The organism is Leisingera coralii (assembly GCF_049056525.1).
Lineage (GTDB): Bacteria > Pseudomonadota > Alphaproteobacteria > Rhodobacterales > Rhodobacteraceae > Leisingera > Leisingera coralii.
In genome coordinates this window covers 111,292-165,614 of the sequence record NZ_JBHUPT010000014.1, presented here as the reverse complement: position 1 = coordinate 165,614, position 54,323 = coordinate 111,292, and the positions used below count along the sequence as shown (strand labels likewise).

Genomic DNA, 54,323 nt, shown 5'->3' with positions numbered 1-54,323 from the left:
TGCCGGCCTGCCTTTGGTGACCTCCGCGGGGGCGCATCTGACAATCGATCTTCTCGACAAACTGTTGGACCGCCCTGGGTTGGCATGGTGGCGTGTGCTGACCGGGCTTCTGGTGGCAGCTGTGCTCGGTCTGATGGCCTGGTTGTTCGTCAAGCACGGCCTCAATGCCTCGAGCATTTCTGAAGTCAGCCAGGCACTCCGGGTGCCGCGCGCACCGCTCTATTTCTTCATGGCACTGAGCTGCGCACTGTCTGCACTGGCCGCCTTTGCCGTGGTCCTCGGCAGGCCGCTGGCCGACGCCAAAAACACCCATAAGGAGGAAGTGTTATGATTGCCGGTTCTCTATCCATGGCTGCGGCCATCCTGCTTGCCTTCCTCAGGATCCCGCTGGCCTTTTCGCTGCTCGCTGTTTCGGTCATAGGTATCGGGTTGGCGATCAACTGGAACATTGCGCTGCAGCTGGTGCCGCTGACGATCTCGGACGCGGTGCTATCTTATGACCTTGCCGTAGTGCCTATGTTCATCCTGATGGGCAACGTCATCTCCAAGACCGGCATCGCCCACGATCTGTTCCGCGCCGCATATGCCTTTGTGGGCAACGTGCGCGGCGGGCTGGCGCTTTCCGCCATGGCCGCCTGCTCCGGCTTCTCCGCAGTCTGCGGCTCCAGCTATGCCACCGCCGCCACCATGGCCAAGGTGTCCTATCCGAGCATGAAAAAATACGGCTACTCCGACGAGCTGGCGGCCGGCACCATTGCCGCCGGCGGCACACTCGGCATCCTGATCCCGCCCTCGATCATCATGGTGGTCTACGGAATTCTGACCCAGACCAACATCGGCGACTTGTTTATCGCCGGAGTTGTGCCGGGGCTGATCGGTCTGGTCGCCTACATGGTGGCGATCCGCATCGTTGCGGCTCTTGACCCAAGCCATGCGCCGCGCGGGGAAAACACCCCCTGGCCGGAAAAGCTCCGTGCGCTGTCCGGCGTCTGGCCTTTCCTGCTGCTGTTTGGGCTGATCATCGGCGGGCTGTATGCCAAGCTGTTCACCCCCACTGAGGCCGCTGGCATGGGAGCTGGTCTTGCCATCCTGATAGCGGCTTTTCACGGGCGGCTCGGCTGGAGCGTGTTGCGCACCATTATCATTGATACCGCCTATACCTCGGTATCGCTTTACACTGTGCTTTTCGGCGCACTGATGCTGTCTAAGCTGCTCACTCTGTCTGGGCTTGCCGCGGGTGTTTTGGCGCTGGTTGAGTCGACCGGGCTCGAAGGCATCGCGCTGATTTTCGTTATCATGGCGGTGTTCCTTGTGCTGGGCTGCGTGATGGATTCTATGGCCATCATTCTGATCTTCGTGCCCCTGTTCGCACCGGTGGTGGTTTCCCAAGGCTTTGACCTGGTCTGGTTCGGCATCATTGTGATCGTGGTGACCGAAATCGCCCTTGTCACGCCACCTGTCGGTATGAACGTCTTTGTTCTCAAGGCCGTGCTGCCGGAAGTCCCGGTGGTAAAGATCTTCAGGGGGCTGGTGCCGTTCATCATCGCCGATGTAGCCAGGCTGGCTCTGCTGATCGCCTTCCCTGCCCTGACCCTTTGGCTGGGAAGCACGGTAGGGTAAACTCCGAGACCCGTTCAGGTTCTCATTGCCTGAACGGGACTTTTACTGTGGAACCTGCCGCGGCCCGGCCGCCAGCTTTGCAGCAATGTCAGCCATTCGCATCAGGATCCCGGCACAGCGCGAACAGCCCCGCGCGCGAATTGATCCCCAGCTTGGCATAGGCGCGCTTGCGGTAGGTGATCACGGTATTGGGCGCGACCTCCAGAGCAGCTGCAATCACCTCTGCCTTCTGCCCCGCCAGAATACCCAGGCAGACCGCCCGCTCCCGCTCGCTCAGCGCGTCCAGAGCCGGTGGAGAGGCGCTGCCGGCGGTACTTTCGAAATGCATCAGCGCCAACCGGCCTGCAATTCGCGCTAAATCCGCGTCGCAGTCTGGCTGTGCCCCACCCGTCTGGTACAGGCTTACGAACAGCCTCAGACGCACTCCGGCGGCCAGCACAGTGGTCTTGGCCCGCAGCCCCGGCGTGTCAAAGAATATCCGCCGGTAGTCGCTGCCCATCGTTTCGGCAATCGTCTCCAGCCGCCTCAGCCGGACTGTGCCAGGCTGCGCCTGCATCAGTTCAGGCAAAAGCGGATCCTGCAGATACCAGCCATCCAGATATTGCGCTGACAGTTCCTCGGCTAGAGCTGCACTTCGGTAATGGCGCGAGAACAGGCAGCGCGCATTCCCATCAGTGATCGCAAACACCATGACCTGATCGGCCCCCAACGTTTCCATGAACTCTGAAAACGCCGGCGCAAAGCCGCCGCTGCCCAGCAGCGCAAGACAAGTATCGATATGCTGGATACAGGATGCCATCGCCACAAGCTATCATGTCCCCCCTCAAGGAGGACAGACAGGACGCCAGCCGGGCAGCTATGTTTTTTCCACGCAAGGAGGAACTTACCAATGAGACCGGCAGGCCGCGGCGACACCGACTCGCTCTACTTCACCTACCCGCATTTCGATCCGCCGGCAGACCGCAGCAGGCTAGAATCTGATACTCCGGTCGCCATCGTGGGCGCCGGTCCTGTGGGCATGACAGCAGCACTCGCACTGGCCCGCCACGGCGTGCCATCGGTGCTGTTTGACGCCAAATCCACCTTCAACGACGGAAGCCGCGCCATCTGTGTCGCCCGCCACAGTTTTCGCATCTTTGAGCGTATCGGCGCAGTGGCGCCCTTCCTGGAAAAAGCACTGCCTTGGACCACCGGGCGCAGCTTCTACCGCGGCCGCCAGATCCTCGAGTTCGATATGCCCGATAGCCCGGCCGCGAAATACCGGCCGATGTACAACATTCAGCAGCAATACATCGAGCAATATCTGTGGGACGCCATCGCCCGCGAGCCGCTGATCGAAACCCGCTGGCAAAGCCGGGTCACCGGGGCAAGGGACACCCCCGACGGCATCTCCCTGACAGTCGAGGATCCGCACGGCACTTATACGGTCTACGCAGCTTGGGTGCTGGCTGCGGACGGCGCCCGCAGTGCCATCCGCAAACTGCGCGGCCTGCGCCTGAAGGGAGAGAACTACGAGGGCCGCTATGTCATCGCCGATGTGAAGATGCAGCACGATTACCCCACCATCCGCCGCGCCCTGTTCGACCCTGACTGCCGCCGCGGCGGCACCGTTCTGGTCCACAAGCAGCCCGATGACATCTGGCGCATCGACTACCAGCTGCGCGACGGCGAGGATGAGGCAGAGGCCATCCGCGAGGAAACCGTGCGCGCCTCGGTCAGCGCAGTGCTGCGGGAGATTGGCCATGACGGCGACTGGGAGCTGGAATGGTGGAGCGTCTATTCCGCCAACACGCTGGCGCTTGATGATTATCGTGACGGACGCGTGTTCTTCGTCGGCGACAGCGCCCATATCGTGCCAATCTTCGGCGTGCGCGGCCTGAACAACGGCTTGGCCGACGCCTATGACATCGCATGGAAACTGGCCTGGGTGCTGCAAGGAAAAGCCGGGACAGCGCTTTTGGACAGCTACACGCCGGAACGCCGCGGCGCGACGCTGGATGTCTTCGCCAATGCATCCAAGTCGGCCCGGTTCATGACCCCGCCCAGCCCCGGCTGGCAGTTGATGCGAGACACGGCGCTGAACCTCGCGCTAAGCCATCCGTTCGCAGGCGAGCTGGCCAACCCCCGGCAGATGACTCCCTACAGTTATGCCGCCAGCCCTGCCGTCTGGGCCGACGATACGGGCTTCGAAGGTGGCCCGCAGCCTGGCACGGTGTTGCCCGACGCCCGCACCTCAGACGGGTTTCTCTCCGGCCTTCTGGGCTCCGGCTTCAGTCTCGTCACCTTCGGGGAAGCGTTGGCCGAAACTGCTGCTGAGCTGGGCCTGACACATATTGTATTGCCACCGGGTTCCGACGCCGCGCGGTTGCTTTCTGCCTCTCCGGACAGCGCCTATCTCATCCGGCCCGACACCCATATTGCCGCCCGCTGGTGCCGGGCCACACCTGGAGCGCTACGGCAGGCCTTCGCCAGCGCCACAGCAGGAGAAATCAAATGACACCGGAAGACCTCGAATCCGTTTTTGAAACCCTGGCCCGTGCGCTGGACGCCGCAGGAGAGGAACAGCACGCTGCACTGCTGGCGAAACTGGTTCTGCTGTTGTCTCGCGATTTGGATGACCTCGGCCTGGTCTGTCGGCGCATCATGGAAGCGGGCAAGAATCTTGCCGCTTAGCGCTGCCACCTTCAGCCCGGTGCGGTGCCCCCGCAGGCTGGCTTCGTCACGCAGCCGGCGGGCATACTGGAATTTGCGAAATCAACGGGGACTCTGATCTTAACCGCATCACCTCTCAGTCCGGTTTCTACGCTGGGGAAGAGCAACCAGCAGTAACAGCATGAATGCGCTGGCTAACCGGAATGGTATGCATACATACCTTACTTGAGGGGAGCGCTGAATAGTACAATCAGTAATAACCGGTCAGAAAACGGTGAAGTGGAGAGTTGGCCATGCAATATTACGTTGACGGGTTCAAACCTGGTGATCCCGATGTCAAACCACCAGCACCTGGTCTTGGTCGTGCCACCTCGAACGCAAACGATATCCCGCAAAAGGTCGATGTACTGATTGCCGGGTGTGGACCCGCGGGGCTGTGTCTCGCGGCACAGTTGGCGGGTTTTCCAGAAATTTCGACTATGATTGTCGAACCAAAACACGGGCCTATGGAAAAAGGGCAAGCCGATGGCGTCAGCGTCCGCTCGATGGAAATGTTTCAGGCCTTTGGATTCGCAGAAAAGGTAAAGCGCGAAGCCTACTGGGTGAACCAGACGGCGTTCTGGAAACCGGACCCTGCCGATCCGAGCCATATCCACCGCGTCGGGATCGCCCAGGACGTGGCCGATGATCAGTCGGAGATGCCGCATACAATCGTGAACCAGGCGAGGATACACCAGTTGTTCCTCGACGTGATGAAGAACGCCCCAACACGTTTGGAACCCCATTACGGGCTGCGCGTCAAAGACCTGGCGATTGACAGCGGCAGCGACGATCACCCCGTTACCGTTACCTTGGAACACGTGGCCGAAGATGGCAGCGCAGGTGACACCGTTACGGTGCGCGCGAATTATGTGGTTGGTTGCGACGGCGCGCGCAGCACAGTGCGCCAGTCAATCGGTGGCAAGTTACACGGAGATGCGGCGCATCAGGCCTGGGGGGTTATGGATATTCTGGCAAATTCAGATTTCCCGGATCTCCGCAGGAAGTGCCTGATCCAGTCAGCGAAGGAAGGCAATATCCTGATCATCCCGCGCGAAGGCGGCTATCTTTTCCGGATGTATGTCGAGCTCGACAAGCTCAATCCGGATGAACGGGTGTCGAACCGCAACCTGACAGCCGGCGATATTATCGCTGCGGCGAACCGGATCATGGCCCCCTACTCCATCGACGTCAAAGAGGTGGTCTGGTGGTCTGTCTACGAGATCGGCCACAGGCTGACCGACAAGTTCGATGATGTCCCCGCGGATGAGATTGCCCACCGGACACCCCGCGTTTTCACCGCCGGGGATGCCTGCCACACCCACAGCCCCAAGGCGGGGCAAGGTATGAATGTTTCCATGGGCGACACCTTCAACCTCGGTTGGAAACTTGCCCATGTTCTGACCGGCCGGTCAGACCCGGGCCTGCTGCATAGTTACTCGGCCGAACGTCAGCTGGAAGCCAAGCGGTTAGTTGAGACCGATCACAAGTGGGCGCGCATTATGAGCGCTCCGCCAGGAGAATCCGAACTTGATGGCAGCGAAATGCCCCGGTTTCAGAAGCAGTTTATCGAAAACCTGGAGTTTACCGGCGGGCTTGCCGTTCACTACGAACCTTCGCGGATCATCGCCAAGTCGGCACACCAGTCGCTTGCCACAGGTCAAATCGTGGGCAAGCGCTTCCATTCAGCGCCGGTTCTAAGGCTATCCGATGCGAAGCCCATGCAGCTGGGCCACGTTGCCGAGGCAGACGGGCGATGGCGCATCTACGCCTTTGCCGGACGGAATGACGACGGGACTGCGGGCGGAGCGATCCACGATCTTTGCGCCTATCTGAGCAGCGACCCTGCCTCACCGGTCCGGCGCTACACCCGCGCGGTCGAGGACATCGATGCACTGATCGACTTGCGCGCCATCTTCCAGCAGGATTTCAAGGAGCTGAACTTCGAGGAAATGCCGGGCCTGCTGCGCCCGGCCAAAGGCCGCTACGGGCTGCGCGACTTCGAGAAGATCTTCTGCACCGACTACAAACTGGGGCAGGACATCTACGCGATGCGCGGCATTGACTGCAAACAGGGCTGCATGATCGTTGTCCGGCCGGACCAATACGTGGCGCACATCCTGCCGCTTGACGGCTTCGCTGCACTTTCAACCTTCTTCGACGGCGTCTTCAAACCGCGAGATGAACAATAAAGGGGCCGCCGCCGCACACCGCGCCGCGCTTTTTCAAATGCAGCGCTGGCACCTTGGTGCCAGCTCCGACTCTGCGCCCGGCAACATGCACGCGCGCCCAAGCGGCGCCTTCCAAAGTGATTCACCATGACCGATGTCCTGCTCCTAATGCTGCCGATCTTCACGATGATCGGGATCGGCAGCCTCTTCGTGTCCCGCAGATGGTTTCCCGCAGACGGCCTGCCGGTTCTGAACCGGTTCGTGATGAATGCCTGCATTCCAGTGCTGCTGTTTTCCGCAATCGCAAACGGCGAAACGCTGGCGGATTTCTCCTGGCTCAACGCATTCGTCTTTGGCGCCGCATCGCTAGTGTCGAGCGCGGTTCTGTGGGCCATCCTGCGCTTTGCCCTGCACGAACCGGCCCCGCAGCGCATTATCCTGGCGCTCGGCGGGGCGGCCGCCAACACCATTTTTCTCGGCTTCCCGATTGCCTCGGCCTTCATACCCGGCAGCGCGGCCAAGGTCTTTTCCTGGGTCGTGTTCGCCGAAGTCGCGATCATCATCCCGGTCGTGACTACACTGGCGCTGCTGGCCGAGAACACATCCGGTCAGAACGCCTTTGGCGCCGCTTTGAAAGCACTGGCGCACAGCCCAGTCGTCTTGGGTCTGGCCGCCGGTTTCGCCTTCCTCGCGACCGGCCTCACCCTGCCGGAATGGTTGGACCGGGTGGTCACGTCAATCGTCGCCGCCGCGCCGTTCATCGCGCTGTTCGTGATCGGCGGCAGTATCCTGCAATTCCGGGTGTCGCGCAGCGGACCGCGTGTCGCGGCCGTCACCGTGGCCAAGCTGATCATCCACCCGTTTGTGGTCGGCGGTGCCTTCTGCGCTGTATTCGGCTGGCAGGACCCGGTAGCGCGGGACGCGGTCCTGTTTTCGTGCATGCCGCTGTTTCTATCCTATGCGGTGTTCTGCGGCCGCCACTCAGTCGGTGAAACCGGCGCGTCGGCCATTGTTCTGTCAACGCTTTTTGGGGCCGTCACGGTGCCCGTCATCCTTGCCCAGCTGTACTGAAACCGCATGCAAAGGGGGGCCGCTCACGCCGCCAGCCGGTCCACCATCCAGCGGCCAAACCGCGTCAGGAAATGAAACACGATGCCCGCCACGACTCCCCAGAATGCCGCGCCGATCCCGAAGAGCGACACGCCGGATGCGGTGAAAATGAAGGTGAGCAGCCCAGCCTGCGCATCTTCGGACGCCATCATTGCGGCGGTAAATTTCAGGATCGGTTGCAGCAGCGCCAACCCCGCCAGCAGTGCGATGACGGAGGATGGCAGCATGATCAGGATGTCGACGATGCTCCCGGCATAGAGCCCGCCGAGGCAGAAGAACAATCCGCAGGCAACACCCGCAATGTAGCGGCGCTCCGGGTTTTCGTGACTGTCTGGCCCTGCGCAGAAAGCAGCCGTGATTGACGCAAGCGCGGTGCTGATCCCGCCGAACACCGCGGCGCCCGCGGACGCAAGCCCTCCAAAGATCATGATCGGATTGGCCGAGACCGCGTAGCCATTGGCTCTCAGAACCGCCATTCCTGGCAGATATTGCCCGCTGAGAGTCGTTATTAGCAACGGCACTGCAAGACTGAGCATCGCTGCCACCGAGAACTCTGGCGCTATTGCTTGTGGCTGCGCCATCGACAAGCTCACCGATGTGATCGATGTTTCATAAGCGATGGAGGTGAGCATAAGAGCCAGCCCAAGCAAAGCGAGCACGGCATAGCGCGGCACGGTGGCGGTGCAAATTGCGAAGGCTGCGATGAGAACGGAGACCACCACCGGATCTGTGGTCAACCCGCCTGCAGCCTTGAGGCCGAAACCGAACAGGATACCCGCCATCATGCCGTTAGTTACGGCGGGAGGAAGGACTTTCACGAGCCGATCGAACAGGCCGGAAATACCGATGAGGACCAAAGCCGCCGCGACGGCAATGTAGGCACCTGCCATCTCAGCAGCAGGCAAAGAAGGACCGAACCCGATAAGAAGCACGGTTCCAGGCGCGGACCAGGCCATGGCGACAGGGACACGGAACCACAGGCTGAGGACGATGCTCGACAGCCCTGCCGCGATCGAGATTGCGAAAACCCACGATGTGAATGCCGGCCGGGAAATTTCCATGGCCTCGGCAGCACTGAGATAGATCAGCAGAGGACCGGAATAAGATACAAGGACTGCAAGGAAACCGGCCCCGACGGCGGAGCCGGAAATGTCCCCCAGGCGCAGTCGCTGGTATCCAGCCGTATCAGACAATTGTGGCCGCCGCGGTTTTTTCGGTCTCGCCTCGGTTCATGCTGTCGGTGGGCAGGCGAAGCCCGAGGATGCGCCGCGCTTCCTGCCAGGTCGCGACGGGGCGGTTGTTCTTTGCGCAAATTTCCGCGGTTCGTCGAACCAGAGCGGCATTGGAGGGGGCCAGCGTGTTCCGGTCGAGGCGGACATTGTCCTCAAGCCCTGTACGCGCGTGCCCGCCCGCAGCAATCGCCCATTCATTCAGCGTGAGCTGATTGGCCCCGATGCCGGCCGCGCACCATGGCGCATCGTCACCGAAAAGACGGTGAACGGTGCGGATGTAGTAGTCAAACACATCCCGATCGACCGGCATGGCGTTCTTCACCCCCATCACGAACTGAATGTAGGGTGTGCCCGCAAGCTGGCCTTCATCGGCCATCTGTCTGGCTTTCAGGATGTGACTAAGATCGAACGCTTCGATCTCTGGCTTGACGTCGTAGGCCAGCATTTCCGAAGCCAGCCAGGCCACCAGATCCGGCGGATTCTCGTAGACACGGGTTGGGAAATTGTTCGACCCGACCGAAAGCGACGCCATGTCAGGCCGCAAGGGCAGCATCCCGCCGCGTGTCTTGCCCGCACCCGACCGCCCGCCGGTCGAGAACTGGATGATCATGCCCGGGCAGTGTTTCTCGATACCTTCCTTCAGGGCCGCGAATTTCTCAGGGTCCGATGAGGGCGTCTCATCCTCATTGCGCACATGCGCATGAACGATGGTGGCACCCGCCTCAAAGGCTTCGTGGGTCGATTCCACCTGCTCCGATACGATGATTGGAACAGCCGGATTGTTGGCTTTGGTCGGCAGGCTGCCGGTAATCGCCACGCAGATGATGCAGGGGTTTGTCATTGTCTTGTTCCGGTTTTGCCGCGTCACGGGAAATGCGGCACGTCAGGTTTGGATCCGTTCAGGAGCGTGCCTTGCGCGATGCGGAGGCCTTGCCGGCCTGCCTCATACTCTCGATGGCGGCGCGTTCTTCGTCGGTGAAGAACATCCATGCGGCCTCTGCCTTTTTGTGCTTCTTGCATCCTGGACAGGGGTTGTCGGCATTCTTGCACATGGCTCCTCCTCCCGTGCTGATTTGAGTGTCAGGCCGCCTTCGCAGCTGGTTTGGGCATTTTCCCAAGAGCTTCGACGAAGAAGGGACGGAACCCGTCCGGGTGTTCGCTCATCGGGAAATGTCCGAGCTTGTCCATCACAGCGAGCGTCGCGCCAGGGATCGCCTTGGCTGTCCGCTCGGCATCCTCGGGTGTGCATGTCAGGTCGTAAGCCCCGACGATGATGTGAACAGGGGTATTTGCCGTAGCGATCGTCGGCAAACGCGGGATCAGGCTGTCGTCCTTTGTGTAAAAACTCAGATCGCCACGGAAAACGCCGGGACCACTTTGCATGAACATCCACAATGTGTTCCAGCGCTCGGCATTTGGCGCGAAGGGGGAAATGTTGGCCGAAACAAGCGCTGCGCCCATCTCGCCGCCATGGGCATCCGGGCGGTGGAACCAGTCGATATCATACCAGGCGGGCTGGAAATCAGAGGCTTCTATTGCGATAAAACCGCTGAATTTCTCGGGATGCAAAGCCGCGAGTTGCAGCGCGATGCGCCCGCCCATAGAGCAGCCAGCCAGAACCGGGCATTCCAGCCCAAGACCGTCGATGACCGCGAGAACGGTCTCGATATAGGCTTCGGTGGTCAGCAGGTATTCCTGGGTCTCAAAGCCTTCAGGCGGCAGCGATTTTCCGTGCCATGGCATGTCAAAAGCGATCAGGCGGTTCGAAGCGGTGATCTCTGTGTCGTTCATCAGATGACGCCACTGGCGGGTATCAGCCCCGGCGGTGTGCAGACAGATGACCGGACGGCCCTGCCCTGCTTCCTCGAAATAGATCCGGCGGGGCGCGCCGCCCACGGTGACGGTGACATAGCGGCCGGTGATCGGTTCGATACTCATGCGGCCAGCTCCTTTTTTGCGCGTGCCAGCGTCAGCACTTCCTTGAAGAAGCGCAGGTTTTTGACGAGGCTCAGGATGTCGCCATCAATCCGGCCCCGGCCGATCTTCACCAGCCCGAAAATGTCGTGAAACCCCGGCTCGGGACGGGCCTGCCAGAACTTTTCCAGTGCTTCGGCATCTGTGCGCAGGGCAAATCGCCAGGGTGTCTTGCGGCTCGGACCTTCTACGACGGACACGATGAGCCCTTTATCGAAAGACAGGTAGTACTCGCTGCCGTCGATCTCGATCAGCACCGTTTCGGAAAACAGACAGCCGAGGCGCAGCAAGTGCGGCGTCGCCTCAAGGCTTTGCTGAATATGCTTGAAGGTATCGATCACCTCAGCCTCCCATGCGATAATTTACAGAAGCGTTGGTGCCACGAGCCAATACAGTGAAGCCATGCCATCCCGGGTATGGGGCAATACTCTCAGGTTGGGCGCATCTGGAATGCCCTTATAACTGCTTGATTTAAAGGACACTCCGAGGGCTACAACCGTTTGCGGTATTGCCCGATACCGCCCCAGGCATTGGGATGAGGAGCGATTGGGGGGAAGTTCGATCGCAGACGAGGGACGGTGGAGCGTCCTGTATTCGAACCCCCAGACAGCCAGGAGGAGGAATTATCCATGGGCATCGTCAACCAAGAAAACATTACAGAGGTTGTGATCGGCAGCCTCGGCCAGCACGGCGATATCAGCGACCGTGAACGCGAGATCGCGACAGGCATCATCAAGCACATGCATGCTTTCATCAAAGACGTGAAGCTTCAGCATCACGAATTTCTGGCCGCCTGTGATTACCTTGCCCGCGCTGGCCAGCTTTGCAACGACAACCGCCAGGAATTCATCCTGCTGGCCGATATCCTGGGCATCGAAGTCCTGGTCGACATGATGACCAACCCGGTCGAAGGCAACGAGAGTGAATCGACCGTGCTCGGACCATTCTACCGCGAAAACCCGCCAGTCCTGCCCAAAGGCGCGTCGACCATTCAAAAGCACTTCGACAACGAAGAAACAGCCTACTACGAAGGTTACATCCGCGACGAGAACGGCAACGGCATTCCTGGTGTAACGCTCGATGTCTGGGAGGATGCACCGAACGGCATCTACGAGAACCTCGATCCTGACCAGCCCGAATACAACCTCCGCGGCCGGTTCGAAACCGACGACAACGGGCACTATGCCTTTGTTGCCGTCCGGCCTGTCCCCTACCCGATCCCCGACGACGAGACGGCAGGGGAGCTGCTGCGCTTTATGGGGCACCACCCGAACCGCCCTGGCCACATGCATTTCGTTATCTCCAAGGACGGTTACCGCCCGCTGATTAGCCAAATCTACGATGCCGACAGCGAATGGCTGGAGAACGACAGCGTGTTTGCCGTCAAGGAAAGCTTGATCGGCAAGTTCAAGCCGGCCCCCAAGGAATTGGGCACTGATCTGCACTTCGAGTTCGACTTTGTGCTTAAGACCGGTGCCGCCGAGCAGGCCGTAGCCGCCGAGTAAACCACTTCACCTCCCACCAAACTGACCCCCGATTTTCGGGGGTCTTTTTTCATTTGATGGGATCGCTTAACGTGAATTCCTGAGGGAGTGCCTGAAAATGAACTTCAAACAGCTATCCTATTTCATTGCGGTGGCGGAAGAATTGCATTTTGGGCGGGCAGCTGAGCGTCTCGACATGGCGCAACCACCGCTCAGCCGCCAGATCAAGCAGTTGGAAGAAGAGCTTGGTGCAATCCTATTCAATCGCGGCCGCAGCGCGATCACGATGACTCAAGCAGGGGAAAGGCTGCTTGAGCGTGGGAAATCAATCTTGGCCCAGATCGAAGATACCCAGCTGGAAGTACGCCGCTTGGGCCAGGGGGCTGAGGGGCGTCTGCGTATCGGCTTCGTTGGTTCTGCGACCTTTGGCATACTCCCAAACATCATCCGGTCCTACAGAGCGAATTATCCGGAAGTGAACCTTAGCCTTATCCCCATGAACAATGCAGATCTGCATAGGGCCTTGGTGTCACGCGAACTCGACGTGGTGTTCGCGCGCCCAACGCTTAAGGATCCAGAGTTCCTTTCGAAACACCTGGTCGAAGAAAGGCTAATCCTAGCCTTACCCGATATTGTGGACACGGGGACACGCTCAGTCGCTAAGCTTGAGCGCCTGAAGACGCACCATCTAATCCTCTACCCTGAGAAACCCCGCCCGAGCTATGCGGACATGGTTCTAAAAGCTATCGAAGACGCCGGTTTCGAAGCGCCGCTACGCATCTGGTGCATGGATCTGCAAACCGCGCTCGGCTTGGTTGCCGTCGGCGAGGGCGTTTGCATCGTGCCGGAGTCAGTTGCAAACGCCCCGCGGAAGGGCATGAAATTCCTCAAGATCGAACCGGAAGTCGCGCGCACCGAACTGTCTGTTAACTACCGGTTAGACGAGCAAGGCCTGCATGTGAAGAACTTCGTCAACATCGCGCAAAAGGTAGCCCGCAAGGTTTTCTAGTTGGACAACCAGTATTCCAGACGGCCCAATTACACACCAAGCCAGGTATGCTGCGAGCTCTCGTCTGCCTTGATCTCTTCTGCACTGCCAGTCCAGACTACCTGGCCTTTGCCAACCACCACCACGTCATCGGCAAGCGAGGTTGCAAAACCAAAGTTTTGCTCCACGATGATCATCGAAAGCCCGGCTGCCTTCAGGTCCTGGAGCTTGTCGTGGATCAGTTTCACAATGATCGGCGCCAGGCCCTCGGTCGGTTCATCGAGGATCAGGAGGCGGGGATTCATCAGCAAACCGCGTGCAATCGCCAGCATTTGCTGCTCGCCGCCTGACAGTTGGGTGCCGCCGTTGTCCATCCGCTCCCCAAGACGGGGAAAAAGATCCAGAACCCGTTCCATCGTCCATTCGGTCTTGGTTCCGCCAAATCGCTTAGCCGCTATCTCCAGGTTTTCGCGCACTGTCAAAGACGGGAAGATGTCACGCGTTTCAGGAACGTAAGCGATACCACTCTTGGCGATGTCAAATGGTTGCCTCGCGATCGGTTTACCCTCGAAGGCGATCTCACCGGACTTGATCGGAAGGAGACCCATGATGGTTTTCAGCGTGGTGGATTTTCCTGCGCCATTGCGGCCCAGGATGGCCAGCACCCTGCCCTTTTGCGCTTCCAGCGAAAGGCCATAGAGAACTTGCGTTTCGCCATAACCGGATTCGATTGCCTTCAGTTCAAGCATCTTCCCAGCTCCCCAAATAGATTTCCTTTAGCAGGCTTGACCCGCGGGCCTCCTCCGGCAAGCCGCCAAAGACAACTTCGCCGTAGTTGAGCACAGTGATCGTGTCCGCCACATCGAAGGCGAGGTCCATGTCGTGCTCGATGATGAGCATTGTCAGGTCACGCGGCAGATTGTTCAGCAAGTCGTGAAACCCCTTCGACATCTCAGGCCCGACACCGCTAGTGGGTTCGTCCATCAGCAGTACAAGCGGCCTTGTGGCGAGCGCGACGCCAACTTCGAGCTGGCGGCGCACGCCGTAGCTGATCTCAGATACTTTGGCGTGAATGAACGGCATCAGGTTGACCTGTTCCGCCACCTCCTCGACGATTTCGCGAACGTCGGGCTTTGCCAGGCTATCTGCCCAAAGCTGCGTCGCGTTGCCGGTATGCACGGCAGCGGCAAGCCCAAGATTTTCCTCAACCGTCAGACCGTCGAACAGAGTATTCTTCTGGTAGCTGCGCGACAGGCCGCGGCGGGCGCGTTTGGCAACAGGCAAGGCGGTGACATCTTCGCCAGCGAGATGAACCGATCCGTTGTCGGGCGTGAGTTCACCCACCAGTTGGTTGAACAGCGTTGTCTTGCCCGCGCCATTGGGCCCCAGGATCACGCGGCGTTCTCCCCGCTCCAATTTCAGCGATACATTGCGGGTGACGTGGACGGCACCAAAGCTCTTGTCCAGGTTACGTGTCTCAAGCATCGGTCAACACCTCCTCGGACTCCTGTTTGCGCGTTGCATCAGCCACGCGGCGTTCGACCCGGGCACCCCAGCGGGCTTCGATCCAGCCGAAGATACCGTTTGCGCGGCTCATCACGACAGCGATCAGAATTACGCCGACAACAAGATGCCAGTGTGCCGTCAGCGAACTCAGTTCATGCTTGAGCAGCACAAAGGCGGCAGCGCCCACGAGCGGACCAACCAAAGTTCCTAAGCCGCCAAGGATTACGACAACCAGTGCCTCGCCGGACACAGTCCAGCTGAGAAGCCCGGGCGAGATATACATGATGTGCTGCGCAGCAAGAGCGCCGGCGAGGCCGGCAATCATGCCCGACAACCCAAACACATCCGCCTTGATCCGCCAGATCGTCAATCCAAGCGCGCGCATCCGTTGTTCGTTGTGCATGACACCCGTTAGCGAACGGCCAAGCCCTGAACGCAGAATGAGAACAGATGCGCCATAGACCGCGCCAAGGATGGCTAGGCAGAAGAACGCAAAGCTGCGGCTGTCATTCAAATCAACTCCGATAAAGCTCAGATCCAACCGGGAAATACCACCCAGCCCATCGTCTCCGCCAAAGATTGGGGCTTCGAACACGTAGGAATAGGCCATTTGGCCGAAGGCGAGCGTCGCCATAATGAAATAGATTCCATGGCTGCGTGAACAGATTGCGCCGATGATCCAGGCGGCGGAACCGGTCAAAGCGATGGCGCCAGCCATGGCCACGGACGGCGCGAGGCCCGCCTTAGCCGACAAGATGGCGTAGGCATAAGCGCCAACGCCCATCAGCGCGCCGTGGCAAAGCGATACCATGCCCCCAAAGCCCGCAACGATGTCGAGAGCCAGCACAAGCATGGCCAGGATCAGGATTTCGGTCAGGATTTCCAGCCCGAAGTACTCGGCGGTAAAGACCTGAAAGAGGGCACCTGCGGCCAAAAGCACGAGGACCATGTAGCGAAGAGCATTGTGACGAAACATCGGCTTATCCTTTCGCAGGAAACAGGCCCACGGGCTTGATCACGAGGACAGCAGCCAACAGGGCATAGATGAGTATAGAAGCGAGCTGCGGGGCCAAAACCGCGCCGAAGGTCTGAACGAAACCATAGATCAGCGACCCGGCGATTGCGCCTTTAAGCGAGCCCAGACCGCCTATGACAATCACGATCAAAGTCGGGATCAGGATCTGTAGACCCATATCCGGCGTAACGCTCAAGAGCGGCGCCGCGACGACCCCCGCAAGACCTGCCAGCGCGCATCCGACGCAGAAAACGATGAAGAACAACCGTTCAACATTGATACCGAGACAAGACGCCATGGCATCGTTGTCGACGCCGGCCCGGATCATCGCGCCGATTTGCGTACGGCTCAGCACAAATGCGAGCGCTGCGAAGATGGAAAGTCCGAGAACGATGATGAACAGCCGGTAGGCCGGATACTCGATGCCCAGGAACGTCAGCCGACCAGAAAGCAGCGCAGGCGCGTCGATAGCCAACGCCAGATCGCCCCAGAAAATCCGTGTCAGATCGAGCAGCACAAAGATAAGCCCAAAGGTCACGAGCACCTGGGCCATAGGACCGGACTTGCGCATCCGTTTGATAAGTCCGGAATAAAGCAAAATGCCAACCCCGGCCACGGCGACAGGCGCAAGAAAGAACCCCATCCAATATCCACCGATGGCGGCCAGAGAGGCGGCAAAGTATGCCCCCAGCGCATAGAGCGATCCATGAGCAAGATTGACGAAGTGCATCAGCCCGAAGATGACCGTCAGGCCGATGGAAAGCAGAAAGAGCAGCATGGACAGTTGCAGCGCATTCAGCGCCTGAAGCGTCCAGAAACCAAGATCATGTGCCATGAGAGGCCCTCCTCGGAATATGGGCCCGGCCACACGGGGGCGGCCGGGCAGCATTGTCAGTTGGAGACGGGGGCCATCTCGCAGCCGTTGGCTGGGTCGGCCTCGGCGGGCAGCTCGGCCAGCACCTTCTGGGTCAGCCCGTTTTCACCAGCCACGGTTTCGTAGACGTAGACCGGCTGGACGATATTGTTGGTAGCCGGGTCGATCGACAGCTTGCCGCGCGGCCCGTCAAAGCTGACTTGGCGCAGGGCTTCAGCCAGCGATGCCCGGTCGTGAGCACCGGTTTTGGCCGCCTCGACCAGCGCCCGGGCCGCGTCATACCCCTGCACGGCGAACTCCGACGGCAGACGACCGGTCTTGGCCTGGAATGCCGCAACAAAGGCGGCATTGGCCGCGTTGTCTAGCGTCGGCACGTAATGCAGCGCGGTGATCACACCCTCGGCGGCCGGACCTTCGGCGTTGACATACAGCGGCGAGGTCAGGAAGCCGGAGCCATATAGCGGCAGATCCGCCTTCAGCCCGAAGCTATTATACTGCTTGACGAAGGCGATCGCCTCGCCGCCAGCATAGAACACATAGACCGCATCGGCGCCGCTTGCTTTGGCTTGCGCCAGATAGGGACCGAAATCCTGGGTTTTCTGAAACGGGGTGAATTCCTGCCCGGCGATCTCTCCACCCGCGGCGGTGAAAGTCTCAACGAAGCCCCCGATCATCTGGCGGCCCGCCGCATAGTCCGGGGCCAGCGTATAGACTTTGCGGATGCCCTGATCGTACATCCATTGCCCCATCGGGCGGTTCACCTGGCCATTGGAAAATGACATGCGGGTGATATAGGGCGAGCAGCTTGCCCCGGTGGCATCATCATTACCGGCATTGGCCACGATCAGCGGCACACCGGCGCCATGCACCATGTCGCGCACGGCGCCCAGAACACCTGAGCTGACGATGCCCGCCACAACGTCAACCTTGTCTTGCAGGATCAGCTTCTTGGCCTTGCCAAGCGCTACGGGCGGCTTCACTTCGGTGTCCTCGCGGACAATTTCGAAACCCGTGCCGGCTTCGCTACCGAACTGTTCAAGGGCCACGGTAAAGCCCGCTTCGATATCATTGCCGAGCGCAGCATAGACGCCTGAAAACGGCAGCAGCAAGCCGACTTTGATGTCCTCTTCGGCGGCTGCGGGCACAGCAAGGCTGGTGGCGAGCCCGAGGGCCGCCAGGATTGCGCGTTTCATTGTAGTTTCCTCCTGTTGGTTTTTCCGGCCCCTCCTCAGGGCCTGTCCAGCTCGGCGCTAACCGAGATCACCGCCCCCCACCGGCACCGTTACACCGGTGATGTAGGATGCGTCCTCCGACGCCAAGAACAGGATCGGACCGGCCTGTTCGTCGAGTGTTCCATAACGTTTCATCAGCGATGACTGCACCGTCTGATCGACGATGGTCTTGTACCAGTCTTCGCGCTGTTCTTCCTCGGCATTGGGATTGCGTGGCACTATACGCGGCGGCGCCTCGGTGCCGCCGGGGGCGGCGGCAACCACACGGATGCCGCGCTCGGCCACTTCCCAGGCCAGGCTCGCCGTAATCGCATTCACACCGCCCTTGGCCGCCGCGTAAGGCACGCGGTTCAACCCGCGCGTGGCGATGGACGACACGTTGACGATCACGCCCGAGCCTTGCGGCAGCATATGCTCAATCGCGGCCCGGCAGCAGTACAGCGTCGGGAACAGCGACCGGCGCACCTCGGCGTCGATCTGATGCGGCTCGTAATGCTCAAAGGGCTTGGCCCAGATCGTGCCGCCGACATTGTTGACCAGAATGTCGATCCGGCCCCACAGGTCCACCGCGGCCTGCATCGCCTCCGCGCAGCCCTCCCAGGTTTCCAGGTCAACCGCGACCGCCTGCGCTTCACCGCCCGCGCTGCGGATCATATCCGCAGCCTCCTCGCGCGCGGGGGAGCGGTCCACGATCAGCACCCTGGCGCCCTCGGCCGCGGCCCGTTCGGCAACCCGGCGGCCGATGCCCTGGGCCGCGCCGGTGACAACCATTACCTTGTCATCAAACCGGCGGCTCATGCAGCTTCCGCCTCTGCTTCGGTCGGGTTGAACTTCTCAAAGTAGAAATTCGCAGGCTCGACCCCTAGCTTGCTGAAGTGGCCCCGCACCGCATCGACCATCGGCGGCGGGCCGCAGAGATACACATCGCAGTCGCCGCCGTTCAGATCCCCGGCGGTGACATGATCGGTGACAAAGCCCTTGCGCTCATGCGCGTCTTCCTCCGCAGCCAGAATGGTAATGACGGTGACATTTCCGATCTTGCCCGCCAGCTCCTGCACGCGGTCCAGTTCCACCAGATCGGCGGCGCGGGTCACCGCGTAGTACAGCACGATGGGATGATCCGTCCCCTGCTCCGCCGCCTGCTCCAGCATCGACAGGAACGGCGCGAGGCCGGTGCCGCCGGCCAGCCATAGCTGGGCGCGCTCGATCGGGCGCAGATAAAACGCACCCATCGGCCCGGTCAGCGTGACGCTGTCGCCGGCCTTGGCCCGCTCGCCCAGATAGCTGCTCATCACGCCCCCGGGCAGATTGCGGATCAGGAACGTGGCCTCATCGGCACCGGGTGCGGAGGAGAAGGAATAAGAGCGGTGCTTTCCGGTCCCCGGAACGGTGACGTTCACATACTGGCCGGGTAGAAAGCTGACCGGTTTGGCCAGTTTCACTCGCAGCCCGAATGAGGTCTCCGATAGGGTGTCGACGCCCAGCACCTCGCCTTCGACAGCCTCCGGTGCGGTCTTGCAGGCAGCGGAGGGCACCGGGACGCGCACCACGCAATCACTTTCCGGCGTCATCTGGCAGGTCAGCGCAAAGCCCTGTTCCGCCTCTTCGTCGCTCATGGACTCGTCCATATAGAATTCCAGCTCGTATTCGCCCTTTTCGACGAAGCACTTGCAGGTGCCGCAGACGCCATCCCGGCAATCCATCGGCAGGTTGATCTTTTGACGGAAGGCCGCATCGGTCACCTTCTCGTCGTCATCGCACTGGATGACGCGGGTGACGCCATCTTCGAAATTCAGGGCAACGTTATAGGTCGTCATGGCATGCTCCTCCCTTGGCCGCGCACCCTGACGTGGATGCGCGGAGCTCTTTAAGTTCCCGAAATTCCCGGGATCAGATGTGGTAGACGTCGATCACGTGGTGAATGTGATCGTTCTTAAGGACCACCTTCTTGTCGGTGATAAGCGGATTTGGGCCGCTGCTGTCGATCGTGTAGAACGACGTGCCCCAGTGCTGGTCGGTTTTGCCGTAGCGATAGCTCAGCGTTTGCCAATTGAAGCGCACCTTGAATTGCGTGCCCTCCCGGCTCAGCACTTCAATCCCCGAAAGGTAATGGTTGGTACGCGGTTCAGGCAGCGATGTTGCAGAAGACCGGTCAGTCTTGATACGGAACACGCGGTCCTCAATGCCCTGTTTGTTGGGATAGTACATCAGCGACATCTCATTCTGCGGATCTTCCGTCAGATTGTCGTAGTCATCCCAAGCGGGCATCCAGAACGCGCAGTCCGCGTCATAGAATGTCAGCCAGGTGTCCCAGTCGCGGTCATCCAGCGCACGGGCCTCGGCATAGAGGAAGGCCTGGATGTCTTCAAAGCTCATCCCCGGGCTGGTGTTGGTGCGTTCAAGTGTTTCAGTGCTCATGTCTTTTCCTCCTCACTCAGCCGCGGTGCGTGCATCAGGCGCAGTGGCGCGTTCCTTGGCGATGGCTTCGCCCATGCGCTCAGACCAGTTGGTATGCTGAATGACAAAGAGACCTTCGTCTTCGGTGCGGGCCCCGGAAAGAACCGGGTTGATCCCGAGGGCCTTGGCATCGTCATCAGGGCCCTCGATCCACTGGGTGGCGCCACGGGTCAAGTCATTCCATTTGGCATGTGCCGCGCCTGCGTAGCCGCGCTGAGTGGCCCGGAATTCCTCGGTATCGTCCGGGGTCGCCATACCGGAGGCGTTGAAGAAATCCTCGTACTGGCGAATACGGCGGCTGCGGGCCTCTTGGCTCTCGCCCTTGGGTGCAATGCAGTAGATCGTCACTTCAGTCTGATCGACACTGATCGGGCGGAAAACGCGGATCTGCGAGCTGAATTGATCCATCAGGAAGACATTCGGGTACAGGCAGAGGTTACGCAGAACGCCCACCATCCACTCTGCCTTGGTCTTCCCGTATTTCTCGGTCCATTCCTCGAGGCGCGGATAATTCGGGCGGTTGGTCGGGTCCGCCCACTCTGTCCAAAGCAGGATATGGCCGTTCTCATATGCGTGGAAACCACCGCGCTGCTTGGCCCATTTCGAGGCATCTGTCGCCTTGATGTTGTCTTCCTTGCCATCGTCGGTACGGTGCGCGGTGGTAGCGACGTAATTCCAGTGGACAGCGGATACGTGATAGCCATCGGCGCCGTTTTCGGCCTGCAGCTTCCAGTTGCCGTCATAGGTATACGTCGAGGACCCACGCAGCACCTCAAGCCCTTCGTCAGCCTGGTCAACGATCACGTCGATCATCTTGCGCGCCTCGCCGAGATAGTCCTCAAGCGGCTGCACATCGGCGTTCAGCGAGCCAAACAGGAAGCCACGGTAGTTTTCGAACCGTGCAACCTTTGTCAGGTCGTGGCTTCCGTCCTTGTTGAACTGCTCGGGGTAACCCGCGCCTTTGGGGTCTTTGACCTTCAGAAGCTTGCCGGTGTTCGAGAAGGTCCAACCGTGGAAAGGACAGGTGAACGTTTTCTGGTTGCGGCGCTTAAACCGGCAGAGCTGCGCGCCACGGTGCGAACATGCATTGACCAGTGCGTGCAGTTCACCGTCCTTGTCGCGGGTGATAACGACGGGTGTACGGCCCATGGTAAGTGTAAAGTAATCGCCCGGCTCTGGGATCTGGCTTTCATGGGCCATGTAGATCCAGTTGCCTTCAAAGATGTGCTTGATTTCAAGCTCAAACAGTTCTTCGTCGGTGAAGATATCCCGACGGCAGCGGAAGACGCCGTTTTCGGGATCATCTTGGATCGCACCGTCGAGGCGGGCCTCGAATTCCTCGAGATTAGATTGTGTGAACATCAGTCGTCCTCCTCCTGACAGCCGCAACGCTTTGGTAGCGTTTTGACTGGCTTTGATGTCATGCCGCTGGTTATTGCCCGGCGGCGGCTTTCATATTCCGGCCGCCTTCACGGCGGAAAAATGCGACCTTGTCGGGGTCAAGTATTGCGCCGATGCCGTTGCCTTTCGGGATTTCAACGCAAAAGTCGCGGTAAGTGATCGGTTCAGCCAGAACCTCGTCGGTCAGAAGCAAGGGGCCAAAGAATTCAGTGCCCCAGTGTAGGGTCTCAATGGTGGAAAAGAGCTGGAGCGCGGCTGCTGTCCCCAACCCGGTTTCCAGCATTGTGCCGCCATAGAGGCCGCGCCCTGCCGCCTGCGCGATGGCAATCACCTCAGACGCCCGCTTCAGCCCTCCGGACTGCGCCACTTTCACGGCAAACACATCCGCAGCATTCGCCTCGGCTACCGCCAGGGCATCTTCCGGACCATTCAGGGCCTCGTCTGCCATAACGGCAATCTCGTAGCCGCTGGTCAGTTCCGCCAAGGCGCGACGGTACCGGGCCGGAACAGGCTGTTCGACCAATTCGCAACCCGCGTCCTGAAGACCCTTCAGGCCCCATCGGGCGTCCTGCAGTGACCACGCAGTGTTCACATCGACGCGGATACTGGCGGCATCGCCAACGGCTTTCTTGATCCTGGCCACATGAGCCACGTCTTCCCGCACGGAGCGTTTGCCGATTTTCAGCTTGAAGATGTTGTGGCGGCGGGTCTCGATCATCTCCTGGGCTTCCGCGATATCCGTTTCGGAATTGCCGGAAGCAAGTGTCCAGGCAACCGGGAGCCTATCATGCACGACACCCCCGAAGAGCTGCGAGACCGGGACACCGAGACGCTTGCCAAGCCCGTCCCAAAGCGCGATCTCCACCGCCGTCCTGGCGATGCGGTTGCCCTTGACCAATTTTTCGATCCGCTGCATCGCTCCGTTCACGTTGTCACCGTCGCAGCCCAGCAGCACGGGTGAGATATATGTGTCGATGGCAGACTGGATGCCTTCGGGGCTTTCGGCGCCATAGCTCAGACCGCCGATGGTGGTGCCTTCGCCAATTCCCTCGGAGCCGTCAGAGAACTTGATCTTAACCAGAACCGCCGTTTGGACCCGCATTGTAGCCATGGACAGCACGTGCCCCCGGATGGTCGGTATATCGAGGATCATCGTCTCGATCTGGTCGATCTTGGTCACGGGTTTCACCACATCTGCAAGTTACGTTGAGATGCAGGTTGCCCGCTGCGGCGAGATTCTGTCGATGATGGGTGGGGTCTTGGGTGATACCCTTCGGCGTGTGGCTCAAAAGAAGGTACCAGCAGCTATCAGTGCTCACTAGGGTAACAGCGAAAAGTGCCTGAGCGGTCTTTTACAAATTGTCGGCCCGGAACCTGGAAAACAGAGGTCAGTTTCTGAAGGAGCGTCAGCGCTGCTCAGCTATTACCACAGCATGCGAATTTTCTGCGGTCACAAGTGGTGACTAATGGGCACCGCGGCCTCGACATAGGCCAGAAGATCATGAAGCTCCGCCCCAATCGCACGCGCGATAACGATCAATTCAACGACATCAATCCTGCGCTGTCCGCTTTCAATTCTCGCAACCATGGACTGCTGGCAATTTAGCTTTTTCGCAAGTTCCGCCTGCGAAAGGCCAGCCGCCTTTCTTGCTTCGACCAAGACTTGGCAGAGCACCTCCTGACCTTTGCTGTGAATCGTGTTGCTCATTGCCGCTTCGCCTTGCTCAGCGGCACAATGATCTATAAATCAGATTATCTAAAATTTAGATATTTCACAGAACTGGAGCGAACGTGATCAACTACCCCACTGGTTTTGAACCGAAATTTTTGTTGGAAAGCGAACTGCATCTCAGCACGGCACGAGAGGAATCGCTTTGAAACGACAAACTCAGGAATTCGATCAACGTTCGCACCCGGCGCTACTTGTCCGACCCGTTCTTGCGTCCGATCTGTGAACTGAAGTGCAATGGAGCAACCGATTTTCGTCAGCGCCGATGATTTGCCAATGCAGCGCATGGGCATGCTGCTGCATTTTCTGATCGAATCTGAGAGCCCGGACGAGGCACTTCGGTTCCAGCAGCTGATGCATGAGCACCGGGACCTTTTCACTACCGATGATCCCGGTGTCCGCGAAGCGCTGAATCGAGCGGCGCGGCAAGTCGACGCCGTGGTGGAGATGGCAGTGACAGCCCCGGATTTTGCGCCGGTCTGATCCGCCCAATCCCTTCCTGACATAACCTGACCTGGCCACCGCAGCGGATCTCTCCGCCTGCGCCCGGCCGCGTCATACCCAATTCCAGATTTTCCCGGCAGGTGCCCCATATCCGGCGCCTGCCCCCTCTCCCGCTTTGCGCAAATGGAGTTCTCAATGTCCCATACATCAACCGCGACGCCCGCCGCCTTCCCGCTCACCATTCACCCCCACTGGCGCGCGGCCGCCGAAGCCAGAGGCTTCGGCATCCTGCAGCGGGTCAAGGACCGTTATCACCTTCTCCTGTCCTGCAAGGCCTGCGGGGCAACGCACATGAGCAAAATTTTTGTGGTGATGAACAGCCAGCCGCAGTGCCCGCGCTGCATTGAAGCGCGCTGGCAGGCCGATGCCGAAGCCGCCGGGCTGCAGTGGGCAGGCCGCGACCCGCAAAGCCGCCATCACGGCTTCTACATCGCGGACTGCCGACACCGTTTGCGCCGCCAGTTTGAGCTGATCAAAAGAGCTGCCGCCGGGACCTGCGACGTACGCTGCGAACTCTGCCAGCAGCAGAAGGAGCAAGAAGAAGCCGAAGCCCAGGGCTGGGAGCTGATCGGACCGGACCCGGACGGCGGCCCGAACTATCGCCTATACCGGCATCCAGAATGCGGCCATGAACAAAGGGTGGCCCGTGCCAACATGCAAACTGGCCGGTTCGGGTGCGGCTTATGCGGAGAGGACTGGCCCGCAGCACCGAGCCATCTCTACGCCATGCAGTTCAAGCTTCCAAACGGGACCTGCTTGGTCAAACTAGGTTTTTCACGGAACCCGGATTCCCGCCTGCGCCACCAGTTGCTGAAGCACCGTGACCTGGACGCGAAGATCCTGAAGACCGTTCCGATGGCAACCGGGCAGCTAGCCTTGCAGACCGAGAAGCGGCTGCACGCGAAGCTGCAGGCGGGTTTTCCCGATCTGGTCGCGCCGCCAGACCTCTACGCCGGTGAATTGAGGGTCAAAAGTGAGGTCTATTTCGCCGATGCGGCCCAGGTGATCTTCGCGATGCTCGACGCCATCGAGCCAGAAGAAGACAGCTAAGCGCCCCCTCCCCTTCAAGTTCCAACGTTTCCCGCCCGGTTTCACCGGGCGCCCGATCCCTTTTGCCCGTTCACAGGAGGCTTGCCATGAGCCAGCTCGATCTCTCCAAACCCCCGCGCCCCGATTGGTGGCAGTTCGCCGAAGACTGCGCCCGCCGCTATCATCTCTATTACAGAGAGCTACAGCTGGCGCGCCGCAAGACACTCAAAGAAGACGCGCCAGACGACAGTGCTGGCGCCGAGGAGCCCCTTGTGCCCCCTGCACCGGATCACCCCCATTCTTTGCTGCAGCATCTGAGCGAGCACCCGGACGCGCGGCATCTGCCGCCGGATCTTTGGGAAGCGCTGGAGCAGGAAGGCGCCGACCCATATGCCTGTGACGACACGGGCCGCTGGCTGCCGGACACAGACCTGCCGGCAGACAAGCTGTTTCTGCTGCTTCGGATTGCCGCGGCCTTCGGCTCCCCGGCTGCAGTGGATGCGCAGCTTGCCCGTGGCGCCGTGCTGATCCTGCGCAACATTCCTCCCTGCGGCTTTTCAAACATGGAAAATCTCCTCAACCACGCCCTGCTGCCGCCGGGCTGGCAGGCCTATGACGCCCGGCGCCAGGTGCAGCTGCCTCAGCGCGTGACCCTTGCTGTCCCCAGCGTCCGCGATGACGAGATTGAGCTGCGGCACTTTGATGAACTGCAGGATCTCATCATCAAAGGCCTGGCGCACAGCCAGCCTTTGTGGATCTGCTTGCCACATGAGATGGCACTGCCGGCGCCGCTGGTGGCGGAGCACTGTTACGAGCTGACACTGCCGCAGGTGGACGCGGATTTTCTGATCGCCCTGCTGCGTCAGACCCACAGCCGGACGGGCCGCATTGATGAAGCCGCCGCCCGCGCCGCGCTGCCCCCGAACGGCCAGTTGCAGGAGCTCTCCACCCCCGCACTCTTTTTCGCCCTGCGTGCGCCCACAGCGAAGAAGATGGCACAGCGCCTGTCCCAGGCACTTACCACCCCGGCCCCGCCAGAACCCGAAGCCCACGCGCCAAGGGAGGAGATCACAGGCATTGGCCGGTCCTATGACACCGCCCGGCAACTGGTTGCAGACCTGCGCCTGTGGGCCGAAGGCGAAGTGGCCTGGAATGAGATCCCGCACTCCTTGCTGCTTTTTGGCGCGCCAGGAAACGGCAAGAGCCATCTCGCCCGCGCGATGGGCCGGAGCGTAGGGGTCAAGTGCGTCGAGACCAGCTGCGCTGAATGGCAGGCCAAGGGGCATCTGGGCAACCTGCTGCTCGCGATGCGAAGAAGCTTCGACGAAGCGCTCAAGAATGCGCCCTGTATCCTCTTCATCGATGAGATTGACGCGATCGGTTCCCGCGACAGCGTCGGCGACAACAGTGCCAGCTACAGGCGCCAAGTGGTTGCTGGTTTTTTGGAGCAGATGGACCGCATCAGCCGGGAAGCAGGGATCATGGTCGTCGGTGCCTGCAACCATCCACAGCACCTCGACCCCGCGGTGCTGAGAGCCGGGCGGTTTGACATCAAGATCGAGATGCCGTTGCCAAGCATGGCGATGCTGCAGCACCTCCTTGCTGAGCGGCTGCAGGACGCGGTCCAAGAGGAGGATTTGCAGCAGCTGGCACGGGAATGTATCGGAAAGACCGCCGCCGACGTTGACGCCGCGGTGCGCTCAGCCCGCAGTGAAGCCCGGCACAGCGGCTGCCCGCTCGATCTGCAGCTTCTGCGCCGCCATCTGCAAGTCATGGAGCTAGAGGAGAACCACGACCTGCTTTACCGCATCGCCATTCATGAAGTCGGTCACGCCATCACCTCGTGGAGCTACGGCGAGACGATCACGCGGATCAGCCTGTCTCCATCTGGCGGCACAATTGGGCGGGATGTTCCCCCGAACGCGGGGCTGTCGGCAGACTTTGAATGCCAGCTGTATATCCACCTCGCAGGGCGGGCGGCGGAGCGGCTCATCTTTGGGTCTGTTTCAGCCGGTGCGGGCGGGGGCGCGACGTCCGATTTGGCACAGGCTGCGCGGATGGTCCTGGCGATGGATTTTGAACTGGGTTTAGGGGCCTTCGGCAACGGCTGGTTTGGACCGCAGGATCCCTCCCGCCTGACGGCCAGCGAACGCCAGCGCCTGCAGGAGCGGCTCGACTACGCCGAGGATCACGCGCGCGCGCTGCTGTACCCCCATCAGCAGTTGCTGCAGGACATGGCTGCAGACCTGGTGCAGAAACGAGAGTTCGATGCCAAGGCGGTCCGGTCCTGGCTGCGCGACGTGCCGCGCAAAAATGGCCCAGAGCCGGTCCTGGACCAGTAGATGCGCCCGCCAATCAAGCCGCTCCGCCGCGAGGTTTGCACAATTCTTATGGGCAATCTCCGGCGGCGCAGGCTGCGGTTGGTCCAAAATCCGGACCTGATCCGCGGGGAGCGCGAGATCAATCGTTGGCGTCAAAACCAACTGAGGGTCAAACCTGAGTGTGCGGTAGAAAAGGAATAGACTATGAACGCCGAAGTCCCCTCCCAGCAGATTGACCCTGAAGTTGCCGGCAAGATCGCCTTGTTGCGGGCGCATAAGCGGCGAGACCGCCGACAGATACGCGTCCCTGTACGCGACGAGGTCATCGGTCGCAGTGTCCCGCCAATCAATCTTGATCGCCTCGCACCACTCGAACCATGTGATCAGAGCGCGTGCCTTGTTTTCCCATGTTCTGATCGACCCTGATCTTGGAACGACCTGCTCATTCAACCAGCGGCAGGCCTGCTCGTGCAGGTGGCCATTTTCCCAGATTGCAGGATGGCCAGCACGCAGGGTTTCAAATGCGGAGGGATTTGCAAAGAATGTGTACAACGGAGCTATGTATCGCGACGGCAGTGTCCGGCACCTGACACTTAACCAACCCCAAAGAGTTCAGTCAAGCCGCTGAATTTAAATCATAATTTTGATTTTCGCACATTCCCCTAACTGTCTGATAAGCCCTATTTTTAAGGGCCTTCTTGTTGCTTTCCCCCACTGAACGTCGCTTTTTCGCAAAAATGCCCCACCGGGGACTGCACCAAGTATCGTGAATTTCCCGAGCAGGACCGCTTAGGTCAGGCTCGTCCCAGTTGGCCTGAGCTCGACCATAGTTCTCCTTCCGAACGCCAAGAGATCTCCATGTGGCTAGGCTTCGCAGAGAACGTGTTCATAAGAACTACGACCCCGCAATTTATGCGAGGACAAAAAGCCAACAGAGAGTCCTTGTTTGACAAGCAAAACGGAGGCTTGATGAACACTTTTTAGCATCTCAGCCCCAAAATACCCGCAAGATCAACCAAACCGAAGAACCCTTAAAAACACAGTTCGTCCATCCGATCACGCACCACATATTTCATGCTCGCAGCCGCGGTAGGGGTTGATCGACCGGTCGAACGGCAGGTCCGGCGACCGGTTGTAGGTGATCAGCGACCGCGCCGTCTCCTGCCGCACCTCGGTGGGAATCACCGCCTCCGGCGCCTCCTGAAACCAGCCGTCATCCACCGCATCGCGCGCTATGTCATAGCGGCCTGCCGCATTGCTGAGGCTGGCGCGCGCTTTGCGGCGCATGTGATCTGGCGTGAACGTCGGCGGCATGGACGCAAAATAACCACCAAAACGGAACAAATAAAGAACAAATGGGCGATTTCGAAGATTTCCATGCGGAATCTTCATTATTCTTGCACGGAAATTGTCTCTATACGTCGGTTAGAACAGCGGCAATGTCGCAAATAATGCAGTCCGCGGGCGGCATTCTGTCACAAAAGCTTCTGAAATAGGCCAACACCGGGGACTCCCCCCCGTCAGCAAGGATTAGGCGCATGTCGGACGAAGAAGACATCATCCTCTCGGAACTCGATGACGAGGAACTTGTTCAGCAGATGTTTGACGACCTCTATGATGGTCTCAAAGAGGAAATCGAAGAAGGCGTGAACATCCTTCTGGAGCGCAACTGGACTCCCTACGACATCCTGACCAAGGCTCTGGTGGGCGGCATGACCGTTGTCGGCGCCGACTTCCGCGACGGCATCCTGTTCGTTCCGGAAGTGCTGCTGGCGGCAAACGCGATGAAGGGCGGCATGGCCATCCTGAAGCCGCTGCTGGCCGAAACCGGTGCTCCGCGCGTTGGCTCCATGGTGATCGGCACCGTCAAGGGCGATATCCACGACATCGGCAAGAACCTGGTTTCCATGATGATGGAAGGCGCCGGTTTTGAGGTCGTCGACATCGGCATCAACAACCCGGTCGAGAACTACCTGGAAGCCATGGAAGAGCACAAGCCGGACATCCTTGGCATGTCCGCTCTGCTGACCACCACCATGCCCTACATGAAAGTGGTGATCGACACCATGGTCGAGCAGGGCCTGCGCGATGACTATATCGTGCTGGTTGGCGGCGCGCCGCTGAACGAGGAGTTCGGCAAGGCAATCGGCGCCGACGGCTATTGCCGTGACGCAGCCGTGGCCGTGGAAATGGCCAAGGACTTCGTTGCGCGCAAGCACAACTCGATGAGCGCCTGATTTGGCACGCAAAGGACGCGCAGCCCGCTTGACCGAGCGGGCTGCCTTCCGCCCACCCACCGGGCGGACGCTTGAGGAAAGCTCCCTCACCGAACAGGGCCTGGCTGCCCCTGAGAAAAAGACCGGCCGCATCCTGCTGATCGCCTGCGGCGCGCTTGCGCGCGAGATCCTTGATATCAAGGAGAAAAACGGGCTCGAGCACATCGACCTCACCTGCCTGCCCGCCAAGCTGCACCTGTATCCGGAGCAGATCACCGAAGCTGTCGATGGCGCCGTGGCCAAGCATTCAGCGGTCTATGACAAGATCTATGTGGTCTATGCCGACTGCGGCACCGGCGGCGCGCTGGAGCGCAAATGCGCCGAACTCGGCGTGGAAATGGTGGCGGGCCCGCATTGCTACTCGTTCTTCGAGGGCAACGACACCTTTGCCAAGCACGCCGATGAGGGCGAAATCACCGCCTTCTACCTGACTGACTTCCTGGTCAAACAGTTCGACGCCTTCGTCTGGCGCCCGATGGGGCTCGACAAGAACCCGGAGCTGCGGGACATGGTGTTCGGCAATTACACCAAGCTGGTCTACCAGTCGCAGATCAGCGACACCAGGCTGGTGGAAAAGGCCCGCGAATGCGCAGACCGCATGGGGCTGGCGTTCGAGCACCGCCACACCGGATACGGCGATCTGGAAACCGCCATTTCCCGCTGGGCCAAGTAGGCCCTTCATCTTTCCAAAAATACTCCGGGGAGCGCGAGGGGCCGGCCCCTCGCCCGCGCTGCTCAGGCCTGCGCCATCGCGGTTTCGCGGATCCGCTCGATCATCGCCCTCAAGCCGTTGGAGCGCTGCGAGGACAGGTGCTCATTCAGCTCCAGCCGCCCCAGCTCGGCCTTGGCGTCCACCGATGCCACCTGCTGCAGGGGCAGACCGTTGTACAGGCAGCGCAGCACCGCAATCAGCCCGCGCACGATCATCGCGTCGCTGTCGCCGTCGAACCGGAACACCCCGCCCTCGACCGTGGCATGCAGCCAGACCTGGCTGGCGCAGCCGTCAACCTTGGTGGCGGGCACCTTCAGCGCGTCGTCCAGCGGCTCCATCGACTTGCCCAGATCGATCACATGGCGGTAGCGGTCCTCCCAGTCCTCCATGAACTCGAAGTCCTCCACGATCTCTTCAAAGGCGGCTGTGGCCATCGTCCGTCTATCCTCAAAATCCGCATTCCGGGGCTGATCAGCACCTAAGCCCCTGCCCGCCCCATTTCAACCGCTTTTCAAGCTTCGGCCAATCGGGTAATCCCTTGCAAAGACATTTTGAATGGGCGGGGACAGATGCACAAACCATTGGCTCTTACATTGGCCTCAGCGCTGGTGCTGGCCGGCTGCGGCGGCTGGAAGGACTCGCGGGTCAACCCGTCCAACTGGTTCGGCAGGTCCGCCCCTGCAGAAGCGCCGGTGCCGGAAGGCACCAACCCGCTGCTGCCGCAGGAAAGCAACGCGCGCGGCATTTTCGCCAAGAAGCCGCCAGAGGACAAAAGCGTCCTGATCAGCCAGGTCACCGGGCTGCAGATCGAGCGCACCGCCTCCGGGGCGATCATCCACGCGTCCGGCATTGCCGCGCGCCAGGGTGCGTATGATGTCGAGCTGCGCAAGGCAGAGACGGCAGAGGACGGCGTTCTGGCCTATGATTTCCGGGTGACCTACCCGGAGGAGGCAACCGCCGCCGGCAGCGACTTCAGCCGCACCCTGCACGCGGCCCGCACGCTGTCAAAGCAGGATCTTGAGGCCATCAGCCTTGTCCGTGTGAACGGCGCGGAGAACGCTCGGGAAAGCCGCCGCCGCTGACCTCATACTCCGAAAGTAGATGAAGCGCCCGCTGCTGCGGGCGTTTTTGTCTCTGCAGCCAAACCCGCAGCCGTTTTCATGCGATGAAAACGGCCCGGAAAAATCGATTTTTCCGGGCCGGAAACCGCGCCGGTTTCCGGCGGGTAAGGCAGCACCTTCGAAGACGCGGAGTGCTGGCTTAAAGCTCCACCACCTGCACCGCCTGGCCCTTGGCGGCGAGACCGATCTTGCCTTCGCACAGCCGCAGGGCATCGGCGCCGAACACTTCACGGCGCCAGCCGCTAAGGGCCGGCACATCGCGCAGGCCCGCGGCAATGGCATCCAGATCGGCGCTCGGCGCGATCAGCTTGGCCGCTACGCCTTCGGCCTCGGTCTTTGCTTTCAGCAGCACCCGCAGCAGATCCGCCAGAGCCGGGTTCACCTGCAGCTTTTCCTTGCTGCGGTCCAGGCGGGGGAATTTCTCCGGCGGGCAGCTGGCGCCCTTGGCCACCGCTTCCAGGATCCCCTCGGCAATCGCGCCCTTGCGGGCTTCGCGCAGCAGCAGACGGGAGCCGCCCAGCTCCGCTGCGGTGCGCGGCTTGGTCGAGGCCAGCTCCACCAGCGCGTCATCCTTGAACACCCGGTTGCGCGGCACGTTGTTGGACTGCGCATAAGTTTCGCGGAACGCCGCCAGCTCACGGACGACCGCCAGGAACTTGCCGGAGTTGGTGCGGGTCTTCACCCGCTTCCAGGCCTCTTGCGGCTGGATGTCATAGGTTGCCGGATCGGTCAGCACCTGCAGCTCTTCCGCCACCCAGTGGGAGCGGCCGCTCTTTTCCAGCTCGGCTGCCAGGAATTCATAGATCTTGCGCAGATGGGTCACATCCGCCAGCGCATAGGTCTTCTGAGCCTCGCTCAGCGGGCGGCGCGACCAATCGGTAAAGCGCGAGGTCTTGTCCAGCCCCTGCTTGACGATCTTGCGCACCAGGGTTTCATAGCCCGCCTGCTCGCCAAAGCCGCAGACCATCGCCGCCACCTGGGTGTCAAACAGCGGTTTGGGAAAGACGCTGGCCTCGACCCAGAAGATCTCCAGATCCTGACGCGCGGCATGGAACACCTTGACCACATTTTCATCGCGGAACAGCGCGTAAAGCGGCTCCAGAGAGAGCCCATCGGCCAGCGGGTCCACCAGCACCGCGTCGTTTTCACCATCGCCGGCAAAGGCCAGCTGGATCAGGCAGAGCTTGGAATAATAGGTCCGCTCGCGCAGAAACTCGGTATCCACCGTGACATAGGGATGTTGTGCAGCGGCATCGCAAAAGGCCTGCAGCTCTTCGGTGGTGGTCAGGGTTTTCATCAATTACCGCTTTTCAATCTCAAGTGGGCCGGGCCGTGATACGCGCTTGTCCCGGGCAATGCAAACAGGTGCCGCGGCCGCCGTGGAATTCTGCTGCAGGCGGCGGCGCCACTGGCGCAGCAGTACCGCATTATTTCACGAATTGTGATGACAGCCGCATCAAACATTCATTTTCATGATGCAAAGGCACTCCCTAGATTGGTCTTGCATCGCTAACAGGAGAATGGATGATGACGGTATTCGACCTTTCCCCCGCACAAACCACCGGGATCACGCCGTATCGCGGGATGATTCCACTGCTGGCTGCTGTTGCGCTGCTGGTGCTGCTCGGCCTTCCCGCGCTGATGGCCCCGCCCGCGCAGGAGAATCCGCAAGACTGGCACGGCAACAGCGCGGCAGCGCAGCCGACACGCTAGGGCAGCTGCACAGGGGTTTTGTCGCCAGCCGCAAAGCGGCGCAGCACCGCCGGGTACAGCTTATGCTCCTGCACCAGCACACGCGCTGCCAAATCGTCCGGCGTGTCGCCGGGCAGGACCGGCACCCGGGCCTGGCCCAGAACCGGGCCGTCGTCCAGGCGCGGCGTCACCTCATGCACGGTGCAGCCATGCTCGGCGTCCCCGGCCTCCAGCGCCCGCGCATGGGTGTGCAGGCCCTTGTACTTCGGCAGCAGAGACGGGTGGATGTTCAGCATCCGGCCCTCAAACTGCGAGACGAATCCCGCGGTCAGAACCCGCATGAAACCAGCCAGACAGACGATATCGGCGCCCGCTTCGAAAATGGGTTTGACCAGCTCGGCCTCAAACGCCTCCCGGTCGCCCTTGAAGGGGCGGTGATCCACCACGGCGGTGGCCACGCCCGCGGCGGCAGCCTTGGCCAGCCCGCCGGCATCGGCATTGTTGGAAAGAACCAGGCAGGGCCGCGCCGGATGGTCCCCGGTCATGCTCTCCAGCAGCGACACCATGTTGGAGCCGCCGCCGGAAATCAGGATCGCGACCTTCTTGTGGCTCACAGCAGCTTGCCCGCGTAGCGCATGCCGGCGCCTGCGGTGACAGTGCCCAGGCGGGAAACGGTCTCGCCCTCGGCTTCCAGCACTTCGGTCAGCGCATCAGCGCGATCGGCAGAGACCGACAGGATCATGCCGATGCCGCAGTTGAAAGTCTTCAGCATTTCCGCTTCGGCAATGCCGCCGGTGGCTGCCATCCACTTGAACACAGGCGGCAGTTCCCAGGCGTTCAGGTCGATGTCGGCGCCCAGATCCTCGGGCAGCACGCGAGGCAGGTTCTCGGTCAGGCCGCCGCCGGTGATGTGGGCCAGCGCATGCACGCCCCCGGCCCGGACCGCCGCCAGGCACTGTTTGACGTACAGGCGCGTCGGGGTCAGCAGCGCCTCCCCCAGGGAGCCTTCGCCGAACGGGCAATCCGCATCCCAGCCCAGGCCCGAGACCTCGACCAGCTTGCGCACCAGCGAGTAGCCGTTGGAGTGCACGCCGTCGGAGGCGAGCCCCAGCAGCACGTCGCCTTCCGCCACGCCCTCGGGCAGCGCGGAGCCGCGCTCCATCGCGCCGACGGCAAAGCCTGCGAGGTCAAAATCGCCCTCGGGGTACATGCCCGGCATTTCCGCGGTCTCACCGCCGATCAGCGCACAGCCCGAGCGCACGCAGCCCTCGGCGATGCCCTCGATGATGCGGGCAGCGACGTCGGTTTCCAGTTTGCCGGTGGCAAAATAGTCGAGGAAGAACAGCGGCTCAGCACCCTGGCAGACCAGGTCGTTCACACACATCGCCACCAGGTCGATGCCGACTCCATCCACCACACCGGTGTCGATGGCGATCCGCAGCTTGGTGCCGACGCCATCGGTGGCCCCCACCAGGATCGGGTCGTTGTAACCGGCGGCTTTCAGATCGAACAGAGCGCCAAATCCGCCCAGCCCGCTGGCCACCCCGGGGCGGTTGGTGCGCTTGGCGGCCGGCTTGATCCGGTCGACCAGGGCGTTGCCCGCATCAATGTCCACACCTGCATCTGCATAGGTCAGGCCGTTCTTGCCGCTGGTCATCACTTGGCTCCTTCCAACACGTTGCGGCAGCCTTTAACGCAAGGCGAAACAGAAGGAAACAAGCGATTGCATCCCGGCGCAGAAGGCCGCGCCCGCGTCGGTGCGGTGCAATCGCCGCTTGACCTCCTGCCCGCCATTTTCTAACCACGGGACTATGGCGGGCCTGTAGCTCAACGGTTAGAGCAGAGCGCTCATAACGCTTTGGTTGCAGGTTCGAATCCTGCCGGGCCTACCAGATCAGCTGCCACAAGACCGGGCGCGGAATGTTTTCTCCGCAGAGCGGTCCTGTCCGGTCAAGCGCTGAAGGCTTCCGGCAAGGGGTACCCGCGCCATTGCTCCACTGGAACAGCCTTAGCCTCAATACCACCCTGCAACGGTTGCGGTGGTGCCGTCCGCCTCGACGCCGACAGCGGAGAACCCGATGATCTCCCCGGCCGTGACAGAATAGGTAATCACTGTTCCCGCCTCGTCACGCAGGCTGAGGTCACCCGATGCAAGCACGCGCAGCACCCGCGGCCGGACCGGCAGATCCACCCCGTTCTGAGGCGTGATGGCCAGGTGATGCGTGGCCGGGCTTTCCAGGCCGCGGCGATGGCTGGTGAACGGATCGATCTGAGGCATGAGAGAACTCCAAACAAGGTTTTGCTCAAGGGCAGCCTGCCCCGGGGTCAGAGTGATACCGGCAAAATGAGAAAATCAGGGAAAGCCGGCGTGCGGTGCAGCGCTGTTTCGCGCAACACCCTGACAGCCGGACCATTGCCGAGGCGGCTGCCAGATCAGCGGGCGATGACGATATCCGCCTTCAGCCCGCCCAGGTCGCCGCTTTCCCCCAGCCGCAGCGTCCCGCCATGGGCACGCGCAGTATCCGCAACGATCGCCAGCCCGAGGCCGACACCAGTGCCCCGGTTCTGGTTGCGCGCCGGATCCAGCCGGGTAAAGGGCCGGACCGCATCGCCGCGCTGCTCCGGCGGGATGCCGGGCCCGTCGTCCTCGACGCGGATGCGCAGGGACCGCTCCGTCAGCGCCACCGACACCCGGGCCTTGGTGCCATAGCGCACGGCATTGGAAATCAGGTTCTCCACGGCCCGCCGCACCGGCTGGCGCCGCAGCATCACTTCCCCTGCTCCGCTCATCTCGCCCAGCGACACATGGTTTTCCTGGCGCTGCCAGTCACGGATGATATTGCGCACCAGTTCGTGCGGGTCCACCGGTTCCGGTTCGCTCACGGCTGCCCCGCGGGAGAAATCCAGGAAGGCATCCAGCAGCGCCTGCATTTCGTCAACGTCGCGCAGCATCGGCGCGGCGTCTTCCTCGTCCAGCATCGCCAGTTCCAGCTTCATCCGGGTCAGCGGCGTGCGAAGATCGTGGCTTACGCCGGACAGCATCAGCGTGCGCTGTTCGATCTGCCGCTCGATCCGGGCCCGCATGTCCAGAAAAGCACTGCCCGCGGCGCGCACCTCAGTCGCTCCGCCGGGCGAATAGGGCACCACCCGGCCGCGGCCAAAGGCTTCGGCGGCATTGGCCAGCCGCTTGATCGGACGCAGCTGGTTGCGCATGTAAAGAAAGGAGATCAGCATCATCAGGAAACCGAACAGCAGCATGGTGACGATCAGCTGATGCGGTGCCGCAGCGGTCAGGCGGCGGCGGTCAAAGCTCAGCTCCAGCAGCCCGTGCGCGGTGCCGAAATAGACCAGCGCCCTGCGGTCTGCCGGGAATCGCGCGGCCAGGAACCCCGGCAAGGTCTTTGCCAGCTCGTCGCGCACCACCCGGCCCGAGAATTCGATCAGGCTGAACTGGTCCTCCGGCAGCGGCGCGCCGGGCGCCAGATAGCGCGCCTGCATGTTCAGCGGCTGCAGCAACGGCGTCATCTGCGTCAGCGCCGTCTCCTGGTCCGGCGCTTCATCCGCGACTTGCCGCAGCAGCTCGAACTCGCGCTGGATAGTGGCGGTCATCTGCACCGTCACGTCTTCCAGATCCCGCTTGATGAACACCACCGAAACAACGATCTGCAGCGCCACGATCGGCACCACCAGGATCAGGGCCGCCCGGGCGTAAAGGCTGCGCGGCATATATCGTTTGAGCCAATTGAAGGACATGGGCTAAGCCTATAGGGCGCCAGGAAAAGAGGAAAGACGGTCCGGCGGCGCATCAATGCAGGAAAACAGCAGCGGGGCAAGACCATGCAGGCACCAGATGATTTCAACCCGCAGCCCGGCCTGGCTGTTGAGCTGGAGCCCGGCCTGCGCCGCATTCTGGCGCCGAACCCCTCGCCGATGACCTACCGCGGCACCAACACCTATCTGATCGGCACTGCCGGCCTGGCGGTTATCGACCCGGGGCCGGACTCCGCGCCGCATCAGGAGGCGATTCTCGCCGCCGTCCAGCCCGGGCAGCGGATCACCCACATCATCGTGACCCACTGCCACTTGGATCACTCTCCGCTGGCACGCGGCCTGAGCCAGGCCACCGGCGCGCCCGTCCTCGCCTTCGGCGGCGCTGACGCGGGCCGCAGCGAAGTGATGTCCCGGCTGGCAGCCAGCGGGCTGGCCGGCGGTGGTGAAGGCATTGATACGGCGTTTGCCCCGGATATCACCGTTGGCGATGGTGAGATGATCAGCGGCGACGGCTGGGAGCTGGAGGTGATTCACACCCCGGGCCACCTCGGCAATCATGTCGCGCTGGCCTGGGGCGATGCGTGCTTCACCGCGGATCACGTGATGGGCTGGGCCAGTTCGCTGGTGTCGCCGCCGGATGGCGACCTCACCGATTTCATGGCCTCCTGCCGCCGCCTGCGCCAGCGCCAATGGCGGGTGTTTCACCCCGGACACGGCGCGCCGGTTACGGACCCTGCCGGACGGCTCGACTGGCTGATCGCACACCGGGAATCGCGCGAGGCCGCGATTCTGCAAGCGCTGGCCGAGGCCCCTGCCACCGCCCGTGCCCTGGCGGAGCAGATCTATACCGAAACCCCGCCCGCGCTGCTGAAGGCGGCTGAGCGCAACGTCTTTGCCCATCTCGTGGACCTCAGCGGCCGCGGCCTGGCGGCACCGCAGGGGGCCCTGTCCGCGGCCGCAGTATTCGAGCGGCATGGCGGCTGATTTTTTTTCAAAAAATGCCCCCCGCCCTCTGGACGCCCAATCCGGGGGGCGCTATACGGCACAGACCGTTCCGGCGTAGCTCAGCGGTAGAGCAGTTGACTGTTAATCAATTGGTCGTAGGTTCGATCCCTACCGCCGGAGCCATTCTCAAAAGCACCTGAAAACAGCCGCTTAGGGTATGACGCGTCCAGCAGGCGCCGCTTGCGCTCCCTGTGTCGCCCATCCTATCCCGACGGTGTGTCCGCACCGTTTGACCGCCAATTCCGGCATCTCCATTACCCCTGCCTGCGGTACCGCCGCTGCCGGATTTCCGCCTCCAGCCGCCAGGCGCAGCCCGCCGGAAACCGGGCGTAAAAAAATCACCCATAAGGCCAATTTTCCTCTGGACGCCACAGATTGGAACTCTTATACGACGCCTCACATTCCGGCGTAGCTCAGCGGTAGAGCAGTTGACTGTTAATCAATTGGTCGTAGGTTCGATCCCTACCGCCGGAGCCAGATTTCCAGGGGTCAAAGCAGAGATGCTTTGACCCCTTTTGGCTTTCCGCGATGGTGCGTCAGAGCTGCTGCGCTGCTCCGGTGCCCGGCAGATTTCCCGTCGCCGTAACACGGGGGTAGCGGCCCCCGTCAGGAACGCAGATGCGGCGCCAGGATCATTGCAGCACTGGCCCAGGCCTGCTGGAACGGCGCCAGCGGCGGGTCTTCTCCCAGTTCTGCCTTTTCGATGGCCAGCATTGCCGAGCGCAGATCCGACAGCCCCAGCACTGCCGCTGAGCCTGCCAGCCGGTGCGCCTCCTTGCGCTGGAGGTCCTCCAGCGCCGCAGAGCCCTGCAGCGTGTCCTGAAACTGATTCACCTCGTCGCAGAAGGACAGCAGGAAGCTGCGGGCCCGGTCCTGCCCCAAGGCCTCGAAGAACTGGCGAATGTCTGACTCATTTCTGGGCAGCGCCTTGACCCCGCGGCCGGCCCGGCGCGCGATCACATCGGCAAGCTCCGCCTTGTTGACCGGCTTGGTCAGCACCTCGGCGAAGCCGGCCTCCAGAATTCGGGTATGATCTTCGGCCGCTGCATGAGCGGTCAGCGCCACGATGTCGGTGCCCTCGGCCAGCTGCCCGCCGCGGATCCGGCGCAGTGCCTCGATCCCGTCCACTTCGGGCATGCTGATGTCCATCAGAATCAGGTCGAACCGGCCTTCACCGGCCGCGTGCACCGCCTCGGCACCGCCCGGCACCGCGGTGACCTGATGCCCCTCCTGGCCCAGCATGGTGGCCAGCAGCTCGCGGTTGATGTCATTGTCTTCCGCGATCAGCAGCCGGCAGGCTCCCTTGTGCCGGGGCCTGTCCTGTTCGGCCTGGCGCGGCGGCGCTTTCGCCGCAGGCAAGGCCAGGGAAATGGTGAACAGGCTGCCTTCGCCCGGCTCGCTCTCGCAGGTGATGGTGCCGCCCATCGCCTGCACCAGCCGCTTGGTAATCGACAACCCCAGCCCGGTCCCCTCGCTGCCCCGGCCATAGCTGGCATCCAGGGTAATGAAATCCTCGAAGATCCGGTCAACATCATCCGGTGCGATACCCTGGCCGGTGTCAGCCACGTTGAATTCCACAGTTTCCCCGTCCGGCAGGCGCATCACATCCACGCTGACCGCGCCTTCGCTGGTGAATTTCAAGGCGTTACCGATCAGGTTCAATAGCACCTGCTGCACGGCGCGGGGGCGGCCGGCGACCACGGGTTTGCCGCCCAGGCTGCAGTGCAGCGACAAGTCGATTCCCCGCCCCCTGGCACTGGCCTGCTGGCTTTCCACCAGGCCGCTGACCAGGTCTTCCAGATCGAAGATCCGCAGCTTTTCCGAATCGGCCCCGGATTCCAGCCGCGACAGCTCCAGCACGTCATTGACGTGATGCAGCAGCAGCTCGCCCGAGACCCGCATGGCCTGCAGATAGCGGCGCTGCTCCTGTGTCGGCCCGGTGCCTTCAATCAAGTCGATGGCCCCCAGCACCCCGGTCAGAGGCGTGCGCATTTCGTGGCTCATCACCGTCAGCAGGTTGTGCTTGGCCCGCTCGCCTGCCAGCGCGTCGTCGCGGGCGCGCCGCAGCTCCTCCTCCGCCTCGATCCGCTCGGAGATGTCGCGCAGGAAGCTGACGAACACCATGTCGGTGCCCGACTGGCTGACCGAGACAGACAGCTCCACCGGAAACAGTTCGCCGGACTTGCGCCGCGCCTCCAGCTGCAGCCGGCCCTTGCCTACAACCCGCGCCTCGCCGGTTTGCAAGTACCGTTTCATGCCGGCCCTATGCGCCTCCTGCAGATGCTCCGGCACGATCAGGTTGACCATCGGCTGGCCGACCGCTTCCTCTCTGCCGTAGCCGAAAACCGACTCCGCTGCGCCGTTGAATGCCTGGATCCGCCCGTCAGCGCCGACCACCAGGATCGCATCCAGCGAGGAGGCGATCATTGCCTCCATCCGCGCCGCGGCCCGGCTGCGTTCGATCGCCATCTGGCGGCCCTTGCGGTACAGCCGCCCTAGCAGCAGCGCCGCCAATGCCAGCGCCAGCACCAGGGCCAGAACCACCCAGCCCAGCCGGGACAAGATGGAGAACAGTTTCAGCCGCTTTTCCTTGGAATCGTGCACCTGCAGGACGACGCCGAACAAGGCCACTTCGCGTACGTCAGCGCTGTTGCTGTCCAGCTCCGCCGCAAGGTCCGGCACGCCGTGCAAGAGCGCCTGATCGCCGCTGTCCACCACCGCCGCCATCCGGTCCAGCCGGTCCTGCATCGCCTGCAGCAGCCCCGCCCCGGCCCGGCTGCGGCGCAGGTCTTCGAACAGCGGGCTTTCGCGGAAGGTGGTGATCCGGCTGTAGTAGATATCGAACTGGCGCCGCAGCCGGGGCAGGTCGGCGGCTGTATTGGCGGCCAGTACCGCGGCCTGCAGCTTCAGATGCTCAACCTCGGCCTGGGACAGGTTCCACTGCATGTTGTCGGTCGCCGCGGTCGACAGCCCGTCCAGCTCGTGCAGAACCTGGTGGCCCAGCCGCACCGATTGCGCCGCCAGCGCCGCGGCGATGGCCAGTACCAGCGCCAGAACCCAGCGCGGCACCGATGGAAACCCGTGCAGCATCAGCAGCCATCCCCCTGCCCGGCTGTCATTGACGGATCACGATCCGGTCCAGCTGCCAGATGCTGCGCGAATAAATCTCCTCCGTCCGGTAGGCCGGGTTGCTGTCGTAGGGGTAGACCACCCACAGCGGCCCCTTGTTGCGCAGCGGCATTTCCGCGCCATTGCGTTCAAAGGCGACAATCGGCCCGCCCTCAACCGCGTCCGACACCGGGATTTCCACCGAGTAATCATTTACAGCATGCGCCACCAGGTGGCCGCCGCTGACGCCCATCTGCTGCACCAGAACCGCCAGCGGCACGCCGGTGAACTGTTGCGGGCCGGTGGTCCAGATGGTTTCCGTCTCGATGGTGACCGGCTCAAGCGCGCGCAGATCCTCGATCGTGTACTGCGCCGCAGGCTCTGCCTGGCCGTCCACGCGCACCGACAGCAGCACCTGCGGTTCGTCGCCCGCCAGCACTGCAGCTGCGCAGGCCATGACCACCATGGCGGCCAGCGCCGCAGCCCGTGACATCATCCCTCTCATTTTCTGCTCTCCTAATGCCAACATCCATTCACCCGGAAACATGCCACATTGGCGCGGCCCGGAAACCGGCACCGGAGGATAGGGTCCTGACCTTCCGTATAGGGTGCCCAGCCTCAAGCGTAGCGCCAGCACCCTAATGTTGGCTTACCGGCCTTCGCCCTGCCGGGGTAGTATCACTCATATGCCGGCGATTTGACAGGAGCAGTAAAAAATGCCCTCTTTTAACGCAGCCCCGCAAACCAAGGTTGACAGTTTCGAAACACTTGTGGCTGTAGACTGGGACCGTGAGTTGCAGAACAGGTCCAGAGGCATCATGCGAATTTTGCTGGCAGACGATCACGATATGGTTCGGGAGACGATCTCCGCCTACCTCAAATCCGAGGGCGGCGCGGAGGTGGCGCTGGCCACCGACCTGCCCGGCGCGATCGAGCAGATTTCCGGCGAGGGGCCGTTCGACCTGGTACTGCTCGACTACAATATGCCCGGCATGATGGGGCTCGACGGGCTGGCCAAGGCGCTGGCGGCCAATGGCGGCAAGGGCGTGGCCATTCTGTCCGGCAGCGCGCCCGCCCGCACTGCGCAGGAGGCGCTGGATGCCGGTGCCATTGGCTTCATCCCCAAGACGATGGGGGCGCAATCGCTGCTGAACGCGGTCCGCTTCATGAGTGCCGGCGAAATCTATGTGCCGGTCGACCTGATGCGCGAAGAAGCCGCGGCCAGCACCCACCCGCTGGCCCAGAAGCTCAGCCCGCGGGAGCTGGAGGTGCTGAACGGGCTGAGCCGCGGATTGTCGAACAAGGAAATCGCCCGCGAGCTGAACCTGCAGGAAGTGACCATCAAGCTGCATGTGCGCACCCTGTGCCGCAAGCTGGATGCCAAGAACCGCACCCAGGCAGCGCTTACTGCCAAGGAATCCGGTCTGTTCTGACCCGGGCCCGTGCCCCGTGGACCAGTGATCAGCGCAAACTGGCCGGCAAGGCTGCATACCCCCTGAACCGGATCCTCCCGCCCGGCACCCGCCCAGGCAGCAGCCGGTAGTCCGGGAAGCGGTGCAGGAACCGCTCGATCGCGATCTTCCCCTCCAGCCGCGCCAGCGTCAGCCCGACGCAGACATGCGGACCGCCGGCAAAGGCAAGATGCCGGTTCGGGCTTCGGGAAATATCGAACACCTCAGGTTTTTCAAACACCTCCGGGTCGCGATTGGCGGCACCGATCACCAGATGCAGATTGGTTCCTGCCGGAACAAGGTGCCCGCCGATCTCCACCTCCGCGGTGGTTTCCCGGTTGCCCAGCTGATTGGGGGAGCGGAACCGCAGCATCTCCTCAACCGCGGGCTTGATCAGCTCCGGAGTCTCCAGCAGCCACCGCTTCTGCGCCGGATATTCATGCAGCAGCGCCAGCCCGTTGCCGATCAGGTTGGTGGTGGTCTCATGGCCGGCATTCAGGATGAAGATGCAGTTCTGAATCAGTTCGATCTCGCTCAGGGTGCCCTCTGCCCCCTCCCCGCGGATCAGCCGTGTCAGCACATCCGTCTCGATATCCCCGGGGCTGGCCCGGCGATGGGCAATCAGACCGCTAAGGTACTCCTTGAATTCCTCGACCGCCCGGTGACCCGCCGCCAGCTGCTCCGCACTCAGCACAGGCTCCAGCGCACCCAGGATGGCCAGCGACCAGTCGCGAAGCGGCGCGCGCTCCGCCATCGGCACATCCAGCAGGTTGCCGATGATCTGGATCGGGATGGAGGCGGCAAAGTCCTCGATCAGATCCGCCTGATCCCTGCCCGCCATCTCGCCCAGCAAATGATCCACCGTGGCGATCAGCCCCGGCTCCATCTTGGCAATGGCCCGCGGGGTCAGGGCCGAGGTCATGATCTTGCGCACCCGCGTATGAAGCGGCGGATCGGAAAACACAAGGGAGGTGGTGTGATGCTCAAACAGCGGCGAGCCCGCGCCGTATTTAGGACCAAACACCTTCTTCTTATCCGAGGAAAACAGCGTGGTATCGCGGTATATCCGGTCCAGATCGGCATGACGGCAAATCAGCAGCGACCCATCCGGCTGCGGCAGCACCGGAGCGTCGCGCAGCAAGGCGTCGTAAAAGGGAAACGGATCCTCCGCAAATCCGGCTGGCGGGTTCGACAGATCAAAACCCTCCACATTCACAGGTGCTTGCTGGCTTTCCCTCATCTCCGCCCTCCTGCCGGTTCCGCTTTCCCTGCCCGCAAGGCTTTCCGCCGGAAATGCGACTGTCAATCAGGCAAAGCGCCGAAGGACCCAGCGTCAGGCCGTGCCTGCGCGGTTAACGAACATGGCAGTTTCAGGCGTGACAACCAGGCTCTCACCGGATAGAAACAAACCATGAACACAGCCATTTCCTCCATCCGCAACCTTGGTCCCGCTTATGAGGAAGCCTGCCACCGGGCGGGAATCGCCTCGGCTGAGGAGCTGCGCGCCATCGGTCCCGATGCGGCCTATGCCCGGCTGCTGCAATCCGGCACCCGGCCGCATTTCATCGGCTATTACGTTCTGGTGATGGCGCTGCAAGGCCGCCCCTGGAACGATTGCAAGGGCAAGGAAAAGGAGGAGTTGCGCAAACGCTTTGATGCGATCAAGGCCGAAGCCCGGCCGCAGCACAGCTCGAAACTGCTGGCAGAGCTGGACGCCATCGGCGTCCGCGCCGCGCCTTCCGACCTGAAACCGCTTTAGGCCGCGCCAGCTGCGAACCAGACCTGCCGCACCGGCTCCTGTGCAACTTTTCCGGGGTTCAGCCGTTAACTCTTCAGGAATGAGAGCAACAGAGGGAGTTCCGGCATGGACCTGATCCGTATCATCTTCGCAGTGCTGCTGCCGCCGCTTGGCGTCTTTCTCCAGGTCGGCCTGGGCAAGCACTTCTGGCTGAACATTCTGCTGACCATCCTGGGTTACATCCCCGGCATCGTGCACGCGGTCTGGGTCATTGCGCGGACACCCAGCCATGCCTGATCTGCCGCAGTATCACGAAGAAAAACTGCAATCGCTTGAGCGCCTGGCACAGCGGATGGACCGGGCGTTCCGAATTCCGGGCCTCGGCCTGCGGGTTGGTTGGGACAGCATCGCCGGCCTGGTTCCCGGCATCGGGGACGCCCTGGCGCTGGCCCCCGCCGGATACATCCTGTACTCGGGCTACCAGATGGGCGCCTCTGCCGGCACCCTCGCCCGGATGGCGGCGAACACCGGTATCGACGCCCTGATCGGCTCCGTGCCCCTGGTGGGCGACCTGTTCGACATGGCCTGGAAGTCAAACACCCGCAACACAGACCTGCTCCGCCGCCACCTGGAGGAAACCGCCTCAAAGGGTGAGCCGCTGCCCAAGCGCCTTGGGCGCCGGGCGTTTTCAAAGCTGACCGCACCGCGCGAACTGGGGCGCTCGCTGTCTTACTTGGAAACCAGGCCCGCGCCGCCGCAGGATCAGCCCGCGATACGGCAGCACCCGCTGAACCGCTACCTCGACCCATGAAAAAAGGGGCTGCAAGCCTGAAGCTGCAGCCCCTTCCGATGTCAAACGGTGATCCGGAGGATCAGCCGACCAGCTCGATGCCGGAGAAGAAGTAGGCGATTTCCACGGCTGCGGTTTCCGGCGCGTCGGAACCGTGCACGGAGTTTTCGCCAACCGATTCAGCGAACTCGGCGCGGATGGTGCCGGGGGCTGCGTCGGCCGGGTTGGTGGCGCCCATCACTTCGCGGTTCTTGGCAATGGCGTTTTCGCCTTCCAGCACCTGCACAACCACCGGAGCGGAGGACATGAATTCGCACAGTTCGTCGTAGAACGGACGCTCGGCGTGCACTTCGTAGAACTTGCCTGCCTGCTCCTTGGTCATGTGGATGCGCTTCTGCGCCACGATGCGCAGGCCGGCTTCTTCAAACTTGGCATTGATCTTGCCGGTCAGGTTGCGGCGGGTTGCATCGGGCTTGATGATCGAGAAAGTGCGTTCCAGAGCCATTTGGCATTCTCCTGATTGATGGGCCGCGGGGCGTATCCCCGGGCCGGAAACTCCGCGCGCCGCGTAACATGGCTGAACGCGCTTGGGAAGACGTTTTCAGACTGCGCGCAAGCGCGCGTGCCTCCGGCGTGGATATTTTCAGCAAGAGGAAGGCGGCAGGCCGATTGACAGCCTCCGGCACCTGCGCCACACCGCTGATCATGTTACGCATTCAGGACATCACCTATTCGGTCGAAGGCCGCCCGCTGATCGAAGGCGCCTCTGCCACCATTCCCACCGGCCACAAGGTTGGCCTGGTCGGGCGCAACGGCACCGGCAAGACCACCCTGTTCCGGCTGATCCGGGGCGAGCTGGCGCTGGAAACCGGCAGCATTTCCCTGCCCTCCAAGGCGCGCATCGGCGGTGTCGCGCAGGAAGTGCCCTCCTCCAACGTCTCGTTGACCGACACGGTGCTGGCCGCCGATACCGAGCGTGCCGCCCTGCTGGCCGAAGCTGACAGCGCCACCGACCCGGCGCGGATTGCCGAGATCCAGACGCGATTGTCAGATATCGACGCCTGGTCGGCGGAGGCGCGCGCTGCCTCGATCCTCAAGGGCCTGGGCTTTGACGACGCCGACCAGAAACGCCCCTGCTCGGACTTCTCCGGCGGCTGGCGGATGCGGGTGGCGCTGGCCGCGGTGCTGTTTGCCCAGCCTGACCTGCTGCTGCTGGACGAGCCGACCAACTACCTCGACCTCGAGGGCGCGCTGTGGCTGGAAAGCTACCTGGCGAAATACCCGCATACGGTGCTGATCGTCAGCCATGACCGGGGCCTGCTGAACCGGGCGGTGGGCGCGATCCTGCACCTGGAGGACAAGAAGCTCAGCCTCTACCAGGGCAACTACGACACCTTTGCCGAGACCCGCGCCGCCCGGATTCTTGCCGCCCAGTCCGAAGCCAAGAAACAGGAAGCCCGCCGCGCCCATCTGCAAAGCTTCGTCGACCGGTTCCGCGCCAAGGCAACCAAGGCGAAACAGGCGCAGGCCCGCCTCAAGATGATCGCCAAGATGAAGCCGATCACCACGCCGCAGGAGGCGGCGCTGCGCGCCTTCACCTTCCCGGAGCCGGAGGAAATGTCCCCGCCGATCATCCATATCGAGGGCGGCATCACCGGCTATGGCGATACGGAAATCCTGAAACGGCTGAACCTGCGCATCGACCAGGACGACCGCATCGCGCTGTTGGGCAAGAACGGCCAGGGCAAGTCGACGCTGTCAAAGCTGCTGGCCGACCGGCTGCCGCTGATGGCAGGCAAGATGACCCGGTCTTCAAAGTTGCGCATCGGCTACTTCGCACAGCATCAGGTGGATGAACTGTATGTCGATGAAACCCCGCTCGATCACCTGCGCCGCCTGCGTCCCGATGAGGCACCGGCAAAGTGGCGTGCGCGGCTGGCAGGCTTCGGCCTGGGTGCCGCACAGGCCGAGACCGAAGTCGGGCGGCTGTCCGGCGGCCAGAAGGCGCGGCTCAGCCTGCTGATCGCAACCATCGACGCACCGCATATGCTGATCCTCGACGAACCGACCAACCACCTGGACATCGAAAGCCGCGAGGCGCTGGTGGAGGCGCTCACCGCCTACTCCGGCGCAGTGATCCTGGTCAGCCACGACATGCATCTGCTGAGTCTGGTGGCAGACCGGCTGTGGCTGGTCTCGGACGGCACTGTCAAACCCTATGACGGCGACCTGGAGAGCTACCGCGCGCTGCTGCTGGCGCGGGAGAAACCCGCCGCCAAAGCCGAGGCGCCAAAGCAAGCCAAACCCAAACGGGCCTCCCGCGATGTGCTGATCGCCCTGCGCTCCGAGGTCCGCAAGTCCGAGGCGCGGGTGGAAAAGCTCAGCGAAATGCGTGAAAAGCTTGACGAAAAACTCGCCGACCCTAGCCTGTACGAACCGGGCAAGGCGGCGGATATGGCGGTCTGGCAGAAAAAGCACGCTGAGTGCATCGAGGCGCTGGAACGGGCTGAAGGCCTGTGGATGGACGCGCTGGAGAAACTGGAGCAGGCCGAGGCGCAATGATCGACACCGCATTTCTGATCACCTCTTTCGTCACCCTGTTCGTCATTGTCGACCCGATCGGCCTGACGCCGGTTTTCATTGCCCTGACTCAGGGCATGCCCTCTGCCCGCCGCCGCTCCATCGCGCTGCGGGCGACGGTCACTGCCGCGGTCCTGCTGGCAATCTTCGCCGCCCTGGGCGAAGCGGTGCTGGGCTTCATCGGCATCTCCATGCCCGCTTTCCGTGTGGCCGGCGGCGCGCTGCTGTTCCTGACGGCACTCGACATGCTGTTCGAGCGCCGCAACAAACGGCGCGAAGACCGCAGCGAGGAAGATGACTTCGACGACCCCTCCGTCTTTCCGCTGGCAATCCCGCTGATGGCAGGCCCCGGCTCCATCGCGACCGTGATCCTGCTGACCGGCCAGCAGCCGGGTTTCGCAGGCTTTGCCATGGTCATGGGCGTGGTCATTGCGGTGCTGGCAATCCTGCTGGTGATGTGCCTGTTTTCCGGCCTGTTCGAGCGGCTGCTGGGCAAGACCGGCATCACCGTTGTCACCCGTCTCCTGGGGATGCTGCTGGCGGCGCTATCGGTGCAATTCGTGCTCGACGGGCTGCGCGCCTTTGGCTTTGCCGGCTAGCATACCGCACTGGTGCGCCTACATTCTGTTCAGGAGGTGCGCAAATGGGCGACTATGAAATCGGGCGGTTTATCTATCTGGTGATCCTGCTGGTGGCGGTGGGGTCCTGGGTTTTCGTGCAGAACCGCCAGAGCCTGGGCAAGACGCTGCAGATGTTCGCCGTCTGGGGCTTCATTTTCCTTGGCGTGATCGCCTCTTACGGGCTGTGGCAGGACATCCGCCAGACCGTGCGCCCGCAGCAGAACGTTGCGGTGGATGCAGGCCGGGTCGAGGTGCCGCGCGCACCAGACGGGCATTACTACCTGACCCTTGATGTCAACGGCACGCCCATCGAGTTTCTTGTCGACACCGGCGCCAGCCAGGTCGTTCTGAATGAAAGCGACGCCCGGCGTGCCGGGATCGATACCGAAAACCTCGCCTATCTCGGCCGCGCCCAGACCGCTAACGGCGAAGTGCGCACGGCCTCTGTCTGGCTCGATGAAATGTCGCTGGGCGGTATTACCGACACAGGTGTGCGTGTCTGGGTCAACAAGGGGGCGCTGGAGCAATCGCTGCTGGGCATGGGATACCTTCAGCGCTGGTCCAGCATCGAGATCCGCAACGGCGCCCTGATTCTGACGCGGTAACCGCTGCCTCCGCCGCGGCCCCGCAATTCAGGTTATTGAGCCGGATCAAGGAATTCCGGCTGCTTTGCTCCTAAGCTGGATGGCAACTGAGACACCAGAAAGGAGCATGATATCCCCGTGACAGACGCAGAACTGGAACAACTGAGAGAAAGTTACAGCAAGCTGAAAGATGAGGCCGTCAGGGACCCCACGTTCTTCTACGACGCGCTGTTCCGGCACGCGCCCGAGCTGCGGCAGCTTTTCCGGGAAGATCTGGAAGGCCAAGGCATGAAGTTCATGACGACCCTGGGCGTCATTCTTGCCAAGCTTGACGATGAATCAGCCGTCGACCCGCACTTCCAGGAACTCGGCAAGAGACACGCAAGCCTCGGCGTCCACATTTCTCACTTTGCCCCAATGGAGGAAGCACTGGTCGACTCCCTGCGCAACGCGCTGGAAGACGATTTCACTCCGGAGCTCGAAGCCCTGTGGCGCAGAGCCTTTGAAAAAATTTCCGGCCGGATGATCCAGCGCGGCGGCATTCAGAACAGCTGACAGCTGTCCGCCCCTTGCCTCATCCGGCGTCGGGATCCGCCGAAATGAAGCCGAGGATGGGGTAAACCCGCCCGAACGCGCCCGGGTTGCTTTCCAATCTCACGGCGGACCAGTCATTGGCCGCCGACACATCGATCACCGCCATGCCCAGCGACACCTTGTTGCGGTGCCAATTGGCGTGGTTGACCTCGATCCTGCGGGAATCTTCGACCTTGGACACCACCGCAACATGGCCCAGCGGGTTGGAACGGGTCGCCTGAAACGCCATCACCGCCCCGGGCTTCGGCTCATTCCCGCGGCTGAACTGGCCCTTGGCCTGTGTCCACCAGGTCTTGGCATTGCCGTAGATTTCGATGCCGCTGGCATTGCGTGCAAAGGGTACGCACCAGACCCGCTTGCCCTTGGAACGCAGGGATTGAACTTCCTGCACTGCAAAATCCAGACGCTCCACGTCTACCTCAGCCCGGCTTACGGAGCCGCCCTGGATGCCGCCGCAGTTGGCCAGGATCAGCAGCCCCGCCCCAACAACAGGCAGCAGCCGCGCCCGCGAAAACGCACGCTTCAAAATCATCTGTCCCCCCAGTGTTCTGGTCTTTTGACCGGGAGGATTACTGTGCTCGCCGCGGTCAGGCGAGCATTTACTGCACAATTGAAATAAATCCGAAGGAAACTGGCGGAAACCTGCCGATGACGCGGGCTGGGCGGCCTATTTCTCTGCCTTCTTTTCCCAGCGCCCGCTTTCCTCCGACCAGTACTGGGCGGAGCAGCCGGCGTCTGTCAGGCTTTTCCACTGGGTGCGGGCGTGCTGCACGGCTTCGGGATCGGTGCCGTCGAACAGGATGCAGACGCGGCTCAGCGCCTGCACCTCCTCGGCGCTGACGGCGGCGCCATCCACCGCCATCACGCAATCAGGGCTATTGGCCGCCTCCGGCCCTGCCGTCAGCAGGACCGGCTGCAGCGCGTCGTGGGGGCCGCCCGCCAGGCCGTGGGCGAGAAAGCTCTCTTCCGGTCCCAGCCACAAACGGTCATCCAGCCAGGCCATGCGCTCAGGGTCGCGTCCGCGCACCGCGATGCGCCAGCCCGCCCCGAGCGCCTTGTCCAGCAGCACCGGAAGGGTCTCCTCCAGCGGCCTGCGGGTCAGATGGTAGAAATAGGCAGCCCCCATGAAGTCTTATTCCGCCTCGAACTTGTCCGCGACCAGCCGGCTCAGCGCCATCACGCCCCAGCCGGTGGCGCCTTTGGGCGCATAGTCCGTGTCCTTGCTGACAGAGGCAACGCCGGCGATATCCAGATGGATCCACGGCATATCGTCCTTGATGAACCGCTGCAGAAACTGCGCCGCAGTGATCGAGCCCGCAGGACGTCCGCCCACGTTCTTCATGTCGGCGATGCGCGATTTCAGCTGCTCGTCATAGGCTTTGCCCAAGGGCATCCGCCAGGCGCCCTCGTCCTCCGCCTTGGAAGCCTTCAGGAAGGCATTGCAAAGATCATCGTCATTGGAGAAAACGCCGGCATTTTCATGCCCCAGCCCGATGATGATGGCGCCGGTCAGCGTCGCGAGGTCAATCACACCTGCAGGCTTGAACCGCTCCTGCGCGTACCAAAGGACGTCGCACAGCACCAAACGCCCCTCGGCATCGGTGTTGATGATCTCGACGGTGTCGCCCTTCATCGACTTCACCACGTCGCCCGGGCGGGTGGCATTGCCGGAGGGCATGTTTTCCACGAGACCGACCAGGCCGACCACATTTGCCTTGGCCTTACGCAGCGCCAGCGCCTTCATGGTGCCGGCCACCACGCCAGCCCCGCCCATGTCCATGGTCATCTCTTCCATGCCAGCAGCGGGCTTCAGGGAAATGCCGCCGGTGTCGAACACCACGCCCTTGCCGACCAGCGCCAGCGGCGCAGCGTCCTTGGCGCCGCCCTTCCACTGCATCACCGCCACCTTGGACGGGCTGTCCGAACCCTGCCCGACGCTCAGCAGCGTGCGCATGCCCAGCTTTTCCAGGTCCGCCTCTTCCAGGATCTCGACCTCCAGGCCGATCTCCTTCATCTCCTCGATGCGGCGGGCGAATTCCGTGGTGGTCAGCACATTGGCCGGCTCATTGACCAGGTCGCGGGTCATATGCACGCCCTCAGCCACCGCCAGCAGCGGCGCGCAGGCGGCCTCCAACTCCGACGGCGCCTTGCAAGCGATCACCACTTCGCCTTCGGGCTTGTCGTCCTTCGGCGACTTGTGGTTGTCGAAATCATAGTCCCGCAGCGCAATCCCCTGGGTCAGATCGGCGGCCTTGTTCATGCTGCCGGCCATCACCGTCAGACGCTTGCCCGCGGCCCCCTTGGCCAGATTGGCGCCTGCCTTGCGGGCCTCCACCGGTGTCAGCTTGCGCGGCAGAACCAGCACGTCCAGCGCCTCCGCCTGCATCCCGGCAGGCCAGCCCAAAGAGATCACGTCGCCGGTCTTGGCCTTCTTGAACCCCTCGGACTCGATCAGCCGGGCAATGGCGCCCTTGCTGAGCCGGTTGGCACTGCGCGCCGCCTGATCCATGCTGCCTTCCGGCGTGACCATCACCGCCACGCGGCCGGTCATCTCTGCCAGCGCCTTGGGATCGTATTCGGCAAAACGGATCGGGGTAAGACTGCTCATTATTTGCGAACTCCTGCTGGTATCACCTGATTGTTGGCTCAAGAGGTATCCTGCGCAGCAGCGCTTGGCCAGACCCGCGCACATCCGCAATCCGCCGCCGATCCCGCCGCCTTGCGAGAATGCAGTTTTCCCCGCCAAGCAAATCCACTAAGGTCCGGCAAAATAACAATGGCAAGATCTGGGGGGATCGGGTGTCACGCTACGACAGATATGTGTTGTCACAGTATCTGCTCTTCTTCGGCTTCTTTGCCCTGATTCTGGTGGCCGTGTTCTGGGTCAACCGGGCCGTCGTGCTGTTCGACCGGCTGATCGGCAATGGCCAGTCGGCACTGGTGTTTCTGGAATTCACCGCTCTCACCCTGCCGAACCTGATCCGCATGGTGCTGCCGATTGCCGCCTTTGGTGCCTCGGTCTGGGTCACCAACCGGCTCAACAGCGAGAGCGAACTGACGGTGCTGCGCGCCACCGGCACCAGCCCCTGGCAGATGGCGCGGCCTGCCCTGGCCTTTGGCGTCATTACCGCGCTGATGATGTCGGCGCTGACCCATTATCTGCTGCCCGCCTCGATCAGCCAGCTGGAAGAGCGCGAAAGCGAGGTCTCCCGCAACATCACCGCCAAGCTGCTGAGCGAGGGCGACTTCCTGCACCCGGCGGATGGCGTCACCTTCTATATCCGCCAGATCGACCCGGACGGCACCCTGAACGATGTCTTCCTGTCGGACCGCCGCGACCCGGAACTGACGGTGACCTACACCGGTGCCCGCGCCTTTCTGGTGCGCGACGAGAGCAGCGCGCATCTGATCATGGTGGAAGGCATGGCGCAGCGGCTGGACCACACGACGCAGCGGCTGTCGACCACGTTCTTTTCGGATTTTTCATACGATATCAGCACGCTGGCGCGACAAGCTGAGAACCCGGCCCGCAACATCCGCGCCATCCCGAGCCTGGAGCTGATGACCGCCACAGAGGCCGTCACCCGCACCGACGGTTATTCCGCAGGCGCCCAGGCAGAGGAGCTGCACCTGCGCTTTGCCCGTGCGCTGGTCTGCGTGGCGGTGGCGATGATCGGGTTTTCAACACTGATGCTGGGCACCTTCTCCCGCTTCGGCGTCTGGCGCCAGGCCTTCCTGGCCTTTGTCGTGCTGATCTTTGTCGAGGGCCTGCGCGGCGTCGTGTCGGAGCCGGTGCTGGAGAACCCCAGCCTGTGGCCGCTGATCTACCTGCCGACCCTTTTGGGGCTTGCGGTGGCGCTGATCTTCCTGATCCTGGCGTCCCGGCCCAAGCGCATCCGGCAGGAGGCCTCCGCATGAAGCTGGATCTCTATTACGCGCGCCGCTTCCTGCAATGGTTTCTGGTGATCTGCGCGGTTCTGATGACGCTGGTGGTGCTGATCGACCTGAACGAGCAGATCCGCCGCTTCGAAGGCGCCGGGCTCGGCCTGCCGCAGCTGGTGGGCCTGAGCCTGCTGAACATCCCGGCCGCGCTCAGCGAGTTCCTGCCGCTGATCATGATCCTCACCACCATCGTGCTGTTTGTCGGCCTCGCCCGCAGCAGCGAGCTGGTGGTGACCCGCGCCATCGGACGCTCCGGCATCCGGGCGCTGGCGGCGCCGGTGCTGGTGGCGGCCGCGATCGGCGGCCTGGCGGTCACCATGCTGAACCCGATCGCGGCGGCCACCGCCAACCGCTACCAGGATCTCGCTGAGACCTACCACAATGGCGGCCCTTCCGCCCTGTCGCTCAGCGGCGAAGGGTTGTGGCTGCGCCAGGGCGGCGCCCGCGGCCAGTCGGTCATTCACGCCAAGGGCTACAGCGGCGATGCCGCCGACATCACCCTGTATGATGTCTCGATCCACGCCTATACCAACGGCGGCGGCCCGGTGCGCCGCATCACAGCCGAAAGCGCCCGGCTGGACGGCAACAACTGGGTCCTGACCAACGCCAAATCCTGGCCGCTCACGGCCGGCCTCAACCCGGAATCCGGCGCCGCCCAGCATGATGAGCTGCAGCTGCCGACCACGCTGACCACCGACCGCATCCGCGACACGCTGGGCACCTCCAGCGGTATTTCGATCTACGACCTGCCCGCCACCATCCGCGAGCTTTCTGCCGCCGGCTTTACCACCAAGCGCTATGAGGTCCGCTATCAGGCAGAGCTGGCCCGGCCGCTGTTCCTGATCGCCATGGTGCTGGTCGGCGCGTCCTTCACGATGCGGCACGCGCGCTTTGGCGGCACCGGCCTTGCGGTGCTGATGGCGGTGCTGCTGGGTTTCGGGCTTTATTTCATCCGCAATTTCGCGCAAATCCTTGGCGAGAACGGGCAAATCCCGGTGGCG

The 54,323-nt window shown here is 62.1% G+C and carries 56 protein-coding genes, 3 tRNA genes and 1 pseudogene (2 of these 60 only partly in view); 29 read left to right on the top strand and 31 right to left on the bottom strand.

Annotation, left to right across the window (positions count from 1 at the left end; all coding sequences use genetic code 11):
* On the top strand, positions 1 to 331 hold the 3' portion of the coding sequence (locus ACFMBG_RS05650; RefSeq protein WP_421053733.1) for a TRAP transporter small permease. The gene continues 170 nt to the left of window position 1, outside the view; 331 of the gene's 501 nt are visible here — the last part of the coding sequence; the start codon falls outside the window, past its left edge; its stop codon occupies positions 329 to 331.
* A gap of 17 nt (positions 332 to 348) precedes the next feature.
* Positions 349 to 1,620: a TRAP transporter large permease gene (locus tag ACFMBG_RS05645; RefSeq protein WP_421053732.1), complete on the top strand. Its 1,272-nt coding sequence runs from the start codon at positions 349 to 351 to the stop codon at positions 1,618 to 1,620.
* 88 nt (positions 1,621 to 1,708) lie between these two features.
* On the opposite strand, the gene ACFMBG_RS05640 is transcribed toward ACFMBG_RS05645, so the two are convergent.
* Entirely contained in the window at positions 1,709 to 2,419 is a 711-nt protein-coding gene (locus tag ACFMBG_RS05640; protein WP_421053731.1) for a helix-turn-helix transcriptional regulator, read from the bottom strand.
* Positions 2,420 to 2,509: 90 nt separating this feature from the next.
* On the opposite strand from ACFMBG_RS05640, the gene ACFMBG_RS05635 reads away from it, so the two are divergent.
* From ACFMBG_RS05635 to ACFMBG_RS05620, 4 genes are all read left to right on the top strand, one after another.
* The gene (locus ACFMBG_RS05635; protein WP_421053730.1) at positions 2,510 to 4,117 is read left to right on the top strand and encodes an FAD-dependent monooxygenase; all 1,608 of its coding nucleotides are present in this window, start codon (positions 2,510 to 2,512) and stop codon (positions 4,115 to 4,117) included.
* A complete protein-coding gene (locus ACFMBG_RS05630) occupies positions 4,114 to 4,293 on the top strand; it encodes a hypothetical protein (protein WP_421053729.1) in 180 nt (59 codons plus the stop codon). Before ACFMBG_RS05635 ends, ACFMBG_RS05630 begins: the two co-directional genes overlap by 4 nt.
* A 272-nt stretch (positions 4,294 to 4,565) precedes the next feature.
* A complete protein-coding gene (locus ACFMBG_RS05625) occupies positions 4,566 to 6,503 on the top strand; it encodes an FAD-binding monooxygenase (protein WP_421053728.1) in 1,938 nt (645 codons plus the stop codon).
* Between the two features lie 126 nt (positions 6,504 to 6,629).
* Positions 6,630 to 7,553 (top strand): AEC family transporter, encoded by a 924-nt coding sequence (locus ACFMBG_RS05620; protein ID WP_421053727.1) that lies wholly within the window; start codon positions 6,630 to 6,632, stop codon positions 7,551 to 7,553.
* A 23-nt stretch (positions 7,554 to 7,576) separates the two neighbouring features.
* Here the strand turns inward: ACFMBG_RS05620 and ACFMBG_RS05615 are convergent, their stop codons facing one another.
* From ACFMBG_RS05615 to ACFMBG_RS05595, 5 genes are read right to left on the bottom strand one after another with little or no spacing between them, the layout of a single operon-like run.
* The gene (locus ACFMBG_RS05615; protein ID WP_421053726.1) at positions 7,577 to 8,785 is read right to left on the bottom strand and encodes a benzoate/H(+) symporter BenE family transporter; all 1,209 of its coding nucleotides are present in this window, start codon (positions 8,783 to 8,785) and stop codon (positions 7,577 to 7,579) included.
* Positions 8,778 to 9,665 carry a 3-oxoadipate:acetyl-CoA acetyltransferase gene (locus tag ACFMBG_RS05610; protein ID WP_421053783.1) on the bottom strand — a complete coding sequence of 296 codons (888 nt, stop codon included), beginning with the start codon at positions 9,663 to 9,665 and terminating at the stop codon, positions 8,778 to 8,780. The genes ACFMBG_RS05615 and ACFMBG_RS05610 overlap by 8 nt, the downstream gene beginning before the upstream one ends.
* Positions 9,666 to 9,723: 58 nt before the next feature.
* On the bottom strand, positions 9,724 to 9,876 hold the full coding sequence (locus ACFMBG_RS05605; protein WP_152612168.1) for a DUF1289 domain-containing protein: 153 nt from the start codon (positions 9,874 to 9,876) through the stop codon (positions 9,724 to 9,726).
* A gap of 28 nt (positions 9,877 to 9,904) precedes the next feature.
* A complete protein-coding gene (locus ACFMBG_RS05600) occupies positions 9,905 to 10,762 on the bottom strand; it encodes an alpha/beta fold hydrolase (RefSeq protein ID WP_027233526.1) in 858 nt (285 codons plus the stop codon).
* Entirely contained in the window at positions 10,759 to 11,139 is a 381-nt protein-coding gene (locus ACFMBG_RS05595) for a hypothetical protein (protein ID WP_036796608.1), read from the bottom strand. The genes ACFMBG_RS05600 and ACFMBG_RS05595 overlap by 4 nt, the downstream gene beginning before the upstream one ends.
* Positions 11,140 to 11,427: 288 nt before the next feature.
* Between ACFMBG_RS05595 and ACFMBG_RS05590 the strand changes: the two genes are divergently transcribed.
* Together ACFMBG_RS05590 and ACFMBG_RS05585 are read left to right on the top strand one after the other, a co-directional pair.
* Positions 11,428 to 12,303: a dioxygenase family protein gene (locus ACFMBG_RS05590; RefSeq protein WP_421053725.1), complete on the top strand. Its 876-nt coding sequence runs from the start codon at positions 11,428 to 11,430 to the stop codon at positions 12,301 to 12,303.
* A 97-nt stretch (positions 12,304 to 12,400) separates the two neighbouring features.
* Positions 12,401 to 13,291, top strand: a complete 891-nt coding sequence (locus tag ACFMBG_RS05585) for a LysR family transcriptional regulator (protein ID WP_421053724.1) — start codon at positions 12,401 to 12,403, stop codon at positions 13,289 to 13,291.
* A 29-nt stretch (positions 13,292 to 13,320) separates the two neighbouring features.
* Here ACFMBG_RS05585 and ACFMBG_RS05580 read toward each other — a convergent pair whose 3' ends face one another.
* The 11 genes from ACFMBG_RS05580 to ACFMBG_RS05530 form a co-directional block, all read right to left on the bottom strand.
* Positions 13,321 to 14,019, bottom strand: coding sequence for an ABC transporter ATP-binding protein (locus ACFMBG_RS05580; RefSeq protein ID WP_421053723.1), 699 nt, complete (start codon positions 14,017 to 14,019; stop codon positions 13,321 to 13,323).
* Positions 14,012 to 14,755 carry an ABC transporter ATP-binding protein gene (locus ACFMBG_RS05575; protein ID WP_421053722.1) on the bottom strand — a complete coding sequence of 248 codons (744 nt, stop codon included), beginning with the start codon at positions 14,753 to 14,755 and terminating at the stop codon, positions 14,012 to 14,014. Before ACFMBG_RS05575 ends, ACFMBG_RS05580 begins: the two co-directional genes overlap by 8 nt.
* Positions 14,748 to 15,752 (bottom strand): branched-chain amino acid ABC transporter permease, encoded by a 1,005-nt coding sequence (locus tag ACFMBG_RS05570; RefSeq protein WP_421053721.1) that lies wholly within the window; start codon positions 15,750 to 15,752, stop codon positions 14,748 to 14,750. Before ACFMBG_RS05570 ends, ACFMBG_RS05575 begins: the two co-directional genes overlap by 8 nt.
* Positions 15,753 to 15,756: 4 nt before the next feature.
* Positions 15,757 to 16,626: a branched-chain amino acid ABC transporter permease gene (locus ACFMBG_RS05565; protein ID WP_027233519.1), complete on the bottom strand. Its 870-nt coding sequence runs from the start codon at positions 16,624 to 16,626 to the stop codon at positions 15,757 to 15,759.
* Positions 16,627 to 16,682: 56 nt separating this feature from the next.
* Positions 16,683 to 17,858 (bottom strand): ABC transporter substrate-binding protein, encoded by a 1,176-nt coding sequence (locus tag ACFMBG_RS05560; protein ID WP_421053720.1) that lies wholly within the window; start codon positions 17,856 to 17,858, stop codon positions 16,683 to 16,685.
* Between the two features lie 57 nt (positions 17,859 to 17,915).
* Positions 17,916 to 18,695 carry a benzoate diol dehydrogenase BenD gene (gene benD, locus ACFMBG_RS05555; RefSeq protein WP_421053719.1) on the bottom strand — a complete coding sequence of 260 codons (780 nt, stop codon included), beginning with the start codon at positions 18,693 to 18,695 and terminating at the stop codon, positions 17,916 to 17,918.
* Positions 18,692 to 19,714, bottom strand: coding sequence for a benzoate 1,2-dioxygenase electron transfer component BenC (gene benC, locus ACFMBG_RS05550; RefSeq protein ID WP_421053718.1), 1,023 nt, complete (start codon positions 19,712 to 19,714; stop codon positions 18,692 to 18,694). Before benC ends, benD begins: the two co-directional genes overlap by 4 nt.
* 73 nt (positions 19,715 to 19,787) lie before the next feature.
* On the bottom strand, positions 19,788 to 20,315 hold the full coding sequence (gene benB, locus ACFMBG_RS05545) for a benzoate 1,2-dioxygenase small subunit (protein WP_421053717.1): 528 nt from the start codon (positions 20,313 to 20,315) through the stop codon (positions 19,788 to 19,790).
* Between the two features lie 12 nt (positions 20,316 to 20,327).
* The gene (gene benA, locus ACFMBG_RS05540; protein WP_027233514.1) at positions 20,328 to 21,716 is read right to left on the bottom strand and encodes a benzoate 1,2-dioxygenase large subunit; all 1,389 of its coding nucleotides are present in this window, start codon (positions 21,714 to 21,716) and stop codon (positions 20,328 to 20,330) included.
* Between the two features lie 70 nt (positions 21,717 to 21,786).
* Positions 21,787 to 22,935 (bottom strand): muconate/chloromuconate family cycloisomerase, encoded by a 1,149-nt coding sequence (locus ACFMBG_RS05535; RefSeq protein ID WP_421053716.1) that lies wholly within the window; start codon positions 22,933 to 22,935, stop codon positions 21,787 to 21,789.
* Between the two features lie 270 nt (positions 22,936 to 23,205).
* Entirely contained in the window at positions 23,206 to 23,463 is a 258-nt protein-coding gene (locus ACFMBG_RS05530; protein ID WP_421053715.1) for a helix-turn-helix domain-containing protein, read from the bottom strand.
* 258 nt (positions 23,464 to 23,721) lie between these two features.
* Here ACFMBG_RS05530 and ACFMBG_RS05525 point away from each other — a divergent pair, with 258 nt between their 5' ends.
* The 3 genes from ACFMBG_RS05525 to ACFMBG_RS05515 all read left to right on the top strand — a co-directional run bounded on the left by ACFMBG_RS05525 (position 23,722) and on the right by ACFMBG_RS05515 (position 27,359).
* Entirely contained in the window at positions 23,722 to 23,967 is a 246-nt protein-coding gene (locus tag ACFMBG_RS05525; protein ID WP_421053714.1) for a hypothetical protein, read from the top strand.
* Positions 23,968 to 24,123: 156 nt separating this feature from the next.
* On the top strand, positions 24,124 to 25,038 hold the full coding sequence (locus ACFMBG_RS05520) for a GIY-YIG nuclease family protein (protein WP_421053713.1): 915 nt from the start codon (positions 24,124 to 24,126) through the stop codon (positions 25,036 to 25,038).
* An 86-nt stretch (positions 25,039 to 25,124) separates the two neighbouring features.
* The gene (locus tag ACFMBG_RS05515; protein ID WP_421053712.1) at positions 25,125 to 27,359 is read left to right on the top strand and encodes an AAA family ATPase; all 2,235 of its coding nucleotides are present in this window, start codon (positions 25,125 to 25,127) and stop codon (positions 27,357 to 27,359) included.
* A 1,053-nt stretch (positions 27,360 to 28,412) separates the two neighbouring features.
* On the opposite strand, the pseudogene ACFMBG_RS05510 reads toward ACFMBG_RS05515, so the two are convergent.
* Positions 28,413 to 28,625: pseudogene (locus ACFMBG_RS05510) on the bottom strand (PA0069 family radical SAM protein); the annotation flags it as partial.
* 251 nt (positions 28,626 to 28,876) lie between these two features.
* Here ACFMBG_RS05510 and ACFMBG_RS05505 point away from each other — a divergent pair.
* Positions 28,877 to 29,575 carry a corrinoid protein gene (locus tag ACFMBG_RS05505; RefSeq protein ID WP_421053711.1) on the top strand — a complete coding sequence of 233 codons (699 nt, stop codon included), beginning with the start codon at positions 28,877 to 28,879 and terminating at the stop codon, positions 29,573 to 29,575.
* 1 nt (position 29,576) lies between these two features.
* The gene (locus ACFMBG_RS05500) at positions 29,577 to 30,287 is read left to right on the top strand and encodes a DUF1638 domain-containing protein (protein ID WP_421053710.1); all 711 of its coding nucleotides are present in this window, start codon (positions 29,577 to 29,579) and stop codon (positions 30,285 to 30,287) included.
* A gap of 62 nt (positions 30,288 to 30,349) precedes the next feature.
* Here ACFMBG_RS05500 and ACFMBG_RS05495 read toward each other — a convergent pair whose 3' ends face one another.
* Entirely contained in the window at positions 30,350 to 30,760 is a 411-nt protein-coding gene (locus ACFMBG_RS05495) for a SufE family protein (RefSeq protein ID WP_421053709.1), read from the bottom strand.
* Positions 30,761 to 30,895: 135 nt separating this feature from the next.
* Between ACFMBG_RS05495 and ACFMBG_RS05490 the strand changes: the two genes are divergently transcribed.
* Positions 30,896 to 31,408, top strand: coding sequence for a hypothetical protein (locus ACFMBG_RS05490; protein WP_421053708.1), 513 nt, complete (start codon positions 30,896 to 30,898; stop codon positions 31,406 to 31,408).
* A 178-nt stretch (positions 31,409 to 31,586) separates the two neighbouring features.
* Here ACFMBG_RS05490 and rnd read toward each other — a convergent pair whose 3' ends face one another.
* Entirely contained in the window at positions 31,587 to 32,744 is a 1,158-nt protein-coding gene (gene rnd, locus ACFMBG_RS05485; RefSeq protein ID WP_421053707.1) for a ribonuclease D, read from the bottom strand.
* Between the two features lie 230 nt (positions 32,745 to 32,974).
* Between rnd and ACFMBG_RS05480 the strand changes: the two genes are divergently transcribed.
* A complete protein-coding gene (locus ACFMBG_RS05480) occupies positions 32,975 to 33,160 on the top strand; it encodes a hypothetical protein (protein WP_421053706.1) in 186 nt (61 codons plus the stop codon).
* Here the strand turns inward: ACFMBG_RS05480 and purN are convergent.
* Complete coding sequence (purN, locus tag ACFMBG_RS05475; RefSeq protein ID WP_421053705.1) at positions 33,157 to 33,753, bottom strand: phosphoribosylglycinamide formyltransferase; 597 nt, start codon at positions 33,751 to 33,753, stop codon at positions 33,157 to 33,159. The genes ACFMBG_RS05480 and purN overlap by 4 nt on opposite strands.
* Complete coding sequence (purM, locus tag ACFMBG_RS05470) at positions 33,750 to 34,796, bottom strand: phosphoribosylformylglycinamidine cyclo-ligase (protein WP_421053704.1); 1,047 nt, start codon at positions 34,794 to 34,796, stop codon at positions 33,750 to 33,752. The genes purN and purM overlap by 4 nt, the downstream gene beginning before the upstream one ends.
* Positions 34,797 to 34,955: 159 nt before the next feature.
* On the opposite strand from purM, the gene ACFMBG_RS05465 reads away from it, so the two are divergent.
* Positions 34,956 to 35,031 (top strand) — tRNA-Ile (locus tag ACFMBG_RS05465).
* A gap of 122 nt (positions 35,032 to 35,153) precedes the next feature.
* Here ACFMBG_RS05465 and ACFMBG_RS05460 read toward each other — a convergent pair.
* Complete coding sequence (locus ACFMBG_RS05460) at positions 35,154 to 35,417, bottom strand: spike base protein, RCAP_Rcc01079 family (RefSeq protein ID WP_421053703.1); 264 nt, start codon at positions 35,415 to 35,417, stop codon at positions 35,154 to 35,156.
* A 155-nt stretch (positions 35,418 to 35,572) separates the two neighbouring features.
* Positions 35,573 to 36,892: an ATP-binding protein gene (locus ACFMBG_RS05455; RefSeq protein WP_421053702.1), complete on the bottom strand. Its 1,320-nt coding sequence runs from the start codon at positions 36,890 to 36,892 to the stop codon at positions 35,573 to 35,575.
* 84 nt (positions 36,893 to 36,976) lie between these two features.
* Here ACFMBG_RS05455 and ACFMBG_RS05450 point away from each other — a divergent pair, with 84 nt between their 5' ends.
* The 3 genes from ACFMBG_RS05450 to ACFMBG_RS05440 all read left to right on the top strand — a co-directional run bounded on the left by ACFMBG_RS05450 (position 36,977) and on the right by ACFMBG_RS05440 (position 38,392).
* On the top strand, positions 36,977 to 37,894 hold the full coding sequence (locus ACFMBG_RS05450) for an MBL fold metallo-hydrolase (protein ID WP_421053701.1): 918 nt from the start codon (positions 36,977 to 36,979) through the stop codon (positions 37,892 to 37,894).
* Positions 37,895 to 37,963: 69 nt separating this feature from the next.
* Positions 37,964 to 38,038, top strand: a tRNA-Asn gene (locus tag ACFMBG_RS05445).
* A 279-nt stretch (positions 38,039 to 38,317) separates the two neighbouring features.
* A tRNA-Asn gene (locus ACFMBG_RS05440) sits at positions 38,318 to 38,392 on the top strand.
* 129 nt (positions 38,393 to 38,521) lie between these two features.
* Here the strand turns inward: ACFMBG_RS05440 and ACFMBG_RS05435 are convergent.
* The gene (locus ACFMBG_RS05435) at positions 38,522 to 41,005 is read right to left on the bottom strand and encodes a hybrid sensor histidine kinase/response regulator (protein WP_421053700.1); all 2,484 of its coding nucleotides are present in this window, start codon (positions 41,003 to 41,005) and stop codon (positions 38,522 to 38,524) included.
* A 25-nt stretch (positions 41,006 to 41,030) separates the two neighbouring features.
* Positions 41,031 to 41,519, bottom strand: a complete 489-nt coding sequence (locus ACFMBG_RS05430) for a putative pterin-binding protein (protein WP_476703265.1) — start codon at positions 41,517 to 41,519, stop codon at positions 41,031 to 41,033.
* A 322-nt stretch (positions 41,520 to 41,841) separates the two neighbouring features.
* On the opposite strand from ACFMBG_RS05430, the gene ACFMBG_RS05425 reads away from it, so the two are divergent.
* Positions 41,842 to 42,456, top strand: coding sequence for a response regulator (locus ACFMBG_RS05425; protein ID WP_421053698.1), 615 nt, complete (start codon positions 41,842 to 41,844; stop codon positions 42,454 to 42,456).
* A gap of 28 nt (positions 42,457 to 42,484) precedes the next feature.
* On the opposite strand, the gene ACFMBG_RS05420 is transcribed toward ACFMBG_RS05425, so the two are convergent.
* Positions 42,485 to 43,714 (bottom strand): cytochrome P450, encoded by a 1,230-nt coding sequence (locus ACFMBG_RS05420; RefSeq protein ID WP_421053697.1) that lies wholly within the window; start codon positions 43,712 to 43,714, stop codon positions 42,485 to 42,487.
* Between the two features lie 171 nt (positions 43,715 to 43,885).
* Between ACFMBG_RS05420 and ACFMBG_RS05415 the strand changes: the two genes are divergently transcribed.
* The 3 genes from ACFMBG_RS05415 to ACFMBG_RS05405 all read left to right on the top strand — a co-directional run bounded on the left by ACFMBG_RS05415 (position 43,886) and on the right by ACFMBG_RS05405 (position 45,023).
* A complete protein-coding gene (locus ACFMBG_RS05415; RefSeq protein ID WP_421053696.1) occupies positions 43,886 to 44,233 on the top strand; it encodes a TfoX/Sxy family protein in 348 nt (115 codons plus the stop codon).
* Positions 44,234 to 44,338: 105 nt separating this feature from the next.
* Complete coding sequence (locus ACFMBG_RS05410; RefSeq protein ID WP_421053695.1) at positions 44,339 to 44,509, top strand: YqaE/Pmp3 family membrane protein; 171 nt, start codon at positions 44,339 to 44,341, stop codon at positions 44,507 to 44,509.
* Positions 44,502 to 45,023, top strand: coding sequence for a DUF4112 domain-containing protein (locus tag ACFMBG_RS05405; RefSeq protein WP_421053694.1), 522 nt, complete (start codon positions 44,502 to 44,504; stop codon positions 45,021 to 45,023). Before ACFMBG_RS05410 ends, ACFMBG_RS05405 begins: the two co-directional genes overlap by 8 nt.
* A 61-nt stretch (positions 45,024 to 45,084) precedes the next feature.
* Here ACFMBG_RS05405 and ndk read toward each other — a convergent pair whose 3' ends face one another.
* Positions 45,085 to 45,507: a nucleoside-diphosphate kinase gene (gene ndk, locus ACFMBG_RS05400; RefSeq protein WP_027237357.1), complete on the bottom strand. Its 423-nt coding sequence runs from the start codon at positions 45,505 to 45,507 to the stop codon at positions 45,085 to 45,087.
* 200 nt (positions 45,508 to 45,707) lie between these two features.
* Here ndk and ACFMBG_RS05395 point away from each other — a divergent pair, with 200 nt between their 5' ends.
* From ACFMBG_RS05395 to ACFMBG_RS05380, 4 genes are all read left to right on the top strand, one after another.
* On the top strand, positions 45,708 to 47,564 hold the full coding sequence (locus tag ACFMBG_RS05395) for an ABC-F family ATP-binding cassette domain-containing protein (RefSeq protein ID WP_421053693.1): 1,857 nt from the start codon (positions 45,708 to 45,710) through the stop codon (positions 47,562 to 47,564).
* Positions 47,561 to 48,181 carry a MarC family protein gene (locus ACFMBG_RS05390; protein WP_421053692.1) on the top strand — a complete coding sequence of 207 codons (621 nt, stop codon included), beginning with the start codon at positions 47,561 to 47,563 and terminating at the stop codon, positions 48,179 to 48,181. The genes ACFMBG_RS05395 and ACFMBG_RS05390 overlap by 4 nt, the downstream gene beginning before the upstream one ends.
* Positions 48,182 to 48,225: 44 nt before the next feature.
* The gene (locus ACFMBG_RS05385; protein WP_421053691.1) at positions 48,226 to 48,807 is read left to right on the top strand and encodes a retropepsin-like aspartic protease family protein; all 582 of its coding nucleotides are present in this window, start codon (positions 48,226 to 48,228) and stop codon (positions 48,805 to 48,807) included.
* Between the two features lie 117 nt (positions 48,808 to 48,924).
* A complete protein-coding gene (locus ACFMBG_RS05380; protein ID WP_421053690.1) occupies positions 48,925 to 49,341 on the top strand; it encodes a globin domain-containing protein in 417 nt (138 codons plus the stop codon).
* A 19-nt stretch (positions 49,342 to 49,360) separates the two neighbouring features.
* On the opposite strand, the gene ACFMBG_RS05375 is transcribed toward ACFMBG_RS05380, so the two are convergent.
* The 3 genes from ACFMBG_RS05375 to ACFMBG_RS05365 form a co-directional block, all read right to left on the bottom strand.
* The gene (locus ACFMBG_RS05375) at positions 49,361 to 49,912 is read right to left on the bottom strand and encodes a CHAP domain-containing protein (protein ID WP_421053689.1); all 552 of its coding nucleotides are present in this window, start codon (positions 49,910 to 49,912) and stop codon (positions 49,361 to 49,363) included.
* A 135-nt stretch (positions 49,913 to 50,047) separates the two neighbouring features.
* A complete protein-coding gene (locus ACFMBG_RS05370; RefSeq protein ID WP_421053688.1) occupies positions 50,048 to 50,506 on the bottom strand; it encodes a DNA polymerase III subunit chi in 459 nt (152 codons plus the stop codon).
* Positions 50,507 to 50,512: 6 nt separating this feature from the next.
* Positions 50,513 to 51,988 (bottom strand): leucyl aminopeptidase, encoded by a 1,476-nt coding sequence (locus ACFMBG_RS05365; RefSeq protein ID WP_421053687.1) that lies wholly within the window; start codon positions 51,986 to 51,988, stop codon positions 50,513 to 50,515.
* Positions 51,989 to 52,179: 191 nt separating this feature from the next.
* Between ACFMBG_RS05365 and lptF the strand changes: the two genes are divergently transcribed.
* Together lptF and lptG are read left to right on the top strand one after the other, a co-directional pair.
* Entirely contained in the window at positions 52,180 to 53,298 is a 1,119-nt protein-coding gene (gene lptF, locus ACFMBG_RS05360; protein ID WP_421053686.1) for an LPS export ABC transporter permease LptF, read from the top strand.
* Positions 53,295 to 54,323 carry the 5' portion of an LPS export ABC transporter permease LptG gene (gene lptG / locus ACFMBG_RS05355; RefSeq protein WP_421053685.1) on the top strand. 75 nt of this gene lie beyond the right edge of the window, so 1,029 of the gene's 1,104 nt are visible here — the first part of the coding sequence; it begins with the start codon at positions 53,295 to 53,297; its stop codon lies off the right edge, out of view. Before lptF ends, lptG begins: the two co-directional genes overlap by 4 nt.

What these genes read in the sequence shown, in the direction of transcription:
- ACFMBG_RS05570 (WP_421053721.1), bottom strand. Translation starts at nt 15,752, where the DNA reads ATGTTTCGTCACAATGCTCTTCGCTACATGGTCCTCGTGCTTTTGGCC.
- ACFMBG_RS05620 (WP_421053727.1), top strand. Translation starts at nt 6,630, where the DNA reads ATGACCGATGTCCTGCTCCTAATGCTGCCGATCTTCACGATGATCGGG.
- ACFMBG_RS05625 (WP_421053728.1), top strand. Translation starts at nt 4,566, where the DNA reads ATGCAATATTACGTTGACGGGTTCAAACCTGGTGATCCCGATGTCAAA.
- ACFMBG_RS05420 (WP_421053697.1), bottom strand. Translation starts at nt 43,714, where the DNA reads ATGAGGGAAAGCCAGCAAGCACCTGTGAATGTGGAGGGTTTTGATCTG.
- benC (WP_421053718.1), bottom strand. Translation starts at nt 19,714, where the DNA reads ATGACGACCTATAACGTTGCCCTGAATTTCGAAGATGGCGTCACCCGC.
- ACFMBG_RS05370 (WP_421053688.1), bottom strand. Translation starts at nt 50,506, where the DNA reads ATGGGGGCTGCCTATTTCTACCATCTGACCCGCAGGCCGCTGGAGGAG.
- ACFMBG_RS05395 (WP_421053693.1), top strand. Translation starts at nt 45,708, where the DNA reads ATGTTACGCATTCAGGACATCACCTATTCGGTCGAAGGCCGCCCGCTG.
- ACFMBG_RS05580 (WP_421053723.1), bottom strand. Translation starts at nt 14,019, where the DNA reads ATGCTTGAACTGAAGGCAATCGAATCCGGTTATGGCGAAACGCAAGTT.
- ACFMBG_RS05505 (WP_421053711.1), top strand. Translation starts at nt 28,877, where the DNA reads ATGTCGGACGAAGAAGACATCATCCTCTCGGAACTCGATGACGAGGAA.
- ACFMBG_RS05425 (WP_421053698.1), top strand. Translation starts at nt 41,842, where the DNA reads ATGCGAATTTTGCTGGCAGACGATCACGATATGGTTCGGGAGACGATC.
- ACFMBG_RS05605 (WP_152612168.1), bottom strand. Translation starts at nt 9,876, where the DNA reads ATGTGCAAGAATGCCGACAACCCCTGTCCAGGATGCAAGAAGCACAAA.
- ACFMBG_RS05460 (WP_421053703.1), bottom strand. Translation starts at nt 35,417, where the DNA reads ATGCCTCAGATCGATCCGTTCACCAGCCATCGCCGCGGCCTGGAAAGC.
- ACFMBG_RS05450 (WP_421053701.1), top strand. Translation starts at nt 36,977, where the DNA reads ATGCAGGCACCAGATGATTTCAACCCGCAGCCCGGCCTGGCTGTTGAG.
- ACFMBG_RS05635 (WP_421053730.1), top strand. Translation starts at nt 2,510, where the DNA reads ATGAGACCGGCAGGCCGCGGCGACACCGACTCGCTCTACTTCACCTAC.
- ACFMBG_RS05415 (WP_421053696.1), top strand. Translation starts at nt 43,886, where the DNA reads ATGAACACAGCCATTTCCTCCATCCGCAACCTTGGTCCCGCTTATGAG.
- rnd (WP_421053707.1), bottom strand. Translation starts at nt 32,744, where the DNA reads ATGAAAACCCTGACCACCACCGAAGAGCTGCAGGCCTTTTGCGATGCC.
- ACFMBG_RS05385 (WP_421053691.1), top strand. Translation starts at nt 48,226, where the DNA reads ATGGGCGACTATGAAATCGGGCGGTTTATCTATCTGGTGATCCTGCTG.
- benA (WP_027233514.1), bottom strand. Translation starts at nt 21,716, where the DNA reads ATGTTCACACAATCTAATCTCGAGGAATTCGAGGCCCGCCTCGACGGT.
- ACFMBG_RS05435 (WP_421053700.1), bottom strand. Translation starts at nt 41,005, where the DNA reads ATGCTGCACGGGTTTCCATCGGTGCCGCGCTGGGTTCTGGCGCTGGTA.
- ACFMBG_RS05575 (WP_421053722.1), bottom strand. Translation starts at nt 14,755, where the DNA reads ATGCTTGAGACACGTAACCTGGACAAGAGCTTTGGTGCCGTCCACGTC.
- ACFMBG_RS05645 (WP_421053732.1), top strand. Translation starts at nt 349, where the DNA reads ATGGCTGCGGCCATCCTGCTTGCCTTCCTCAGGATCCCGCTGGCCTTT.
- ACFMBG_RS05480 (WP_421053706.1), top strand. Translation starts at nt 32,975, where the DNA reads ATGACGGTATTCGACCTTTCCCCCGCACAAACCACCGGGATCACGCCG.
- ACFMBG_RS05405 (WP_421053694.1), top strand. Translation starts at nt 44,502, where the DNA reads ATGCCTGATCTGCCGCAGTATCACGAAGAAAAACTGCAATCGCTTGAG.
- ACFMBG_RS05525 (WP_421053714.1), top strand. Translation starts at nt 23,722, where the DNA reads ATGGAGCAACCGATTTTCGTCAGCGCCGATGATTTGCCAATGCAGCGC.
- ACFMBG_RS05610 (WP_421053783.1), bottom strand. Translation starts at nt 9,665, where the DNA reads ATGACAAACCCCTGCATCATCTGCGTGGCGATTACCGGCAGCCTGCCG.
- ACFMBG_RS05565 (WP_027233519.1), bottom strand. Translation starts at nt 16,626, where the DNA reads ATGGCACATGATCTTGGTTTCTGGACGCTTCAGGCGCTGAATGCGCTG.
- ACFMBG_RS05455 (WP_421053702.1), bottom strand. Translation starts at nt 36,892, where the DNA reads ATGTCCTTCAATTGGCTCAAACGATATATGCCGCGCAGCCTTTACGCC.
- ACFMBG_RS05640 (WP_421053731.1), bottom strand. Translation starts at nt 2,419, where the DNA reads ATGGCATCCTGTATCCAGCATATCGATACTTGTCTTGCGCTGCTGGGC.
- ACFMBG_RS05365 (WP_421053687.1), bottom strand. Translation starts at nt 51,988, where the DNA reads ATGAGCAGTCTTACCCCGATCCGTTTTGCCGAATACGATCCCAAGGCG.
- ACFMBG_RS05490 (WP_421053708.1), top strand. Translation starts at nt 30,896, where the DNA reads ATGCACAAACCATTGGCTCTTACATTGGCCTCAGCGCTGGTGCTGGCC.
- ACFMBG_RS05390 (WP_421053692.1), top strand. Translation starts at nt 47,561, where the DNA reads ATGATCGACACCGCATTTCTGATCACCTCTTTCGTCACCCTGTTCGTC.
- ACFMBG_RS05585 (WP_421053724.1), top strand. Translation starts at nt 12,401, where the DNA reads ATGAACTTCAAACAGCTATCCTATTTCATTGCGGTGGCGGAAGAATTG.
- ndk (WP_027237357.1), bottom strand. Translation starts at nt 45,507, where the DNA reads ATGGCTCTGGAACGCACTTTCTCGATCATCAAGCCCGATGCAACCCGC.
- ACFMBG_RS05495 (WP_421053709.1), bottom strand. Translation starts at nt 30,760, where the DNA reads ATGGCCACAGCCGCCTTTGAAGAGATCGTGGAGGACTTCGAGTTCATG.
- ACFMBG_RS05410 (WP_421053695.1), top strand. Translation starts at nt 44,339, where the DNA reads ATGGACCTGATCCGTATCATCTTCGCAGTGCTGCTGCCGCCGCTTGGC.
- benD (WP_421053719.1), bottom strand. Translation starts at nt 18,695, where the DNA reads ATGAGCCGCCGGTTTGATGACAAGGTAATGGTTGTCACCGGCGCGGCC.
- benB (WP_421053717.1), bottom strand. Translation starts at nt 20,315, where the DNA reads ATGAGCACTGAAACACTTGAACGCACCAACACCAGCCCGGGGATGAGC.
- ACFMBG_RS05520 (WP_421053713.1), top strand. Translation starts at nt 24,124, where the DNA reads ATGTCCCATACATCAACCGCGACGCCCGCCGCCTTCCCGCTCACCATT.
- ACFMBG_RS05375 (WP_421053689.1), bottom strand. Translation starts at nt 49,912, where the DNA reads ATGATTTTGAAGCGTGCGTTTTCGCGGGCGCGGCTGCTGCCTGTTGTT.
- ACFMBG_RS05600 (WP_027233526.1), bottom strand. Translation starts at nt 10,762, where the DNA reads ATGAGTATCGAACCGATCACCGGCCGCTATGTCACCGTCACCGTGGGC.
- purM (WP_421053704.1), bottom strand. Translation starts at nt 34,796, where the DNA reads ATGACCAGCGGCAAGAACGGCCTGACCTATGCAGATGCAGGTGTGGAC.
- ACFMBG_RS05530 (WP_421053715.1), bottom strand. Translation starts at nt 23,463, where the DNA reads ATGAGCAACACGATTCACAGCAAAGGTCAGGAGGTGCTCTGCCAAGTC.
- ACFMBG_RS05590 (WP_421053725.1), top strand. Translation starts at nt 11,428, where the DNA reads ATGGGCATCGTCAACCAAGAAAACATTACAGAGGTTGTGATCGGCAGC.
- ACFMBG_RS05430 (WP_476703265.1), bottom strand. Translation starts at nt 41,519, where the DNA reads ATGATGTCACGGGCTGCGGCGCTGGCCGCCATGGTGGTCATGGCCTGC.
- ACFMBG_RS05630 (WP_421053729.1), top strand. Translation starts at nt 4,114, where the DNA reads ATGACACCGGAAGACCTCGAATCCGTTTTTGAAACCCTGGCCCGTGCG.
- ACFMBG_RS05560 (WP_421053720.1), bottom strand. Translation starts at nt 17,858, where the DNA reads ATGAAACGCGCAATCCTGGCGGCCCTCGGGCTCGCCACCAGCCTTGCT.
- ACFMBG_RS05515 (WP_421053712.1), top strand. Translation starts at nt 25,125, where the DNA reads ATGAGCCAGCTCGATCTCTCCAAACCCCCGCGCCCCGATTGGTGGCAG.